This window comes from Arthrobacter sp. TMP15 (assembly GCF_039529835.1).
GTDB lineage: Bacteria > Actinomycetota > Actinomycetes > Actinomycetales > Micrococcaceae > Specibacter.
In genome coordinates this window covers 1-57,671 of record NZ_CP154263.1, presented here as the reverse complement: position 1 = coordinate 57,671, position 57,671 = coordinate 1, and the positions used below count along the sequence as shown (strand labels likewise).

Annotated in this window: 44 protein-coding genes and 1 pseudogene (1 of these 45 running past the window's edge); 24 read left to right on the top strand and 21 right to left on the bottom strand. The window is 54.1% G+C overall.

Features of this window, described 5'->3' with window-relative positions; all coding sequences use genetic code 11:
* Positions 1-274, bottom strand: partial view of a Ku protein gene (locus AAFM46_RS16615; RefSeq protein ID WP_343320627.1) — the 5' end (the start) only. It extends 686 nt beyond the left edge of the window; the window shows 274 of its 960 coding nt (coding positions 1-274); the start codon lies at positions 272-274; its stop codon lies beyond the left edge, outside the window.
* A 142-nt stretch (positions 275-416) separates the two neighbouring features.
* On the opposite strand from AAFM46_RS16615, the gene AAFM46_RS16610 reads away from it, so the two are divergent.
* Entirely contained in the window at positions 417-2,948 is a 2,532-nt protein-coding gene (locus AAFM46_RS16610; RefSeq protein WP_343320626.1) for an ATP-dependent DNA ligase, read from the top strand.
* A 269-nt stretch (positions 2,949-3,217) separates the two neighbouring features.
* Here AAFM46_RS16610 and AAFM46_RS16605 read toward each other — a convergent pair whose 3' ends face one another.
* Together AAFM46_RS16605 and AAFM46_RS16600 are read right to left on the bottom strand one after the other, a co-directional pair.
* Positions 3,218-4,516 carry an ISL3 family transposase gene (locus AAFM46_RS16605; protein ID WP_343317988.1) on the bottom strand — a complete coding sequence of 433 codons (1,299 nt, stop codon included), beginning with the start codon at positions 4,514-4,516 and terminating at the stop codon, positions 3,218-3,220.
* A 303-nt stretch (positions 4,517-4,819) separates the two neighbouring features.
* The gene (locus tag AAFM46_RS16600) at positions 4,820-5,800 is read right to left on the bottom strand and encodes a DNA topoisomerase IB (RefSeq protein WP_343320625.1); all 981 of its coding nucleotides are present in this window, start codon (positions 5,798-5,800) and stop codon (positions 4,820-4,822) included.
* A 167-nt stretch (positions 5,801-5,967) separates the two neighbouring features.
* On the opposite strand from AAFM46_RS16600, the gene AAFM46_RS16595 reads away from it, so the two are divergent.
* Entirely contained in the window at positions 5,968-6,588 is a 621-nt protein-coding gene (locus AAFM46_RS16595) for an NAD(P)H-dependent oxidoreductase (RefSeq protein WP_343320623.1), read from the top strand.
* 706 nt (positions 6,589-7,294) lie between these two features.
* Here the strand turns inward: AAFM46_RS16595 and AAFM46_RS16590 are convergent.
* From AAFM46_RS16590 to AAFM46_RS16580, 3 genes are all read right to left on the bottom strand, one after another.
* Positions 7,295-7,591: an MGMT family protein gene (locus AAFM46_RS16590; protein ID WP_343320622.1), complete on the bottom strand. Its 297-nt coding sequence runs from the start codon at positions 7,589-7,591 to the stop codon at positions 7,295-7,297.
* A complete protein-coding gene (locus AAFM46_RS16585; protein ID WP_343320621.1) occupies positions 7,588-8,124 on the bottom strand; it encodes a DUF488 domain-containing protein in 537 nt (178 codons plus the stop codon). Before AAFM46_RS16585 ends, AAFM46_RS16590 begins: the two co-directional genes overlap by 4 nt.
* A gap of 243 nt (positions 8,125-8,367) precedes the next feature.
* Positions 8,368-9,681, bottom strand: a complete 1,314-nt coding sequence (locus AAFM46_RS16580) for a UDP-glucose/GDP-mannose dehydrogenase family protein (protein WP_343320619.1) — start codon at positions 9,679-9,681, stop codon at positions 8,368-8,370.
* Positions 9,682-10,113: 432 nt separating this feature from the next.
* On the opposite strand from AAFM46_RS16580, the gene AAFM46_RS16575 reads away from it, so the two are divergent.
* The 3 genes from AAFM46_RS16575 (at position 10,114) to AAFM46_RS16565 (ending at position 13,614) form a co-directional block, all read left to right on the top strand.
* Positions 10,114-11,067 carry a pyridoxal-phosphate dependent enzyme gene (locus tag AAFM46_RS16575; protein ID WP_343320618.1) on the top strand — a complete coding sequence of 318 codons (954 nt, stop codon included), beginning with the start codon at positions 10,114-10,116 and terminating at the stop codon, positions 11,065-11,067.
* Between the two features lie 358 nt (positions 11,068-11,425).
* On the top strand, positions 11,426-12,538 hold the full coding sequence (locus AAFM46_RS16570; RefSeq protein WP_343320616.1) for a glycosyltransferase: 1,113 nt from the start codon (positions 11,426-11,428) through the stop codon (positions 12,536-12,538).
* The gene (locus tag AAFM46_RS16565) at positions 12,535-13,614 is read left to right on the top strand and encodes a hypothetical protein (protein WP_343320615.1); all 1,080 of its coding nucleotides are present in this window, start codon (positions 12,535-12,537) and stop codon (positions 13,612-13,614) included. The genes AAFM46_RS16570 and AAFM46_RS16565 overlap by 4 nt, the downstream gene beginning before the upstream one ends.
* Here the strand turns inward: AAFM46_RS16565 and AAFM46_RS16560 are convergent.
* A complete protein-coding gene (locus tag AAFM46_RS16560; RefSeq protein WP_343320614.1) occupies positions 13,611-14,495 on the bottom strand; it encodes a galactosyltransferase-related protein in 885 nt (294 codons plus the stop codon). The genes AAFM46_RS16565 and AAFM46_RS16560 overlap by 4 nt on opposite strands.
* A 55-nt stretch (positions 14,496-14,550) precedes the next feature.
* The gene (locus AAFM46_RS16555) at positions 14,551-15,012 is read right to left on the bottom strand and encodes a hypothetical protein (protein WP_343320613.1); all 462 of its coding nucleotides are present in this window, start codon (positions 15,010-15,012) and stop codon (positions 14,551-14,553) included.
* Between the two features lie 227 nt (positions 15,013-15,239).
* Here AAFM46_RS16555 and AAFM46_RS16550 point away from each other — a divergent pair, with 227 nt between their 5' ends.
* Both AAFM46_RS16550 and AAFM46_RS16545 read left to right on the top strand, forming a co-directional pair.
* Positions 15,240-15,731 (top strand): transporter substrate-binding domain-containing protein, encoded by a 492-nt coding sequence (locus tag AAFM46_RS16550; RefSeq protein ID WP_343320612.1) that lies wholly within the window; start codon positions 15,240-15,242, stop codon positions 15,729-15,731.
* Positions 15,728-16,726 carry a cation transporter gene (locus tag AAFM46_RS16545; RefSeq protein WP_343320611.1) on the top strand — a complete coding sequence of 333 codons (999 nt, stop codon included), beginning with the start codon at positions 15,728-15,730 and terminating at the stop codon, positions 16,724-16,726. Before AAFM46_RS16550 ends, AAFM46_RS16545 begins: the two co-directional genes overlap by 4 nt.
* Positions 16,727-16,800: 74 nt before the next feature.
* Here the strand turns inward: AAFM46_RS16545 and AAFM46_RS16540 are convergent, their stop codons facing one another.
* Positions 16,801-17,910 (bottom strand): aromatic acid exporter family protein, encoded by a 1,110-nt coding sequence (locus AAFM46_RS16540; RefSeq protein ID WP_343320610.1) that lies wholly within the window; start codon positions 17,908-17,910, stop codon positions 16,801-16,803.
* A gap of 736 nt (positions 17,911-18,646) precedes the next feature.
* Between AAFM46_RS16540 and AAFM46_RS16535 the strand changes: the two genes are divergently transcribed.
* Complete coding sequence (locus AAFM46_RS16535; RefSeq protein WP_343320609.1) at positions 18,647-19,264, top strand: recombinase family protein; 618 nt, start codon at positions 18,647-18,649, stop codon at positions 19,262-19,264.
* 185 nt (positions 19,265-19,449) lie between these two features.
* Positions 19,450-19,656, top strand: coding sequence for a hypothetical protein (locus tag AAFM46_RS16530; RefSeq protein WP_343320608.1), 207 nt, complete (start codon positions 19,450-19,452; stop codon positions 19,654-19,656).
* A gap of 272 nt (positions 19,657-19,928) precedes the next feature.
* Here the strand turns inward: AAFM46_RS16530 and AAFM46_RS16525 are convergent, their stop codons facing one another.
* Both AAFM46_RS16525 and AAFM46_RS16520 read right to left on the bottom strand, forming a co-directional pair.
* Positions 19,929-20,441, bottom strand: coding sequence for a hypothetical protein (locus AAFM46_RS16525; RefSeq protein WP_343320607.1), 513 nt, complete (start codon positions 20,439-20,441; stop codon positions 19,929-19,931).
* A gap of 504 nt (positions 20,442-20,945) precedes the next feature.
* The gene (locus AAFM46_RS16520) at positions 20,946-21,287 is read right to left on the bottom strand and encodes a hypothetical protein (RefSeq protein WP_343320605.1); all 342 of its coding nucleotides are present in this window, start codon (positions 21,285-21,287) and stop codon (positions 20,946-20,948) included.
* An 802-nt stretch (positions 21,288-22,089) separates the two neighbouring features.
* On the opposite strand from AAFM46_RS16520, the gene AAFM46_RS16515 reads away from it, so the two are divergent.
* The 5 genes from AAFM46_RS16515 to AAFM46_RS16495 all read left to right on the top strand — a co-directional run bounded on the left by AAFM46_RS16515 (position 22,090) and on the right by AAFM46_RS16495 (position 28,417).
* Positions 22,090-22,716, top strand: a complete 627-nt coding sequence (locus AAFM46_RS16515) for a hypothetical protein (RefSeq protein WP_343320603.1) — start codon at positions 22,090-22,092, stop codon at positions 22,714-22,716.
* An 18-nt stretch (positions 22,717-22,734) separates the two neighbouring features.
* The gene (locus AAFM46_RS16510) at positions 22,735-25,293 is read left to right on the top strand and encodes an Ig-like domain-containing protein (RefSeq protein ID WP_343320602.1); all 2,559 of its coding nucleotides are present in this window, start codon (positions 22,735-22,737) and stop codon (positions 25,291-25,293) included.
* 295 nt (positions 25,294-25,588) lie between these two features.
* On the top strand, positions 25,589-25,966 hold the full coding sequence (locus AAFM46_RS16505; protein WP_343320600.1) for an Hpt domain-containing protein: 378 nt from the start codon (positions 25,589-25,591) through the stop codon (positions 25,964-25,966).
* A gap of 561 nt (positions 25,967-26,527) precedes the next feature.
* Positions 26,528-27,670, top strand: a complete 1,143-nt coding sequence (locus tag AAFM46_RS16500) for an ice-binding family protein (RefSeq protein WP_343320599.1) — start codon at positions 26,528-26,530, stop codon at positions 27,668-27,670.
* Between the two features lie 120 nt (positions 27,671-27,790).
* Positions 27,791-28,417, top strand: a complete 627-nt coding sequence (locus AAFM46_RS16495) for a class F sortase (protein ID WP_343320598.1) — start codon at positions 27,791-27,793, stop codon at positions 28,415-28,417.
* 386 nt (positions 28,418-28,803) lie between these two features.
* On the opposite strand, the gene AAFM46_RS16490 is transcribed toward AAFM46_RS16495, so the two are convergent.
* Complete coding sequence (locus AAFM46_RS16490; RefSeq protein ID WP_343320596.1) at positions 28,804-30,141, bottom strand: MFS transporter; 1,338 nt, start codon at positions 30,139-30,141, stop codon at positions 28,804-28,806.
* Positions 30,142-30,550: 409 nt separating this feature from the next.
* Positions 30,551-31,192 carry a TetR family transcriptional regulator gene (locus tag AAFM46_RS16485; protein ID WP_343320595.1) on the bottom strand — a complete coding sequence of 214 codons (642 nt, stop codon included), beginning with the start codon at positions 31,190-31,192 and terminating at the stop codon, positions 30,551-30,553.
* A 122-nt stretch (positions 31,193-31,314) separates the two neighbouring features.
* Here AAFM46_RS16485 and AAFM46_RS16480 point away from each other — a divergent pair, with 122 nt between their 5' ends.
* Positions 31,315-32,784, top strand: a complete 1,470-nt coding sequence (locus tag AAFM46_RS16480) for an MFS transporter (RefSeq protein WP_343320593.1) — start codon at positions 31,315-31,317, stop codon at positions 32,782-32,784.
* 450 nt (positions 32,785-33,234) lie between these two features.
* Here the strand turns inward: AAFM46_RS16480 and AAFM46_RS16475 are convergent, their stop codons facing one another.
* Complete coding sequence (locus AAFM46_RS16475; protein ID WP_343320591.1) at positions 33,235-33,492, bottom strand: hypothetical protein; 258 nt, start codon at positions 33,490-33,492, stop codon at positions 33,235-33,237.
* 285 nt (positions 33,493-33,777) lie between these two features.
* Here AAFM46_RS16475 and AAFM46_RS16470 point away from each other — a divergent pair, with 285 nt between their 5' ends.
* Positions 33,778-35,076 (top strand): MFS transporter, encoded by a 1,299-nt coding sequence (locus tag AAFM46_RS16470; protein WP_343320590.1) that lies wholly within the window; start codon positions 33,778-33,780, stop codon positions 35,074-35,076.
* 453 nt (positions 35,077-35,529) lie between these two features.
* Positions 35,530-36,783: an MFS transporter gene (locus tag AAFM46_RS16465; RefSeq protein WP_343320589.1), complete on the top strand. Its 1,254-nt coding sequence runs from the start codon at positions 35,530-35,532 to the stop codon at positions 36,781-36,783.
* Between the two features lie 932 nt (positions 36,784-37,715).
* Here the strand turns inward: AAFM46_RS16465 and AAFM46_RS16460 are convergent.
* The 3 genes and pseudogenes from AAFM46_RS16460 to AAFM46_RS16450 all read right to left on the bottom strand — a co-directional run bounded on the left by AAFM46_RS16460 (position 37,716) and on the right by AAFM46_RS16450 (position 41,665).
* Positions 37,716-39,051 (bottom strand): annotated as a pseudogene (locus AAFM46_RS16460) (ISL3 family transposase).
* A gap of 362 nt (positions 39,052-39,413) precedes the next feature.
* Positions 39,414-40,475, bottom strand: coding sequence for an aromatic acid exporter family protein (locus AAFM46_RS16455; protein WP_343320587.1), 1,062 nt, complete (start codon positions 40,473-40,475; stop codon positions 39,414-39,416).
* Positions 40,476-41,020: 545 nt separating this feature from the next.
* On the bottom strand, positions 41,021-41,665 hold the full coding sequence (locus tag AAFM46_RS16450) for a response regulator transcription factor (RefSeq protein WP_343320586.1): 645 nt from the start codon (positions 41,663-41,665) through the stop codon (positions 41,021-41,023).
* Positions 41,666-41,740: 75 nt separating this feature from the next.
* Here AAFM46_RS16450 and AAFM46_RS16445 point away from each other — a divergent pair, with 75 nt between their 5' ends.
* Both AAFM46_RS16445 and AAFM46_RS16440 read left to right on the top strand, forming a co-directional pair.
* Positions 41,741-42,016 carry a hypothetical protein gene (locus AAFM46_RS16445; protein WP_343320585.1) on the top strand — a complete coding sequence of 92 codons (276 nt, stop codon included), beginning with the start codon at positions 41,741-41,743 and terminating at the stop codon, positions 42,014-42,016.
* A 90-nt stretch (positions 42,017-42,106) separates the two neighbouring features.
* Positions 42,107-42,331 (top strand): hypothetical protein, encoded by a 225-nt coding sequence (locus tag AAFM46_RS16440; RefSeq protein ID WP_343320583.1) that lies wholly within the window; start codon positions 42,107-42,109, stop codon positions 42,329-42,331.
* Between the two features lie 103 nt (positions 42,332-42,434).
* Here the strand turns inward: AAFM46_RS16440 and AAFM46_RS16435 are convergent, their stop codons facing one another.
* Entirely contained in the window at positions 42,435-43,022 is a 588-nt protein-coding gene (locus AAFM46_RS16435; RefSeq protein ID WP_343320582.1) for a recombinase family protein, read from the bottom strand.
* 411 nt (positions 43,023-43,433) lie between these two features.
* Between AAFM46_RS16435 and AAFM46_RS16430 the strand changes: the two genes are divergently transcribed.
* The 5 genes from AAFM46_RS16430 (at position 43,434) to AAFM46_RS16410 (ending at position 52,774) form a co-directional block, all read left to right on the top strand.
* On the top strand, positions 43,434-45,002 hold the full coding sequence (locus tag AAFM46_RS16430) for a type I restriction-modification system subunit M (protein WP_343320580.1): 1,569 nt from the start codon (positions 43,434-43,436) through the stop codon (positions 45,000-45,002).
* On the top strand, positions 44,999-46,186 hold the full coding sequence (locus AAFM46_RS16425) for a restriction endonuclease subunit S (protein WP_343320579.1): 1,188 nt from the start codon (positions 44,999-45,001) through the stop codon (positions 46,184-46,186). The genes AAFM46_RS16430 and AAFM46_RS16425 overlap by 4 nt, the downstream gene beginning before the upstream one ends.
* Positions 46,183-49,227: a type I restriction endonuclease subunit R gene (locus AAFM46_RS16420; RefSeq protein WP_343320578.1), complete on the top strand. Its 3,045-nt coding sequence runs from the start codon at positions 46,183-46,185 to the stop codon at positions 49,225-49,227. Before AAFM46_RS16425 ends, AAFM46_RS16420 begins: the two co-directional genes overlap by 4 nt.
* Positions 49,228-49,501: 274 nt before the next feature.
* Entirely contained in the window at positions 49,502-49,993 is a 492-nt protein-coding gene (locus tag AAFM46_RS16415) for a MauE/DoxX family redox-associated membrane protein (RefSeq protein ID WP_343320576.1), read from the top strand.
* A gap of 891 nt (positions 49,994-50,884) precedes the next feature.
* Positions 50,885-52,774 (top strand): hypothetical protein, encoded by a 1,890-nt coding sequence (locus tag AAFM46_RS16410; protein ID WP_343320575.1) that lies wholly within the window; start codon positions 50,885-50,887, stop codon positions 52,772-52,774.
* A gap of 199 nt (positions 52,775-52,973) precedes the next feature.
* Here AAFM46_RS16410 and AAFM46_RS16405 read toward each other — a convergent pair whose 3' ends face one another.
* The 3 genes from AAFM46_RS16405 to AAFM46_RS16395 all read right to left on the bottom strand — a co-directional run bounded on the left by AAFM46_RS16405 (position 52,974) and on the right by AAFM46_RS16395 (position 57,156).
* Positions 52,974-55,457, bottom strand: coding sequence for an AAA family ATPase (locus AAFM46_RS16405; protein ID WP_343320574.1), 2,484 nt, complete (start codon positions 55,455-55,457; stop codon positions 52,974-52,976).
* Between the two features lie 12 nt (positions 55,458-55,469).
* Positions 55,470-55,685 (bottom strand): hypothetical protein, encoded by a 216-nt coding sequence (locus AAFM46_RS16400; RefSeq protein WP_343320572.1) that lies wholly within the window; start codon positions 55,683-55,685, stop codon positions 55,470-55,472.
* Between the two features lie 694 nt (positions 55,686-56,379).
* A complete protein-coding gene (locus AAFM46_RS16395) occupies positions 56,380-57,156 on the bottom strand; it encodes a ParA family protein (protein WP_343320571.1) in 777 nt (258 codons plus the stop codon).
* Between the last annotated feature and the right edge of the window lie 515 nt (positions 57,157-57,671).

Below are 57,671 nucleotides of genomic sequence, written 5' to 3'. Positions count from 1 at the left end.
CCACTTCGATCTCACGGTTTTTTCCTGCCGGCAACGACTCCATATCCTCGTCCGTCAGTACAACTGTTCGGTCGCCGTCCTCGTAGGCCTTATCTATGTCCTCGTACTCGACTTTCTTGCCACATACTTCACAACGCCGCTGGTACCTGATCCGGCCCCCGTCCGCGTCATGAACCTGATGCAGGTTAACATCGTGGTCGTCGGTTGCACCGTAGGCCTTAACAGGAACGTTAACTAGACCGAAGGCAATCGAACCAGTCCAAATTGATCTCATACTCCAGTCAAACATCAACGCCTCTGCATGACCAGAGAATAAAAAGCCTGAACGGTCTCACCAAAATTCATCCAGCTCTCCCCCGTGCTGGTGATCTTTGGGAACAGCGGTAAGAATGTATCTCAAGCGAAGGAGACTTACGATGTCCCGTTCCGATGAACAACTCGTGAAAATTGCCGGCCGTCGCCTCAAGGTCAGCAATCTTGAAAAGGTGATGTATCCGGAGACGAACACCACGAAGGCTGATGTTATGAGCTACTACGCGGCAGTCGCGCACGTGCTTCTTCCTCAAGCATCGAGGCGGCCCGCAACCCGTAAACGTTGGGTCAATGGAGTTGGCACAACCACGGATCCCGGCCACGCGTTTTTACGCAAAGATTTAGAAGACTCCGCACCTGATTGGGTACCTAGAGGACGAATACAACATAGGAACCACAACAACACCTACCCCATGGCCAATGAACCAGCAGTTCTTGCGTGGTTTGCTCAATTAGCCGCACTAGAAATTCACGTCCCACAATGGCGCTTTACTCTAGACGGGACAGCTTCGAATCCGGACAGGATGGTGTTGGACTTGGACCCCGGCGAAGGGGCAGGTCTTCGCGAGTGCGCTCAAACGGCCCAGCTGTGTCGTGAACTACTAACGGACATGCAGCTGGAATCTTTCCCCGTCACCAGCGGATCAAAAGGCATCCACCTTTATATCCCGCTGGACGGCAGCTATGATTCAGCACAGGTCTCTGATGTGGCCCACGAACTAGCTAGATCTTTGGAAGCCGACCACCCGCATCTCATTGTTTCCGACATGAAAAAGTCGCTGCGTCCTGGAAAAGTTCTGGTGGACTGGAGCCAAAACAGTGAAGCAAAAACGACGGTTTGTCCCTATTCGCTACGGGGCCAACTCCGTCCAACCGTCGCTGCGCCACGAACTTGGCAGGAAATTGCTGATCCAGAACTCCGCCAGCTCGAGTACCAGGATGTTATAGAGCGCGTTAACGCTGACATTGATCCTATCGGTGCCATTGGTTGGCGCGAATTTTCTGGTATTGACAGACTCAAGATATACCGGGCAATGCGCGACGGAGATAAGACACCCGAGCCAGTTCCAGTCGAAACGACCTCTGTGAAGGCATCTGATGAACCACGTTTTGTTATTCAGGAACATCATGCCTCACGGCTACATTGGGACTTCCGTTTGGAGCACTCAGGAGTACTCGTTTCTTGGGCTGTCCCCAAGGGACCGCCTCTAGATTTCGACGATAACCGGCTAGCCGTCATGACAGAAGACCACCCGTTGGCCTACGTTTCTTTCGAAGGCATCATCCCAAAAAACCAATACGGGGCTGGCATAGTCAAAATCTGGGACTCAGGGAGCTGTGTGCTAGAAAAATGGCGCGAAGGAAAAGAAGTCATTGCGGTTCTGTACGGTAAAATTGACGGCGGATTGGGAGGGATCCCGCGCAGATATGCATTGATCAAAACCGGTGGAATGGGAGCAAAAAAGAACTGGATTATCCATCTTATGAAGGAGCAGCCAACCCCCGGCAGTGAGAGAGCCACGAATCACATTGTTCCCGGTGCCGGAGTCCGCCCACCAAAGCGAACGACGATTCTGGATGTAGGCCCATCATCGGCGGTGATCAGGACACAGAACAGTGCAGATCTACCCAGACCAATGCTGGCCTCTGCTGGAACACCGCTGGACCTGAAAACCGGGCATAGATGGGCTTACGAAATGAAATGGGATGGGATGCGGGCGATCGTTGGTATCACCGATGCGGTGAGACTCGTCAGCAGAAATGGCAATAACGTGACAGCCCAATATCCCGAGCTGCAGGAACTCGCCTCATTGGCATCGAGTGGCATCGTGCTTGATGGAGAAATTGTCGTTCTCAACGCTTCAGGCAAACCCGACTTCGGTCTGCTACAAAAACGAATGAAACTCACCAAGAAACATGAGATCGACAAAGCCGCCCGTGACACTCCTGTACATCTGATGTTGTTTGATGTTTTGCAACTTGCTCCTTGTACATCAGACGGCACCCCAAGGTCCCTCATCCGTGAATCCTATGACACAAGACGCACGGCCCTCTTTGACGCTGTTACGGAAGGAAGCCACGTACACCTGCCGCCTGCGCACTCCGGATCCGTCGAAGAAGCATTCGCAACGAGCCGCTATCTGAAACTGGAAGGAGTGATAGCGAAACGAACAGACGGACGCTACCTCCCCGGAAAACGCAGTAAAGTTTGGATCAAATTCAAGCACGAACTCCACCAAGAAGTCATCGTCATCGGATGGCACAAAGGCTCTGGATCCCGCCAAAACACACTGGGTTCATTGCTACTGGCCGTTAACGACGGCGGGCAGCTCAGCTACGTGGGCAGGGTCGGTACCGGATTTTCCTCACGAGACCTCGCAGAGGCTGTCATCATGGTCGGAAAGCTTGAACGAAAGACCTCTCCCGTCGCGGAAGTCCCCGCAGCGGACCGAAGTGATGTCGTTTGGACGAGCCCTCAGTTAGTAGGAGAGGTCAAATATGTGGAGCGCACGCCCGGTAACAGGCTCCGGCATCCGACGTGGCGTGGCTGGCGTCCCGATAAATCCGCAGATGAAGTCCGGTGGGAGGAACCAACCGACGCTGCTCCTCCGAGCTCGGGAAAGAATAAGAACTAATACGAGCAACTGCAAATAACGAGCAGCCTCGCACCGATCGCCAGCAACCGGCGCATCGCTTCACAACCTTGGCTATGGTTCAGAGTTTCCGATTCTATGCTCCTAACTCCCCGCGTCGGATACCTTCTCTGTCGGGAACTATTCGCTAGTCGGAATAGGCCGCATCTTCGGTCTAGGCATGGATATACCCGATGGTATGGACTATTTGAATGGCGTGAGTATACGGCGTCATACTGGCTCTCCGCGGTTCGTGGTGAAATCCACTATTGTCATGGATGATTCACCGCTGTTCTGGCGGCGCTCCTGAGCATAATACGAGTCGTGTAGTTGGCGCTATTGACGAAGCCGCGGCCGGTCCGCTTGATGTGTTTGATGCTGGTGTTGTTGGCTTCTACTTTTCCCGTGGTGGCGCCGGTGACGATGAGGACTTCGATCTCTTTCCACCACCTGCAAATGGTCCGCCAAAGCCTAGTCGTCTCAGGTTGGTTGGATTCCTTGACGAGGCGTTCAAGGTGGTCTTTAGCGATCTCGGCGTCCTCCAACGACCCCGTGCGCAGCAGTGTTCGCACTTGTTCTTTTACGTCCCACGCGGTCTTGAGTTTCCCTGTCGGATCGTCGGTGGCGAAGACCTTCTCCAACCGCACCCGGGCTGGCTCGGAAAGTGAATCACCGGCTCGTAGGAGCAGCATTCGGTGTGCCCAGGCTGGGTCCACGGCTCGGCCACGACGCCCACGCACCTGATGGGAAAGCTGCTGCCTGACTTCTGTCAACGCCTGGTTGGCGAGCTGGATGAGGTGGAAATGATCCACGGAAACGGCGGTGCGGGGCAGCCACATCCGCAGCGCTTTTCTAAAAGCTGCTGAGGGATCGATCGCGACAACTTGAACGCCGAGGCGCCACTCCAGGGGCCGCTGGATGAGCCATGCACCGACCCCGGTGTGGTCTCGGCCGTCAACAACACCAAGGATCTGCCCGGTATCCAGGTCAACAATCGTCGTCATCCACGGTTCAATCCGCTGCCACGCGTTGGTCTCTGTGTTCTTGAAGAAGCGGACGGATCGGAAGCGGTGTTCATCAATGCCGAGCATCCTTGGCCGCAGCAGATCGACGTTGGGAAGTTTGGTTGCTGCCACACTCAACGCCTTCTGAACCAACCACCACGACACCCCGTGGGCAGTGGCGGTTTCCGTTGCGGCGCGGCCAGAGTCAATGACTGCTCGCACGAGAGCACTACGGAGTCGGCTCGTGGTGCGTGCCCTGGCCGGGACCTCGATCGTGGCTTCAAAGAACGTTTTGCGAGGGCACAATGTTTCGTCGCAGAACAGTCGCCGCTTGGCCCAAACAACCTCCACCGGACCGGCGATGGGGATGTCCTTGACTCGTTGCTGCCGGCCAGAATGGCGACGGGTGCCAATGACCCCGCAGCCAGGACACCCGGATTCGGCGGTGCTTGCTATCTGAATTCTTCGTTGGCCAAAACTCAGGATCTGGGTTTCAAGTACACGGTAATCGTCCAGATTGAAGATCGTGGTGGCAGCATCAAGGTGCACCAAAGTAAGCTCGTTCAAGGCTCGTAGTCCTGTCAAAGATGAATGCGTCAGAACATCCATCACAACAGGGCTACGCGCCACCTCTGTTCAAGGACACGAAACCAGAATTCACCACGAACCACGGAGAGCCGTCATACTCTTGCAAGGCGTGCGGATAAGCTTCTTAAATTGACTGACAGCTTTCATCCAACGTGCTGAAGGAGGGTACGAAAACTATGAGAAAATAGTGCCGAAACAACAGCCGAGTATCCAGCCCGCCGATGGCTGACTTACTTTTGGGTACAAATGTGAACCATGCTCATCAACCATGTTCTGGTCTTTTTACCTGCCTGCTTCACCAGTCAGTAGCGCTAATACGGCACCATCTTTTTGGCGTTTGAGGTTTGCAACACGTCCTTGCTCAAAAAGGGCAATCACTCGAGGGTTTATATAAGACCCTTTAGCGACCGACGGAGTGTTATGGAGCCATTCTGCAGCGTCATGGATCGCCGCTTTAGCTGCTTCCGGAGAAGTAGAACCTGAACGAAAGGATCGGGACAAGGAGATCGCCGCCACAACTGTGCCCTGCCATGTACGAAAGTCCTTGGCGGTGAAGCCATGCCCAGCCACTTCACCCAGATACCTGTTAACGTCCCTATCATAAATCGAGTGCCACACCTTGCGCCGCCCGCTCCTGAGCGCATAACTGAATGCAGGGCCGGAGCGCGGCGTGCTCGGCATAGACACAAAGTAATCCCTAAGCAACGAATCCTTAATTTGCACGTCCCAGTCCCCAGCTGATTTGCCGCGAAAGACCAGATGTATTGCTTTCCCTTCAAGGCTGACGTGGCGCCGCTGCAAGGTGGTGGCACCAAACGACCCATTTTCTTCAGCATATGACACACCGCCCACGCGCAGTCCGGCTCGGTCCATGAGCCGCACAGCCGCAGCCAAGCATTGACGTCGGCCATCCTCGCTTTGTTTCAAGTCTCTGGTCACCATTCGCCGGATGGTCGGTAAACGGTGGCCGAAAGCCAAAGAACGAATGAACTTTTCCCCGTCCCTGATTTCACGCCACCGCTGATGGTAAATGTATTGAGTTCGACCTGCGTCATCCACTCCCGTTGCCTGGATATGAGCATTCGGTGCGGACGCGATCCATACATGCGACCATGCCGGCGGGACCGCTAACGCCCGGATATGTTCAAGCTGCGGAGCTGAGGAAACGCGCCTGCCATTGGCCCAAACATAAGTGAAACCACGTCCGGCAACCCGCCGAGTGATGCCACCCTTTCCAGGCTCAACTTCTAAAACAGGTTCCATAACTGGCTCCTCTTCGCGTTCCCATGCCATGTGTGCGTTATTTGCATACTAACGGGTGAAAGTAATAAGTTCCTGCAGAACTGCACCGCAGAATTTTCGTTGACCGTTCAGCGGGTGCAGACTAAGTTGGCCGTACCAAGTGTTGCCTTCAAACCTTAGGAGTCCTCATGTCCGACGACCAACTTCGAGCTATCGCGCTGGTTTGCACCCTGTCTCCTTCGCCGGCGCCATCAAGTAGTCAACTGCTTGCAGAACAGGTGATGGAAGCCCTGTCGGAGCATGGTGTCATTGGATCGGTCATCCGCGTCGTCGACCACGACGTGCACCCAGGTGTCGAGTTAGATATGGGTGACGGCGATGCTTGGCCGAACATTCGAGAGCAAGTGATGTCAGCGGACATTTTAGTGCTGGCCACACCTACTTGGATGGGGCAGCACTCCAGCGTTGCGCAGCGCGTACTAGAGAGGTTGGACGCCGAACTCTCGGAAAAGGACGAGCAGGGCCGCATGCTAACGCTGGGTAAGGTGGCCATCGCGGTGATCGTGGGCAATGAAGACGGCGCTCACCACATCAGTGGCATACTCTTCCAAGCACTCAACGACGTTGGGTTCACGTTGGCTGGCCAAACCACAACGTACTGGAACGATGCTGTGGGCAGCGATTACCGGGACTATCAGGACCTTGAAGAAACTCCGGAGGCGGTCGCCAGCACCAATCGTACGGCCGCCGCCCATGCGGCGCATCTTGCGCGCTTGCTGCGGCAGAATCCTTACCCTGCGGTTTCTTAGGCGATCAATTACTTATCGTTACTAGCGCCGCCGTTGCGTAGTCTGCAACAAGTCGACGTGTGCCCAGAGCCAGGGGTATAGCGTAGACGGCATCCAGCAAGGTGACGGCATGGGTGCGGCTGGATCGATCGTTGGTGTAGAAAGAATCGGTTTAGGATTCTGGTGGGCAGATGCTGCTGCGGCACTCTTCATCGCCGCAAGTATTCTGTGGGAGGAATCAAGAACATGCGCGCGGCAATCACGGACCTCATCGACACTACAACGACCACTTTTGATGATGACAAAACCCACCCAGTCATCAGGATTTTTTCCAAGCGACTAGGACCGGTGCGGCACCATGGACCATCGCCGATATGGTTCCCAAAGCCGGCTTTTCGTCAGACCGCTGTCTACCAACACATTTATTTCTCACGGTAACGTCTCCGATACGCAGGAGATCTTTGAAATCGACAGCCGCAACGCCAAGGGGCCGACAGTGGATGAATGGCAGGACCGGTCCTCACTTGCCAGGTTTAGCGAAACCGTGCTCATCCCCCTACACCCGTTAGAACCCTTTCCGTTACCTGCTCAAGAAGAGCCAGGCAGGGTCACACGGTCCATAAAAAATCATAAGTAGATACTTGACCCCTATCCCAGAACACGGCAACTCCCGTGACCGGTGAGACATCCAATGAGCGTGCTCGACTCACTCCCTCACTCACTCAAGTTAATCGGGGTACGAGAGCCGCATCTTAGTCATGTCCACACGGTCGTTATAGAATGGAACATCTTCAGCTTCTAGTAATGCTCGGGCTTGACCTGCATGGCATGTCACGAGTGTTCCGTCGGCGTAAACAACCCGCCACCACGACACATTATCTTCTAGCAGTGACACTGCCCGACCTGCCTGCCGCGGCCCAATTCCAACAGCTTGACCGATTTCACCGTAAGTCACCACACAGCCAACGCAGATCGCGGCCACCACTGCCCGGACTTCTTCAACCACCGCCGTATTTATTCTCATTGTTCTACCGATGCCGGGTATGTTATTTTTCCGTCTCGCACTTGCGCGAACGCAGTCATTTCCGACTCTCGCGTTGAAGTCAATGACATGATGTCAAATACTTCCACTCCGGCAACGATGAGCGCATCGGTAATCAACCGCCGATGACACCGCCACGGCACGGCTTCGCTGCACATGATAACCGGGACAGATTCATTGGCGACTTTCACAAGTTCGGCGAGCCCAGAACTAAAGGGATCAGTGGCCATATAATCGGCGTAGTCCCGAAAAGCCTTGACTCTCCACCCACCGTTGAGACTGTCCACTCCCACAGGGGTATGCCGTCGCCCGCCCAGGTCTTTGATCCATCGATATCCGATATCCGCAGGCAACGCTTCTTTGATCGCTGCTTGATTCCACTGCGGAAATTTCCGGGAGGAAGGGTAGGACCGCACATCAACTAATTCAGTCACGTCATTGGCACGTACCATCGCCAGTACTTCCTCAAAGTCCCGTGTCGAATGCCCGATCGTAAATACCTGCGGCACAGCCATTTTTGGTGATGCTTCCTTCCTCACTACTCCCATGCCATCCAGCTCTCATCAACTCACCAGTTGTGTCTTTTGCTCCCTGTAGGCACCCTCCTGCCTCACGCTATCCCCTAGGTCCCTACGATTAGAGCTGCTGACTGTCCCTGGAAGATGTGTTCATGGGGGCGCTGAAGACTACTTCATCTGTTCAGGTTACTCGGTAGTGAAGCATCGTCGTCCGTTTGCGAAAGTCACTCTTAGGGGGATCTAGGGTCGTCCGATTCCTTTGTATTTCCAGCCAGCAGCCCGCCAAGTCACAGGATTTAAGACATTGCGTCCGTCGAGGATGTTCTTAGAAGTGACTGCTTCCGCGGCATGTTCTGGGGTGAGGTCTTTGTATTGCTGCCATTCGGTGAGCAGTAGTAATGCATCTGCTTTATTCATTGCCGACTCCAGATTTTCCTCGTACATGAGTTCAGGAAAACGTTGTCGCGCACCATCGATGGCTTGAGGGTCAGTCACCGTAACTGTGGCGCCTTGAAGCTGCAATTGTGCAGCAATACTGAGCGCAGGTGAATCGCGAACATCATCGCTGTTAGGTTTGAACGCCGCGCCCAGGACAGTGATGCGCTTGCCCATCAAGGTTCCACCCACCAAGGTGCGCGTCAGTTCAACCACGCGGATGCGGCGGCGAATGTTGATGTCGTCGACTTCACGCAACAGGGAAAGGACTTGGTCCGCTCCGAGCTCACCTGCCCGGGCCATAAAAGCGCGGATATCTTTGGGCAGGCAGCCACCTCCGAAACCAGCGCCGGCGTTCAAGAATTTTCGGCCGATTCGTTCATCCATCCCTAGCGCATCCGCCAGCACAGTGACATCTGCCCCGGTTACTTCACACACCTCGGCCATGGCATTAATAAAGGAAATCTTCGTCGCAAGAAAGGAATTCGCGGCTACCTTCACTAACTCGGCTGTTGCGTAATCTGCAACGATACGGCGCGTGCCCAGGGCCAGAGGTGTAGCATAAACGGCGTCGAGCACGGTGACGGCGTGGGTTCCTTCTTCACCAAGGGGTATACCGTAGACGAATCGGTCCGGGGAGAGTGTGTCCTTTACGGCCAAGCCTTCACGGAGAAATTCGGGATTCCAGACAAGAACAGCGTCGGAAGGTCGTCCCTTGAGGGTCTGCGCTAGCCGGGTTGCTGTACCAACGGGCACCGTGGATTTACCCACGACCACGTTTCCGGGCTCTAAGAAGTCAAGAAGTGAGTGGAATGCTGCATCCACATGGCGCATGTCTGCGGCGTACTCGCCCTTAAGCTGGGGTGTTCCTACACAAAGAAAGTGCACCTGGGCGCCTTTGACATCGGCTATTTTCGTGCTGAACCTCAAACGACCGTTATCGAGGACTTCTTGCAAAAGTTCAGGCAAGCCTGGTTCAAAGAAAGTCGCTTGGCCAGCCTGTAACTGCCCGATTTTCCTCGCATCGATATCGATGCCAATGACGTTATGGCCCAGCTCGGCTAAACATGCTGCGTGCACAACTCCTAAGTAACCGCAACCGATCACGGATATATCCATATCATTTCTTCCTCGTGCTGGGGTGTGGTCCATCGCTCATTGCAGCGAGATGGAGAACGAACTTCGTTGCCTCTGAGCTGTGAGCCGTGTTCACGCTGCTGATTCAACCTGATCCGAGGGTAATCGGTCAATAGGTACGCCGTTATTGTCCTATCCAGAAAAGAACGGCAAGCCGCCGCGGCAGGGATATCTCATCACCCCCCCCATAGCGGAGTAATATTTTGTTCCTTATCCTCGCGATATTCCATCGCAGCGGTGTGGTATTTGCCGCTGGTCAAATTTTCGTTGAGGATGGGTGGCCCTATACTTACCGAACACCCACAGGGTGAGAATCAGTTCGGTGTTGTAGTCGTGGTAAATAGCTAGCCGGATAGGCTGGTATGGAGACCCTCGATCAGAAATGAGGGTTTTGAGTGGTGCTAAGGAGAAGTTTTGAACAGTTTGGGAACGCTGCAGCCCTTTGTGACTCCGACGGTGAAGCTGTCCCGCCTGTTCGATTTCCCTGATCTGGAGATATTCGCCAAGCTTGATCTGCTCCAGCTAGCTGGCAGTACCAAGGAGCGCACAGCCAATGGGCTGATTGAGGATCTCCTTGGATCAGGACAGCTCCGTATTGGTGGCATGATCGTTGAATCAACCTCTGGGAATTTGGGGATCGCGCTGGCAAGGCAGTGCGTGGTGCGAGGAATCAACTTCACCGCAGTTGTCGATGAAAATGCCAATCCTTTAGCCTTGGAGCTGATGGAAGCCTACGGTGCCAAAGTGGACCTCGTGCAAACTCCTGCGGACGGTAATAAACTCGCCGCACGTCGCCGCCGGGTTAGTGAACTGTTAGCGGAGCATCCCGGATCTGTAACCACTAACCAGTATGGATCACCGGCTAATCCCCGTGCCCATTTTGACACCACCATGCCAGAGATCATCGCAGGTACAGGGGGAAATCTGGATTATCTCTTCGTGGCGACCAGCACCACCGGGACTCTGTTGGGCTGTCAGCAATATGTCCAAAAGCATGGTCTGAGCACCAAAATTGTGGCTGTTGACTCCGTTGGTTCGGTGCTCTTCGGCGGGACGGCCGGCACCAGGCGCCTACCCGGACTCGGTGCAGGGATCCTCCCAGAGTTGGCATCCTGGACAAAGCCAGATCTTATCTTTCAAGTTGAAGAAATTGACATGGTGCGTGGCTGTAGACGGCTGGCACATTATGAGGGCATCCTGGCTGGTGCATCCACAGGCGCTATTGTGGCCGCCATGGGCGCACTGCTTCCCAGTCTCGATAAGGGATCAAGAGTGGCTTTCATGGTTCACGACAGTGGTGTGCCCTACCTCCAGACTGTCTACAACGACGATTGGGTCCGGACCGCACTAAACGTCGAACCTGAATAGGCAACGCCCGCCCGTGTCGGTGTAGAGGATCCTCCAAGCCGGTAACGCACCCTGCTTCTGCCTGAGGGCTATAACAGCCGCGCTTTTCGCAGTAGTACGCCATAGTCGTGGTCACCGTGAGTGATGACGTCCAAAAGGGTAGTTCTCTCCTCATGGAGGCCAACCAAAGGTCCCTTTGCTCTACCTGGGAATGGTCGCTGGCTGGGTACAACACGCACCTATTGAGCCTGCTAGAAAGAGTGAATTGGTATCTGTGACGCCCTTGTGTTATTAAATGGTAACGAAATCTGACTTGATCCGCGTCCTCTTCTTGAGGCAATAAGAATTAAGGGAGCCTGCTGGTTATGTCGATGCTGCTATGAAATCTCAGGTACCTACGTGGACCAATCCTTTGCGCATTGCCGTCCTGGCCCATCTTCACCATCCGATCACCTCACCATTCGCAGGGGGTATGGAGTCCCATACCGCGCACCTGGTTTCTGGATTGGTTGCTCGTGGCCATGAGGTAACCCTCTTCGCTAAAGACGGCAGCGTTGTTGACTGCCATCTGATCCCCGTTCTTGATGCTGGGTTCCTGGTGCGTGGCTACCCGGAGGACGAGAGGACTAACGAACAGCATAAGGTCCTCGACGGAGCCATGGAGCGAGCGGTGAAACTCATTCAGGCAGGTTCTTTTGACGCGGTGGTGAATAACTCATTAAGCCCTGTACCGCACCGTCTTGTCATGCAGTTGCCTACCCTTCATGTACTGCACACTCCGCCGCTACCCCGATTGATTGAAATCTTGAGGGATCCAGCCAGAACGTTGCAACAGTTGCACCGTTACGTCACTGTTTCCGAAGCCAATGCATGTCCTTGGCGAGAGTGGTTACCGACCATTGAAATCGTTCACAATGGCATCGATTTGTCGCACTGGGACGAGCGGGCCGAGCCGAAACACTCGGTAGCGGCTTGGACCGGACGCATCGCAGCGGAAAAAGGGACCCACGTGGCAATAGCCGCAGCACGGGCAGCATCCCTGAAATTACGGATTGCCGGTCCCATCCACGACCAAGAGTACTTCCGTAGCCAGATTGAGCCGCAGCTCGATAGTGACATCAGTTACCTTGGACACCTCGATCAAGAAAAATTACAACGCATGATCGCTTCCTCGCAAGTGTTCCTCTCCTCCCCGCTCTGGGAGGAACCATTCGGACTCACCACTCTTGAAGCTATGGCCTGTGGAACCCCGGTGGCCGCGCTACCTGCCGGAGCTATGGCCGAACTCATTGGAACGACCGGAGGAGTAGTCGCCGACAGCCGAGACAGTAAGGCACTAGCGGTGGCAGCGACCCGAGCCAAAGATATGGATCGTGAGCAGGTTCAGGCGCGAGCCAGCAGATTCGCGCTGGCTGGAATGATCGAAGGGTATGAGCGGATACTTCACTCCATGGTTCATCGTTCCTTCTCCCAAGTCTCAGAGGGGTCATGAGCCGATACAAGGTTTCTTACTACGCCCATCATTTTGGTACTGGCCACCTGCGTCATGCCCAGAAAATCGCGGCCAGCAATTTGTTCGATCTTCAAGTTACCAGCACTGGCCCTCGTAACAACGCTTTGTTGAAGGGCAACTTGGAATATGTGGATCTAACTCCAGATGTGATTGCTGCTAGTCCTGAGCCAGCATTGCGCGCCGGATCTTTCTTGCATTACGCCCCCACAGGCGAGCTCATTCAACAACGTTTTGCGGAACTCAACCGGGCGTGGAAAACATTCGGTCCGGACATGGTGATGGTCGATGTTTCGGTAGAAGTCGCGCTGTTCGCTCGATTGAGTGGCTATCGGGTTGCTTTCCGTCGGATGCCAGGCAATCGGAACGACCCAGCACACCAGATGGCGTATTCGTTGGCGGACACCATTTTCGGCTATTTTCCTGCAAGTTTGGAAGATCCCGCGCATCTGGAGAAATTTGGTTATAAAACTCACTACCTTTCGGTGGCCGAGCCAACGAATTATTCGTTTCACCCCGGTCATGACACTTCCCACATGCCGGGCCAACCTAAAGTGGTGGTGCAAACATCTTTGGCATCCGCGATTCCCTTAGATCATCTGGCACAAGCCGCCGCGGCTTCGCCTCGATGGGACTGGGAAGTTGTGGGTTCCGTGGAAGCAGATGGCACACCTCTTCCCACAAATTTGCGACTCCACGGTGTTCTTCCGGATCCAATACCGATCATGCGCTCAGCTACGGTGATTATCAGTTCTGCCGGACACAACGCTGTAGTCGCTGCTGCGAGCTGCCACAGACCCGTCTTGTTAGTGCCCGAAGAACGCCCGTATGCGGAGCAACTGGCCTTTGCAGTGGCTCTGCATGAACGTGCTGGTCTCGAGATGGTCAGAAACTGGTCGACATCGGGAAATTGGCCACGGATCCTCGAAAATGCCGCGAACAGTGACCCACACGCGCTAGCAAGAACACTTTTTATTCCCACAACAGATTTCAATCAAGGACTGCTCGATCTCCTGCATGCAACGGCAACAGAGACACAGGCCTCCATCATTTTCTAATAAGCGGCTGAATTATGAGCTGCTCGTACTTCTTCGGCCGTTGGAATACGCCGAACGGTGAGGGAAGACTGGGACGGTATCCAAGAAATCAAGTCCAACTGAACAAAAGCCCTCAACCAGCCTTCCATGGGCCACACACCCCATCGGGAGTGAAATAAACGGGCATTCTGAACAATCTCCAAGAAATGGTTCAACGGCGGGTTATAGACCCCATGGTGCTGATGGAACACCGGTGCTTCTATGAACCTCACTGGGATCTTTGCTTCTCGGATTCTAAAAGCGAAGTCAGTATCCTCTCCGCCGTATCCGGTATAACTCTCATCGAACCCACCCACTTCGGCAAAGACAGTAGCGTGGATTGCGAACCCAAGAGACCAGAACATTGCATGTCCGGACATGGTTGATTCCGTGGGGAGTCCCTCACGGGTGTGATGCCTAATGGAGGCGGCGAGTAAAGACTTATCCTCCACTAACAGTGTGGATTCCAACGGCTTCGTCAAATATCGTGGCTCTGCCATGGCCAGGACAGTCTCCTCGTTCAACACCTGAATGAAAGTGCCGAACAAGGCCGCTGACGGAATAGAATCCACATCCAGGAAAATAAGGTTTGGTGTTCGGGCGGCAGCCGCAGCTGTATTCCGTGCTTGGGACAACGGCAAACCCGAACGAGACTGGGAGGAAGAAATGTGGATGATGCGCAAAGGAACATCACAGCGTATCGGAGCCGGGCAGGGATCGTTCATGTAGACGATCACCACCTCAGCAGGACGCAGCTTGGAGGCATTCACACCAGCCAACAAACGTCGTAGATGGTCCGCCCGACCATGCACTAAAACGAGCACCGAAAAATCACCCACTGTCCAGGGTTCCTCTTTTGTCATACTCACCTTCTAGTTCGTGTTGCAAACACGATTAAACACGTCATTGTTGGTGTTTTTATTGAGTGTCTTTTTCCATGGGGTGGGCTTCGTGGTGGGGTAGGCCGTGTGTACGCCGGTCCTCTTTCATCTCTGCCTCAAAGAGGTGGCGTTTCCCTTCGGCTAGTTCATGCCTGGCCATCGACTCTGCTGCTTTAAACGCGGAGTAATACCCGTCGTCGTAATCCTCTACTATCTGGAACGTCCACCGCCCATTGATGACGTTCCTACCAACTAGCTTTTGCTCAAGATGCTCGGCCATTGCCTCAGCACCGGATTCTCGCAGAAGCTCAACAGCTTCACCGAGCGCTAAATCTGCTTTACCTGTTAAGCGGTGAAATCCATAGAGGTAACCGCGGGCGTGCTCCACAACCTCCAAAGCTTCCGAGAGTTTCCCCAGCGCCTTGACAGTTGCATCACTAACCCCCGCGCCTCGTTGGTGGTCAGCATCAGGTCCCTCATCACTTTTCAAAGTCGTCATAAGTAGCAGCATAGGTCCTCTTCATCGCAATAGTCGAAGAGATCTCTGAGCTAAAGAAGTGCCCGAATAGCTCGAGCCTTCCGTGGCTTCTTAGCAGTCTCAAATGGGTTCGGGTGAACCTTGAGTGACTTCACGACAGCCGCTAAATCCCAGACTCGTCCGCTGCCTAGTTTCAGGGTCATCGCCCTACTTGTCTGAAGAGCCTGTAAATCGTTATTGTCATTCTTATGATGCGAACTCGTGTTTCGAGAAATCGAATAAGGATAGGTTTCATCGGGCTGCTAATTTTCTTCTTGACGGCTTGTGGCCTGCAGGTGCCCGTTGATCCACACGGCACTTTAGACCGTGTGCGTGGTGGTGTGATGCGCGTGGGTGTGACCGAGAATCGTCCCTGGGTAAAAGTAGATGCGGCCGAGGAGCCGTCAGGGATTGAACCCGCATTGATCTCAGGATTCGCTGACCAACTCGACTCGGACATCGAGTGGACGACAGGCAGCGAAGCCGTTCTATTGGAAGAGCTTGATCAGGGTGAGCTCGATATCGTCGTCGGTGGCTTTTTAGACGACACTCCTTGGATCGAGAAGGGTGCTATCACTGTTCCCTATAGAGAACAGAGGACATCTAGCAGTCGAGAAAAGCACGTCATGATCGTGCGTATGGGCGAGAACGGGTTCCTTCTCGCTCTGGAGAAGTTTCTATTAGAGAAGGTGGGGACATGACGCGACGTTTTGGCCGCACAGAACTTTCTGAATCGCAGGTTCTTACATTACGCGCGGCAATCAGGATTGAATGGTTCTCCCTTGCTTTCTTAGCAGTGGCCATCACCACGGTTTACCTTGTAATGGGCAACTCCCAGGCCATGAAAGCTGCGTGGATTGAAGACCTACTGTCGTTGGCTCCGCCAATTGCGTTCTTGATGGCGATCCGCATCATCAATCGTCCTCCGACAAAGAAGTACCCATACGGGTTGCACCGAGCTGTAGGAGTCGCTCATTTAGTTTCCGGAGTAGCACTGTTCTCGATGGGTGTGTTCCTGATCGTAGATTCCGCCACAGCACTGATTAACGTCGAACACCCCCCGATCGGATCGATCGTGCTCTTCGGAGAGCCGATATGGTTAGGGTGGTTGATGATGTTCGTGATGGCGTTGACCATTCCTCTGCCGATCTACTTCGGGCGCGTAAAGATGCGCCTGGCACGAGAACTTCATGACAAGGTACTGTACGCAGATGCTGACATGAATAAGGCCGACTGGATGACTGCGGCTGGATCGATCGTTGGTGTAGCAGGAATCGGTTTAGGATTCTGGTGGGCAGATGCTGCTGCGGCGCTCTTCATCGCCACAAGTATTCTGTGGGATGGAATCAAGAACATGCGTGCGGCAATCACAGACCTCATCGACACTACAGCGACCACTTTTGATGATGACAAAACCCACCCAGTCATCGATCACATTAACGCATATCTACAAGAGCTACTTTGGGTTGACGAGGTTGGGTCGCGAATACGGGACCAAGGACACGTGTTCCATATCGAGTCATTTATCGTTCCGCGTAATGGCCACGCTCCTACTCTTGCTCAACTCGCTGAAGCCCGTAAAAATTGCCTCCAGATTGACTGGAAAGTGCACGACATAGTCCTCGTCCCCATCGAGACACTGCCCGAAGAAGTACACACCTCGCTTCGAAACAGCCAGGCGCAACTCGGACGCTGACCGTGCGGTAACCACCGTGGGACGAAAGATAAAAAGAAAACTTCAGGGACGGTGAGTGCTATGAATCTTTCCTTCTAAACCGACTCTTCTGTCGTATCTTTCATAATGCGTTGGTGCAGGGAGTTTAAGATCCGCTCGCAATCGAAAGCTACCGCTGCCCCTGGGGTCAGCGATAGTTCCTCTTGACGCGCGGAGCGTTTCAGTTCAGAATCGAGCAGATTAAGTGCCTCCCGAGCTTGATCAAAGCTTTCCTGCTCGGCCGTGCCCTCATCCCAAGAAACCATTAGAGATGCCACCGATTGCAGACACTCGCTCAGGGGCTTGCAAGTCTTTGGATCAAGCCGATTGTTAGAGCCGTTGCCCCAAATCACAGTAGTGAGCACCTCTGTAATATCCCGAATATTAAAGGCGATGGCTTCCAAAGTACTCAGGTCTTCAAAGCTCTCAGTGACAAGTTGGTGACGGGAATGCAGGTACGCACGGGGGTTACCCTTACGGCTTTCATCCGCATGATACGCCGCACCCCGAATCTCGCTCACAGTGGTGTTGATAAGCCCTGCGCGTTGGGACCAATCTTCATGTTCCGGCGGCCAATTCTCTACCAAAGCACGCGCGATGTCCTCTAGTTGACCGGCCAGCAGGTTCCTACCGCGAGAAACCCGCAATCGGGCGGCATCTATAGCCAAAGGCGGGAAGATCAGCAGATTCACGATCAATCCGACGGTGACGCCCAGCCCCATCTGCAGCGCGTACCCAATCGAGTATGAATCGGCATCCTGCCCACCAACGATCAAAACGAAGAGAACAGCCACGGGCACATACTCTTTGCCCGCGCCCAAACGAGGGTGACCTGCTACCAAAACACCCAGCCCTACCGCTAAGGAAATACTGAGAATATTCGGAGTACCTGCTAGAAGAACCCCCGCAGCTAGCACAATGCCTAAAACAAGCCCCGCCAACGTTTGCACTCCTGCACGCACCGACCCCATCAACGTCGGATACATGCTAACCAAAGCACCCAGCGGAGCGTAATACGGATATTTATCAGCCACTCCGGGCATGTAACGGGCCAAAAACCATGCCACACCCACAGCCAGTGATGTTTTCGCGGCCAACAGCAACCTCTGTCCTGCCACGCTCGATTTCGTCCACACCAAGAACCGTTTCCAAGTCTGCTTCAACACGAAAACCCTCCACCTGATCTGAGTATCATCCGTTCACTCTCCGTGTTTCGGCACAAAGACCACACCTTGCCGAACGGTTGCCCTGGATATGCCTTGCCCACCACTGTTTGAGCCATGAATCAGTTTCCCACGGCAAAGGCTAGAGCGAGTCTCTGGCTGCAGGACCACAACTACCTAAGCACCATCATTAGGTGGCGTCCCATCCAAAGATATATGTCGGGCAGGACCTGCAAGTGCTTTAGGACGTAACGAGCGCGTAAGTCCAGCTACTTCTGGCTGTGTTCCACTAATTGCTGGCGCCTTTCAAAAGATGTCACGCACTCGGGTAAACACTGGCCAGATCAGAAGAAAATGGCTCGTTTGGTTCTTAACCAACACGCTAAATGGCACCGCCGTTGAGATCTTCTCAACAGCTGTCTCCCCGCTCGAATTCACCATGATCGAAAACAACAGGTGAGCCTCGTGAAGAGCAGAACGATGACCATCATGGTCAGTAGGAAACAGCCTCAGTCTCGATACGGTGAAACAACGACCGATCCTCAACCAGAGGTGTCTTATCAATGGAACCTTTGACAAGACACATACCGCGCACTCCCCCACAGCGATGGTTCACGACCTAAATTGTCGGATCAGCGCATCTTAGGTTAGCTTCGAAAAGTCTCAACTATGTGTCTCATTCTGATATTCTCAATACGAGTAGAAAGCAACCTTTGATGGGAAAAGTGGGAGGCACTTCATGACGCGTCTTGGATATGCACGGGTGAGTACCGCAGACCAGGATACCGAACTGCAAAACCGCGATCTTGAAGCTGCTGGGTGTGAACGGGTCTACCGCGATCACGGAATCAGTGGAAGCAAAACCAGCCGTCCCGAACTGGATAAAATGTTGGACCGCCTTAGCCAAGGCGATGAAGTCATTGTCTGGAAGTTAGACAGACTCGGTCGCAACACACGCCACCTGCTTGAACTTCTTGATGGCTTCAAAGCACGGGGCATCAAATTCCGTTCCCTTCGCGATGGCATCGCTACCGACCCCAGTAGCGACATTGGCGGCGCCATGGCACAAGCCATGGTCACTATCATTTCCGCATTCGCTCAACTCGAACGCGATCAACTTTCCGAACGTACTAAAGCTGGCATGGCCATCGCCGCATCTCACGGACGCAAAGCAGGACGACAAGAAGTCACCACCACCCACCCCAACGTTAAACAAGCCCACGTACTCAAAAAACAGGGCCTGAAACCAGCCGACATTGGCAAAATCATCGGAACAAGCCGCGCCACCGTCTACCGCTACCTCGCCATGGAACCCGGAACGCAACAGCACCACACAGGATTCCGTGGGAATGATTGAGATGTCTCAAGTACCGAACAACGTTCACGGCGCCTATCAACAGCAGCCATGACTGGCACAAAAAAATCCATCACATCCATCAGTCAAAATCCCCGAATAAGCTCAACTCTGCCTAACCAATACTTGCAGGTGATTGCTCAAGGGGTCAGAGTTGTTAACATCGCGCCAATCGTCAGGAGCCTTTCATGACAGATAACAAGCCTGCCCCGAAAAGAAAAATAACGAGAGTTGGACAGCAATACGTAGCAGTGGGGATCGTATTTTTGATCGCCGCTGTGATCTTCATCTTCACGATGGATAGCCCGGGGCTATGGATCAGCTTCATGATGCTGGGAATTGTATTTACGACGAGCGGGGCTACCGGGGCCTTCGAGCAAAAGAAAAAGCAGTAGAAGCCACTAAACATCCACTATCCAGTTTGTCTCGTTGTCTCGTGGGCCGCCTGGACTTTATTGCGGATGCTTCTTGTTGTGCTGCGCCGAGCCACGCTTGCTATGTGGGATCTGGGTGGCTACTTGTCCCTCGCGGAGTTAAGTTTGGGCATCGTGAGCCTGGCATATCTCTTGTAAGTTCATCATCGCGACGGTCGTTTCTGGGATGAGGATGCTGGCGGTAAAGATGATTGGGAACGACGCGGACGGTATCTGCCTGATGGGGTGTCCTGCTACACCGTGGCTTCTGCATCCGGAAAGACCTGAGTTTCTTTACTTCTGGGACGGTTGCGCATTGCGGAGACGGCGCTGTACGTCCGTCCCAGCATCAGCGCTAAGTCTTTCAACGCTATATTCTCACTCCTAGCAAGTTCGATATCTTCTACCGTCCATGGTGCGCCTATTTTGTTGGCAACTTTTTTGGTTTCAACTTGTACATCTTTAGGGGACCAAGGTGCGTTTCTGGGAACGATCATTGCCTTGCGCTGCTCCCATATCTGTTCATGACGTTGTTGATGATAAGCACGGGTTGTAGTGACATGGCTGTCGTGAGTCCGCATAGAAGGCACCGCTACCTCGAGCTGAAACTGCGGATTTTTCTCGACTTTAGTTTCTCGTATCTGGAAACTTACCGTCTCACATTGCTGACACCAGTGATCCAGTTCATCGGGGCTTAAACCGACCTCACTAAAGTCTTTTTCAGACTCCTTTTGCCCACACCCTGAACATCTTTTTCCAGTGATCATCTACACACGTTCCTGGGTTACGAGTATCGCCATCAGGCAATAACTATCTAACAATTTCTCTATCTAACTAACTTGCTACGTCGCGGCACGAATCCGTTGTGTAGCCATTGCCCGAAGAAGATCATACTTCTGCTGCGTGTCAGCCAGCATCCCCGAGTTGGGTTCGAGGAGGTAAGTGCCGGGCCTTTTATCCAAACTTTGAACGCTCAGCGAGAAGAAGTGGCCACCCAGCTGGGGGACGGTTGACCACTTCATAACAGACAGTACCGGAGTACCTCAGCTACGGACCAGACGCTGCGCTGCACCGCAATACGGCAATCCAGCTGCCTCATCGTTTTATAATAGTTTCGCTCTACTCCAGCACACGATCACTTATAAGCGGCTTCTGCCATCAGCAAAGAGATGGCGATGAACAACACAACGCTCAGACCGGCTACTGTCGCAGGTAATTATCATCCCAAACACATCTACACCTATTTACACCGGGCATAGGAGAAGAAGATTCTATGGTTTTTCTTGCGGAGGTATCGAGATCCCTTGGACAGTAGCAGCGATGTCTTCTAGGGAGGTTTGCATCCAAGCTAGGGCTGCATCGCTGGCCATGTTTTCTTTTGATGATGGATACCGTGCCATATGAATGATCGCGTGGTGGGCTATTTTAATGCCCAAGATATCCAGGAGAGAAAGAATGTCCTGCAGCGAGCGTTCCTGCGCCGCACGGCACTGCACTTGATTCGCTGTACTTTGTGCAACGGTCTGCGTGAGCACTTTGTCGATGAACTGGGCTGGGTCCAGCGCTGGGTTGTTGCTTGATCCTTGGTACATGTAGTCCCCCAGACTGATCATGTATACCGTTCCTCTTCGGTTCTCGTTTCGATGAAAACGATGCAGCGGAAGAGGTCATCGACAATATCAGAAATTTATCGTGAAAAGGATCTTCAGGATGATAAATTTCTGTTGCATAGGCCGGTCAGCAATTATTTCAAACAAGAACTAGTGCGGTCTCGCTCCAAAATTCTGAAACCGCGTGGTGTGGATCCTTGTGTGAGGGGACTTGGTGAGCTGATCAGCTTCAGGGTCTCTGTGATGAGGAAGTCTCACAATTCTGTCCTCGTTGTTCTATGCTGAAGTCAAAGGGTCCGCAGATGGGTGGCCATCGGTCAGGTAAGAGTTCCAAGGGGTGGAATCCACCTACATTGACGCCGATAGAGCAGGAACCGCCACACCACTCTTCCCTGGAACTCTCGTCGGCTGTGCAACCATATCGATAGCACCCAGAGCGTCACTCCAGCACGGAAACGGCCTCTTCATCTCTAAGCGTGGTTAGGGCGGACAAAGTTCCGGATTTTGGGTGTGTCCGGCGTGGCGGAGACTCTCATTGGGAAAGAACCTCTCCCTTAATCCCCCCGCCCCGACCATCAGTGTTGCTCTTCCCACCGGACTGCAGGTGTTTGTGTACCGACATACTTTCACCCGAACTCGACTGGATGAGAAGTGTGGTCTTTAATACAGACTCTGGATTAAAACGGTCATGATCCTTTATGATGAGCTTGTCAGTGCTTGGGGGCGTCAACATCTTAGGATGTTAGACGGGTAGACCGGGCAGGAAACACATCTCCTATCCAGTCCAACTGCAAGGTCTCAGAAAATGCGCACTCCCTCTTCACGTACACGCAGAATCAGTATGTTTGCTGCCGCCCCGATCGCGATTTTGATCGCTGGAGGTATGGTCTGGCAAGGCTCACAGGCCGCGTTCACGGCCTCCACCCGCAACGCGGGAAACTCTTGGGCCGCCGGCAACGTAACCCTCACCGATGATGACCTAGGTGCTGCAGCGTTCACGGTGAACCAGATCGTTCCCGGCCAGACCGGCCAGAAGTGTATCGTGGTTACTTCTAACTCCAACGTTCCAGGTGTGGTCAAGGCCTACACACAGAACCTAGTCTCTTCCAAGGGCTTAGAAGCGAAGATCTTCTTCGACCTGGAACAGGGCACCGGCGGTTCATTCAATGACTGCACCGGATTCACCCCGACTGCCAACGATGTTCCTGAGCTTCCGCTGTCTCAGTTGGCCACCGTTAACCGTGACTTCGCCACCGGCGGTGCGGAGTGGGACACCGCAGGAACCCCGGGTGAAACCCAGAGCTACCGCGGGACATGGCGCTTCGACACCACCGGAATGACCCAAGATCAGGTCAACGCCATGCAGGGAGCAGTCGTGAGCATCGACCTCGTCTGGGAACTCCAGTCAAACAATTCTCCCGTGATCCCGTAACCCGAGAGCTCATACATAGTGACCCGGGACAGGACCGGCTCTACGCCCGGTCCGTCCTGGGTTACAGAGCTTTTCGCTGCTGATGGTTGGGTGCGTTTCCTCGCAGCACTAGCCTCGCGGTTATATCTAGGCGTCATGCTCTGCCTTGCCCTTTTTGCTGTCCTGCCCGTCCTCTTCGGTTGGCACGGCACCGTAGTACAGAGCGGTTCTATGGAACCACACATCTCTCGCGGCGACGTAGTATTAGCCGCCCCTCTGGGCGCTGGCAGTCCTGTTCCCATGGGTGGGGTCGTGGAATACCGCAGCCCTGCGGAAGCCGAACCAAGCGGGGTCGAAAAAATACGCTTGCACCGCATCGTGGGAGAAAACACGGACGGCACCTTCGTGACAGCCGGCGATGCCAACGTTGACGTTGACAGCACCCCGATCACCAGAGAACAAATTAATGGACAGGCTCGCTTGCTCATCCCCTGGGTTGGACTACCGGGGCTGTGGCTAGCCAGCGGAGACTTCCCTCCCCTTGCACTATGGTCCCTATTGACGTTGGCAGCCGTAGCAGCAGCGGTTCTCGGAGTTACCAGCCGCCGACCCTTAGCGGACGATGGTGACAATGCTCCTCGTGACAACGGAGACGACGGAGACGACAACAACGGTGACCGCGATGAAGGTGACCTAAACGACGGCGACGATGATGACGCCTCGGGGTTGGAAAGAACCGAACAGATCCAGCAAGCTACAAGTTGGCCCGATGAGGCTGTTCCCTCACCCGTTCAAAGGGTCAGTACCGCCTTTGGAATTGTTGTAGCTCTAGTTGCTATGACAGTGCTGGGAGCCAGTGCTTTCTCCTCGGCCGCCTTCACAGCCACCACCGCTAACGCTGCCAATACGTTCAGCGCAGCCACCGACTGGGTCCCTCCCACGGTTGCTTTAGCAAGCCCCGGGACAACGGTCAGGGACACTGTGCTATTGAGCGCAACAGCTTCGGATGCTGTCAGTGGTATCCGTAAAGTGGTCATTCAGTATGCTCTTGCATCTACCGGCACATGGGTCACCCTGTGCACATCTGAATCCACACCCTACGCGTGCGCTTGGAACACGACGACTCTGCCAGATGGCGCCTACCTCCTGCGTGCCACAGCGACAGATAAAGCCGGGCTCAGCACCACGACCGAACCGATCCGCACCACGGTAGCCAACTCCTTTGCCGTGGTGCTAGCCGATCCAGGTGAAACTGCCCGCGGTACTATCAACCTCAGCACGACTCTCAGTAGCCCTGGAACGATCCCCTACACAGTACGAGTTGAATACACCCTCGCCGATACCAATAACTGGAAACCGATCTGTCAAAAACTCACAGCGCCTTATGACTGCGCTTGGAATACGACATCAATCGCTGATAAGGACTATGACCTTCGTGCCGTGGCCGTCTCCGGAACTAGCACTACCTATTCCAACATCGTTACAGATGTGACGGTGGACAACACTGCACCATTAGTTTCTCTGAAAGATCCAGGAGTCACGATCCGCGGCACCACAACCTTCGAAGCAACCGCCTCAGATGCGACCTCGGGAGTGGCTCAAGTACAAGTACAGTATCTGCGCTCTGGCACCTCTACATGGGTCACGATGTGCAACCTCGAAGAAGAGCCATACTCCTGTCGCTTCGATACCACCACCATGGCTTACGGCACCTACAGCTTCCGTGCTGTTGCCACCGACGAAGCAGGAAACACCTCGCTCTCTTCCGCCACATCTTTCCGCACGGTTGATAACACTGTCGCCACAGTCTCAGTAGAAGACCCAGGCGCGTACCTCACCGGCACCGTCACCCTTCGCGCTTTTGCTAATTCCACAGCCGGCATCACCAACGTTCGTATCCAAACTGCCCCAGCAGGGACCACCACATGGACCACACGATGCAGCGTAAACACTGCACCCTTCGCGTGCCCTTGGAACACTGCCATAGTGAGCGATGGACTGTACGACGTCCGCGCCATCCTGCTAGATGCCACCGGTAAAGAAACCACCTCCAGCACCATCACCAATCGTCGTGTGGATAACAGCCCACTGCGCGCAGCAGACATTCAAACCACCAACGGCCCCGGGACCGCAGGACGGATCGACAATGGCGACACCCTGAACTTCAGCTACAGCCAACTGGTAAACCTCACCACCGTGACACCAGGATGGAACGGGACCCCCATCCCCGTGACGATTCATCTACGAGACGGGAACCTGCTAGGACTGGGGAACAGTGGGGACACCATAGACATCCAACGATCTAATAGCTCCGTGAACTTGGGCTCGGTCAATACCAAGGGAAACTTCGCCAGGAGCTTCAGGACTGTTTATCTGAACGGCACCATGACTGCTTCGACGGTCACGATCAATGGGATTCCCCGCACCGTTGTTACCGTTACGGTAGGCAATGTCTCCAGTGGTTCCAGCAGCCTGCGCACGAACACCACCTCGGCGAACATGGTGTGGAGTCCACTCTCAGCAGTCAGAAACACCAACGGTGCTGCTTCATCCACGACACCAGTGACAGAGACGCCTCCCTTAGACCGGGATTTCTAATATCAAAACCTGTGGCTGAAAGCCATCACGGATCCTAGGTGCTCTGAGAACGTAGCAATCGGTAAGGCCACCACATAGGAACCGGTGGTGTGCCAACTAAAAAGATTGGCACCCAACCCTGGAAGTACGTACCTTTATGCAACTTCCAATCTATAGAGGATGGAGTCGGGACAAATTTATTGATACAGAACGAGTAAGAATGCTTTTTTCGATATACCGTTGGGGCCTGTCCCAGATACCAATAATATTTACCATACGGGTCAGAGTGACGTATTCAAGGAGGAGCAGCCAGATCATGGATCCTGAACGTGTGTCGCTGTTTTGTCCCGAAGTTCTACAGTCACTTCAAGAGTTCCTTGGCGGTGAAAAGTCTCTCTGTTCTCACTTTGTGTTGCTATACATTGATATGTGGCCAGGCCGTTTTAAACGCATCTACGATGCTGTGAAGGCCGGCCACCGTGAGGACGCCATGGATGCGGCACTGAGTCTGCGCACCGCCAGTGCCATGGTCGGAGCACAGCGCCTGAGCGAACTGACGACAGAGATCATCCACCTTCTTGACAGCGGAAAGCCCACCGCGGCAATCAAGACACTCGAAACGTTGCAGTTGTGTGGCACACAAACCATGACCAAACTGAAAATCGCCTACCTCACCCTTGACCACTCAAAATGACTACCCCAATACAATAAGGTGCGGGTCAAACCAAGTATTCGATGCCGCCATGGTGACCGGTTCATATCAAACGAGGTTCCTGATGCAGGGGTGTTCCAAACAGTCACCGTAGCAAGCAACCTTCTTCCTCGCAGGTGCCGCCTTCTGGCTCATCGGGGCGTCGGTCTCCAACCATGATTAGGGACGAAGAGCCGTTAAATGATGCTAGCCAAACCAACGGGCTACGGGCTACGGATGCGATGTTCTCCCACAATGTCATTGACATGGCTCTCAAGGATCAGACGTCACCAGGGCAGAATACTAAGGATTTCAGCTTCCGTTCACGTCAAGAAGCTAAGTAATGTCGGTCTACAAATTCTTCTAAATACCCGGTGGAAATAATACTTAATAAACTACTTTTGTATTAGGGAATGTATCGGATTTTGAGGAGGTCTCTAATAAACCTTGACTGTCCCGAAAACGATAGGTAATATTCCCTCAAAAGAATGGGAGCCGACTTAGCGCTGATTTACAATCTGAGGGCGCTGTGGCTAGTGACCTGCACCCGAGCAGAGGGATCTCATGAATCACAGCTCAGCGCGAAAATCTTCCAAGCATCTACAGCCACAGGCAACTCATGCTCGGCGCCGAACTCTCGTAACCTTTATAGGTGCAATTGCTGCTGTCATTCTTGCCTCTCCGTTGGTCTTTCTCGGGCCAGTCCTTGCCGCGACTCCAGTAGATCTTGGTACCGCGGCGGAGTACTCAGTCCTTGGCGGGACAACTGTGACCAATACCGGCCCATCAGTGCTACAGGGCAGCCTAGGTGTAAGCCCCGGAACCGCTATTACAGGTTTCCCACCGGGAATAGTGGGCGGGGCATCCCATGCCGGCGACGCGCAAGCGCTTCAGGCACAGTCAGATGTGATTATTGCTTATAACGCTACTGCTAGTCAGGCATTGACCGAGAGCGTAGCCGGTGACTTAGTAGGACGTACCTTGCCGGAAGGAGTTTACAATTCGACGGGTCCTCTGGCCCTGAGTGGAACTCTTACACTGGACGGACAAGGTGATCCCAGCTCAGTCTTCATTTTTCAGATCGCATCAACGCTAATCACAGCTTCAGCAAGCAACATCATTCTCACCAACAGTGCCCAAGCATGCAACGTCTATTGGCAAGTCGGAAGCTCTGCAACGTTAGGCACTGATTCCACGTTCAAGGGCACCATTATGGCTTTAACGTCCATCTCTGTAACCACTGGTGCCGTGCTGGAAGGACGTGCACTTGCCCGCAATGGTCAGGTCTCTCTGGACAACAACGTTTTCACTACCCCCGGTTGTGACCTCGTAATGCCAACTGTCACTCCAACCGCGACGGACACCCCAACACCGACAACCACTGCGATCGCGACGGACACCCCAACAGCAACAGTCGCACCTACAACTACTCCGACTGCTACAAGCACGCAGACGGTGACTGTGACAGCAACCACTACGCCCACATCAACAATCACATCCGTGACACCTGAAGCTACAGTGACTGATTCATCTACGACTAATGGAGCAGGCAACGGGGCAGGCCGAAACAACGGTGTAAATGTTGACACTGCCGCAGCCGTGAGTCATTTAAACGCGAGCGGCCCGATAGCCGGCACGATAATAGCCGGATTAGTCGGGCTCGCTGGCGTCTTCTGGTTGCGGCTACAGGGACGGCGAAAGCACTAGCGGATGAATGGGCACAGAGCGATGGTGAGTGGTCATCATCGCTCTGACGGTGGTCGCAAGTGGAGTGCTGCAGGCTTTGCCATCTTGGGTACGTGCGTTCTGGTCATAAGTATGGCATCCATGGCATCGACCGAGAGCAGTCCAATCAGCGTTTCTGCTACCTCAATACGGTCCGCGATAAGGAGCTCTGCGGCCCCCCAAAAAAATCCTGCCACCCCCAAGACCATTGCGCTTTCACCAACGTCCACAGCTCAGGAGAAACTACCTGGAATCGCGGGTCCGTCCGATGCGCAAAAGCCCAATACCGAAGTAGCGATACCTCTCCACATCAGCTACCCCACTATCGGAATGGATCAGAGCGTACTAGCGCTCTATCCAACGGACGCCGAAACACTCAGCGGATCCATCGTGCCGCCTCCAACACTTGAGGCTTACTGGCTGACAAATTACGGGTCGCCGGGTCCAGTATCAACAAATACCACATACATCGTAGGTCACAGCTGGGAAGGCCGCGGTTCGCCCTTTAACAACATCAGCAGTCAGGCCAAGCTAGGCGATCGGTTCATCGTGACTACAACGGCGGGAAATTTGACCTTTGTGGTCGAGAAAATAACCACAGAAACTAAGGACACTCTGCGACAAAGCTACATTTGGGACATTGTCCCCGGTCGACTAATTATCATTACCTGCTTCACTGAAGATCTGTGGGGGAAAAACATCGTCCTTCAAGCGAGCACCATTGGTTGACCACAGTAATACGTCCCAGAAGTAACTCAACTATGCAACTAACATCGTGTTTCCAAGATATTGTGCACCCAGCGGCAGGACTGCACAGCGGACCGAACCACAACTGAACCGCTGGGCAACCCTAATACCGTTACAAAGAAAATCTCTGTACCCGGCACACCGGGGTTCTTGGTGTCCTGGAGGATATTCGATTCAGTCTTGCGGGCCGTTACGATTACGTCTGGACCGAAGGCTTTAAGGAAAATTTTGGTACATATCAAACGTATCTTCCACCTGTAAGCCCAAACAAACACAAGTAAGATGTTTACCAGATCTTGCGTAGATGTCACAAGGACGTGGGAACTGCGCTGGTAGTAGTGGGTATCCTCTAAACGCCTATATTCAAACTAAATCGCATCGTCAAGAGTCTGTTGGACTGAGGGTAGAGCCGGGGTGTCGTCAAGGAGTGCAATAGCCAATTTTGATGGCCGCCGTTGCCAGATACCCATGGCTATCAGGCCTACTATCGCTAAGGCGCCGCAGATCAGGCCCACGATCGCAAAGCCTGCCCACGGTGCGATCTTGTCAATCATGACCCCGGCAAAAGGTGCACCCATGGCACTCCCAATAGTCATGGAGGAGCCGTACCACCCCATAGCCTCTCCTCGGCGCCTTTCGGATACTAGATCAGCAATATGCTCGGCACTTGATGTCAGGACAGGTGCGCAGAGCAATCCTGGCAGAATGGAGAGCAGACCCAGTGTCCACGCGTTGGTGGCAAAACCCATCGGAATAATCAAGATAGCCATGGCCATCAGCAGCCACAGCGGATTGATTGAACGCTTCAATGCTCCGTAGATAATGGCGCCAACGATGGATGCACCACACCAGAAGAAGAAGACAATTCCAAGCTCACCCACCCGATCGTTATAGCGCATCGTGGCAACCATGCCCACGTTCGTGCCGGCTAGGACGAGTCCAGCGCCCAGTGACGTGCCAAGAATCGCAAGTACTGCAACGTTAAGCCAGCGCAGGTTATATCTAGATCTGAGCCATAAGCGCGTTAAGACATTCTTTCCATCCAGTTCCAACTCGTGCTGATCTTCCACTGGTTCAAGAGGCTGATTTGGAGCATCAGCTACGGCCACGTAAGCCCCTCTTTGCCCTGTTCGAGTAGGCGGGTTTAGCCACATGAGAAACAGCCCAGCCAAGGACGCACTCACCCCAATGATGACCAGCCCTACAACAGTGTGCGTGGTCGTTGCGAGCAAAACACCAGCGGCTGGACCAATCATGAAAGTAATCTCTCCACCCATTGAATCCAGTGCATAAGCGGTTCGGCGGTGTTTCGGAGGAACCATAACACCCAAGGCTTGGCGCACCACTGAGAAGATGGGCACAGCGAAAAGCCCACCTATCACTGCCGCAACGATTAGCAGTTGGAAATTCAAAAATGGTGCAACGCTCCACACAGTAATTTCAGCAATAACTGAGGGCACAAGGGCTCGACGCAGTCCGTGGATGTCCACAAGCCGGCCTCGCCACGGTGCCCCAACCGCGATACCGATGGTGATTGCCGCGGCGACCAGACCTGCTGAGGCATAACTGAGCTTCATGGTTTCAACGACATGCAGGGACAGCAACACGCCTGCTGCGGCATGGGGAATACGTGCGATCATGGCCACTAAAAGCAGCCTACGCACATCCCGGATCACCAGAACATCTCGATACGCGGCAAAATTCACGTCGAAACTACTCTCTCTTATGCACCATCACAAAGAAGCAGCTGCACTTCATAGCGATGTTCCAATTTTATGGGTTCGCACTGCCCCGCGGAATCTCTACGGAGTCAACTGCTCAAGCAAAACCTCCACTGACAGCCCGAAACTCTTGCAAACGAACCACCACATCGTTTACTGCGGATCGGCTCGAGCCACGTTGCAGAGTCACGGCAAGCTTCTTACTGGGATCTTATGCCGCGATCAACAATCGCAAAAATCTTGATCAAATCGAGTAGTTCAAATGCAATATCACAGGAGCTTGAATGGATGGAATGGCTTTATTTCTAACATTCGATCACGACGTTAGGCTTCTTCTTAGGTATGACATTGAGCCCAGTGCCCAAGTAACGACGACTCAATAGACAAGCGGGAATTATCCGTTGATGCTAGGGGGCGATAATAGCAAGTTAAAAACGTCACCGAGGGCGGCGGTGAGTTCTTTTGCGGTTGCCGAGGCGATAGGTTCCAATGCTGCAGAGGACCGAAGCAAAGCCACACCCAATGCAGTGGACAGTGCTATCTGCGCGCGCAGCAGTAGCTGGTCACCACCGGTACCATCAGGCTGCCATCCTGCGATGGAGGCCATTTGTTCTGAGAAGTAGCGCAGCGTCTTCTGCTGGATATGTTCAGCCTTTTCATCCCCTGAGGAGCGCAACAACAAAAGGAGCTGATATGGATCTTCTCCGCTGGGCGTGTTCGCCACTTGGCTAACTATGCTCTGCACCACGTCCTCGATCGACGACTCTCCGGGGTCAGGTCGTTCAAGTTCCTCGGCGGCCCGGATCAAGCAGGCCTCAAAAAGACCCTCCTTAGAGGTGAAGTATCGGTTGATTAACGCTACGTTCACTCCTGCATCCGAAGCAATATCACGAACCGTCGTGCCTGCGTATCCATCACGGGCGAAGCGCCGTCGGGCAGCATGAAGCAGTAACGCTCTGGTGTTAACAGCGTCGCGGGGTCGCACCGGGACGGATTCATTCGAGGTGGTAGGGCTCGTAGCCGGGTACGGTGACATGGCAGCCTTTCGTTTCTTCCACAATACAGAGTCACCAATAGGATGTAAACGCGCTTTGACTTACTGTGCGTAGCGGCTACTATTCTTTAGTCATCAACTGTTTACAACTATCCCGGAGCGCAATGTCCACCACGATTAAAATGCCGGAAGCGGTCTCCGAACCCACAACGCGGCACAAACGCCGCACCACGCTCATCGTTATCTATCTAGCATTGGGCGGACTAGCCTTTGCGGCACTACAATCCCTGGTCGCTCCAGCGTTGTCAACCATCGGTCGAGAGCTGAACGCAACAACTGGCGACGTCAGCTGGATTCTCACCGCGTACCTGCTCTCCGCTTCCGTGTTGACTCCAATTCTGGGACGCCTCGGCGACATGGTCGGAAAACGTCGCATCCTCATTGCCGTTCTCGCACTTCTTCTGGCGGGCACCGTTATGGCCGCACTGGCCCCGAATCTGGGTGTACTGATCATCGCACGGGCACTCCAGGGCGCGGCCGGTGCCGTCATGCCACTGTCGATCGGTATTGTTCGCGATGAGCTTCCAAAGGAAAAAGTCGGCGTAACCATCGGCTTGCTTTCGGCAATTTTCGGAGTCGGCGCAGGCGTCGGCATTCTCGCTGCAGGTCCCATCGTTGAGCACCTCTCCTGGCCGTGGCTGTTCTGGCTCCCCGGGGCACTAGTGGTCATCGCCCTGATTGGCGTCATCTTCGGCATGCCGGAATCCCCGGTACGCAAACCCGGACGCCTCGATGTGCTCGGCGCCTTCTTCCTGTCTGCCGCACTGGTGTTCTTGCTTCTGGCTGTCAGTAAAGGCCAAACCTGGGGCTGGGGCTCCGGCAGTACCGTGGCACTATTCCTCCTTGGTGCGATTGCTCTTGGGGTGTTCGTCGTCGTTGAATTACGAGTCTCGGAACCACTAATGGACATCCGCCTGTTCAAGCTTCGTGGTGTTTGGACGGCAAATGCCATTGGCGTCGTCGTCGGCTTCGCGATGTTCGCCGCCTTTGTCCTAGTACCGACCCTCCTCCAGCTGCCTTCCGCGACCGGTTACGGATTCGGCAAATCCGTAACCGAAGCAGGCTTATTCCTGATGCCCACCGTCTTGATGATGGTTGTCTGCGGACCCCTTGCCGGAATACTCGTGAATAAGGTTGGCGCGAGGAGTCCGCTGTTCATCAGCGCACTCCTTGTTACAGCCGCATTCACCCTCCCTGCCATTTCACACGGACAAATCTGGCAAATTGTCGTCTCCGGTCTACTCACCGGCGCCGGGATCGGTCTCGCCTTCGCAACCATGTCAAACGCCATCGTTGAAAGCGTCCCAGCAGCCCAGACCGGCGAAGCCATAAGCGTCAACACCATCGCACGCACCATCGGTAGCAGTATAGGTACTGCCGTGGTCGCAGCCTTAATCTCCTCGCACAGCACCCCGCAAGGCCTCCCCTTGGATTCTGCCTTCACGATCGGCTTCTGGGCTTGCGCAGGCGTTGCCGCCCTAGCGATCATTGCAGCCTTGGCAGCACCAAAGAAATCAAAGCGCCGTCAACAATCACCTCCCCTCCTAACAAAAAATTTCAACAAAGCGCAGTAGACCAAGCTACGGTTCAGAACCCTAAGCTGGGGTATAGGAAAATAATCTAATGCGCCTATAGTTCTCAAAGGACCATTGTGAGCACTTGACTCTGGTGGTATTCAGGTGATTGCTTCTGGTCTTTGGTGATGTCTCTTTCTAGCCAAGATAAACGGGCGAAGTCGCAGTCTAAGAGTTCTGTTGCAGCAATGAGCGTGAGCTCTATTTTGAGTCGGAATGCTCTTGTTCTTTGCCGCTGATGACAGGTTGGTGAGCAAAGGAGGAAGACTTCCTTGGCAATGGCACGTCTAAGACATCGCAGAGGCTATTTCCTGGTATTTCCCTCGCTGGTGCGCTTGGCTACGTAGGCTTTGATAAATCGATCGCTGGCCATGTGTACCAAAGTGATTTGATATAAGAGTGAGTTCGCGGCCCTGTTACCGCTACGGTTGAGGCAACCCTGTTCGTCTGTTAAGAAGAGGCTGGAAACGGCGATACCCCGCAGAGAGTTGCACAAGCAGCCTGGCTATGTAGCCGCTGGGAATTATCGCCGGCTGTGATGAGGAGCTGGCTGGCGATGACCGTAAAAACTCCCTCTACTGCGTGCAAGGCTGTCTTTGCCTGCGCTACGAGAACCTCAAGTTCTCCATCGCAGACATTGATCTCCTCATCTAGGTAGACATATGTTCTCGCCAATCGCTTGAGCGTCGGACCGGTTGCGATTTCCACTTAGTTAGCGCTTGCATGAGTATAGGAAGGCGCGAGTTGGCTGCGGAGCTTCTCGATTGAGAAGATATAGGAATAGTCCTTTCCAAGGCTGTCTCACATCAGCAGCGCACCCCACTGTTGCTTTGCATAACTCAACCCTGGTCTGGGGGGGCCCTATGCCGAATACTTCGCATGCCTTCATTTTGCGTCGCTCCGTATGAAAGTGAAGTGCCCAATAGGCCAGTGCAGCCTAGGGAGTAAGTAAGAATATCTCTGCATTTTTATCAAGGAGAACGAAAGAGCAATATGTCGACGTCGGAAGCAAAGAAATCGAGTCTCCCCGGCAGGCGTCGCCTGTTCAATATCGCGAGCCAAACATTTTCGTCGCTTCAGATATATCCGAACTTCCGGCGATTATGGATCTCTAACCTGTTTTTCTTCGGAGGCGTATGGACCCATACGTTGATTCTGGGTTGGCTGGTATTCGACTTGACCAACTCCGCGTTCCTTACCGGGGTTTTCACCGCGGCACGGCTGGCCCCGATGATGCTGGGACCACTTAGTGGTGTGATTTCGGATCGTTTCAATCGTGTCAAGCTGTTGCTTGTAGCCTCCGTCTGGGCATGGGCCGCGATCGTCGTGATTGCCATCCTTGTCTCAATCGGCCGGGCTTCGTTTGGGGCAGTGTTAGTAGGTGGCCTCTGTATCGGCCTGGCACAGTCGCCGTCCCAACCGGCTCGATTTGCCTTGGTATTCAACTTCGTAGGACGCAAAAATCTGAATAATGCGAATGCGTTGAATTCAATCGTATTGAACATGACCCAAGTCCTCGGCCCTGCTCTCGGGGGTGCAATGATCGCTGTGTTCGGGATCGCAGCCTCCCTATGGATTTCTTCTCTGTGGTACGTAGTCTCGTTCATTGCATTATGGAAACTCAAGGATGAAGGCATACCTGCCCCGCATGTTGAACATGAACCGATCATGCAGATGCTCTCAGACGGCCTTAAAGCCGTCTTCTCAAGTCAGCTGACCAAGGCAGTTTTACTGGTCACCTTCGCCGCGAATGTCCTGCTCTGGCCCATCTATCAAGGTTTCATGCCAGTATTTGCTGAAGTATCCTTGGGCCTGGACGCGAGTGGGCTCGGCTGGCTTATGGCTTGCAGTGGCATAGGCGGATTAGTGGGATCACTGACTATCGCCACACTAGGTGATATCAGGTTCAAAGGCGCGCTCTTTGTGATCGGTACAGCAATATGGGCTATCTCGTGGATTGTGTTCGCTTCCGTCGCCTCGACCGGGGCCATCCCATGGTCGTTCGCTCTCATGGGACTCGTTGGACTAACCAGCGCACCGTTTGGGGTCCTGCAGAGCACTTTGCTACTAATGATGACCGAGCAGGGCGTTCAAGGCCGAGTAATGGGGATACAAGAGCTCACAATTGGCATCATGCCACTGTCCACGCTTGGCCTCGGAGCAATAGCCGAATTGACTGGGATCGCTGGAGTAGCGCAGATTAATGGCATCCTGCTCATACTCTTCCTCGCGGTTCTTGTTGTACGGGTTCCTACTTTACTGCGCTACAGCGGAATCCAGCCCCAGAAGTGATCCCAACGCCCTACACGGCTTCTGAGTCAGGCGGGGACAAATACGGATACACACGAATCTGAGACTAACAACTCCTGATTTACTCTTTGGCATCCAGATCCGTGCCCCTAAGATATAGCGCCGTCCGGAACAAGCCCATATAAACGGCAAAATCGTCGCCTGTAAGGTAGCGGACAAGGAGAGGGGTGTCCATTTGTCTGTGTGTGGAAAGAGATTTCGATACTGCGTCAGGGCCAAGTAGTACTTACCAAAGTGAAATCGAATTTGGCACATCAATCACTCTGAACCGTCCCGGGAATCATGGCGCCGTTTTGTGGGCAGCATGATTCTCGTGACGGTTCGTCCTGCGAAGTACAACGCCGATGATAATGGTCAAGAGCCATATTGACTCACCAGATGCAGCCTCTCGTTCGACACCAGTTTCGCCGTGCGGGTTTGCTAGGGTTGGGACTCGTGAACAGTCCCAATCCGTCCCCCTCGAATTCGGTGTGGCGTGTCCCCGGAATGCTGGCACTGCTATCGCTGACGGCGGCTGGCTTCGCCGGATTTGCCGCCCTCCTGTCCATGGCCCCACTGTGGGCGATACGTGGGGGTGCGGATGAGGCTGGATCCGGTCTCGTCAATGGCGCCCTGCTTCTGGCCACCGTCCTCACCCAAGGTTTCGTCCCTCGGCTGCAGCAACGCCTAGGGACCGGCTGGGTGCTCACCGCCGGCCTCTTTCTACTCGGCGCACCGTCCCTGCTCATGCTCATCTCCGATGAACTCGGCTGGATCCTGGCCATGTCGCTGATCCGCGGCGTGGGCTTCGGGATCTTGGCCGTGACCGGCTCCTCCGCGGTGGCCCACCTCGTCAATCCAGCTAGGCACGGTGCGGCCATCGGCGCCTACGGAGCCGCGATCTCTGTGCCGCAGCTATTACTGTTGCCCACCGGCCCCTGGTTGGCCGATACCCTCGGATTCTGGGCCGTATTCACTCTGGGCACACTCCCGTTACTGGGCATCATGGCAGTCCCGAGCCTGGCGAGGACCCTACGTGAGCGCCAAACACAGCAAGCCCGACCACGCACCGCCCTCACGGTCGATGACTCACACAAGGCCGCCGTTTCCGCAACGAATCGGCCCCGGGTCCCCCAGCTGCCGGGTGGACTGCTGCGACCGACGGCCCTGCTGTTTGCGGTCACCCTCGCCGGCGGCGCACTGATCACGTTCGTTCCGCAGATGAGCTCATCGCCGGCCGCGACCTCCGTTGGCCTAGCGCTATTGACCGGCACCTCAGCCATAAGCAGGTGGGGAGTAGGTGCATTGGCTGACCGACGCGGGACGAAATCATTCCTCTGGCCCCTAGTCCTACTCACCGTCGCCGGTCTCGTGTTCGCGGCCCTAGCCGTGAAGGATCACGACGCAACCAGGGTGCCACTATTCCTACTGGCCATGGCCCTGGTCGGCATCACCTACGGCGGATTACAGAACCTCACACTCCTTCTTTCCCTCTCCGCCGTGCGCCCTGCCCAGTATGGAACGGCCAGCGCCGTGTGGAACATGGGATTCGACGCGGGAACTGGTGTGGGCTCGGTGCTAGTCGGGGCGTTGGCTGCCGGGCTCTCATTCCCCACAGCGCTGCTGGTCACCGCAGGGATCTCGCTAGCGACCTTGCCACTGGCGTTCGTGCGTCAGCATATGGCCCCCCAGCATAATCAGTACCGATGAAGAACGCCGGCCCGGGCCCGACGTGCTGATCTGGATCTGCTTCGAGGGTATGACACCGCCTGTTGTTCAAGCTTAGAAGAAAGTGGGCACTCTCCTCCCCACCTGATTACGAGGATTGACAGGGGGTACTGGACAGAGTTCCCCCTTTGGCCTGAGCTGGCGCCGCCCTGTTGGTGCTTTCGGACTAGACGGCGGGCTTTAGATGTGTGTCTGCGATACTCTCATGGATCGTTTGACACTGTAAGCCCGATGTGATGATCGAGCAACGACCTCGATGAACTGCAATACTACGGCCTCGTTTTTGCTTTGGAGCATGGCGTATTTGCTTCTCGGTCAGTCGCCCAAGTGAACGTCCAGTAAAACTGCTACTTGACAAGACATACTTTAGGGGCTCTTCAGAATCCAGAGTGTAGTTTCGGTCTGAAGCCTCCGGATTCCAGCAGTGATCTGGCGACGTAGTTGGTGAGATTCCTGAAGCCGAGGGCAGAGCCTCGAAGGTGTTCCAGTCTTCCATTAACCGCTTATGCCGATGTTTGGGTTATGCCGATTCAACGGATGCGAGCCCTCACTGGCTTGCATAGTAAGGATAATTGTCGGCATAATCGCGGTGCGAGCGACTGACCTCTGCTGACGAAAAAGCCAGGGCTACGACACGTCCAGCCACAGCTCATCCTCACCCGGTGCTATTGGACGTCGGTTCCCAATTGCTGACCCCATTTCGGCCGTAATCTTTCAGCCATCGAGCGCCAAGAACCTTCTAATAAACAACTTCCTCAAGCCCCACCATGAGTTTCCTGCACAGCGGCGTTGATATCACCGTTGCAACATCTAGGGCTAGACCGCAACAGAAGGTACCTTAGCAACCAGCAGTTATCTCCACACCGACCTAGCGACATCGAAAGTGGCACTCAACACGACCAGAGCCACTGACATCACCTCAGCCACCCACCACCGCCACGGGGACGATCAAATGGCTGGCGTCTTTGGAGTATGCCGACAAGACCCCCAAATAATCTGTTCATTGATCGACTAATGTTGGGAACATCGGCATAAGCGATTAAATGCCGACATCGGCATTTAATTGTTTCAGTTGGGCCATTGGAGGTTCCAGGACGTTCGAAATAGGCCAGTACGTCTTCTGCTCCTCTGTTGAGGGTCCGTCCCAGTATTTTTGAGTTCGGTGAGTGTTGCAGGGACGCCAGCTTTGAGGGAATCAATAACCGCCTGCATGAGCTTCTTGCCTTGGGCTCGGTCTGGTTCCCGGTACGCGGTGATCATGCGTTGATAGGTGCCCCAGCTCGCTTCAAATTCGACGTGTGTATCAAGATCGAACAAGTCCTGGAGTCGTTTGCGCTGCTTCTCAGTGAGGAGGCCCGCGCCGGTGTGCAATGTCCGCCGCGCTTTGTAGAGCGGATCGCTAGCCCGGCCTCGGTATCCGCAGGTGACCTGCTGAATCCGCCGCCAGCAGACATCACATGCGTCGCCGGCCAAACGAATAACGTGGAACGGATCCATCACCGGGACCGCGTCGGGCAGTTCCTCAGCGGAGGCGCTCTTGAACCCAGAGAATCCATCCATGGCCACGACTTCCACCCCGTCTCGCCACGCTTGAGGGCGTCGTTTCAGCCAGGTAGCGAAGACCTGCTTGGAGCGGCCCTCGACCATATCCAGCAACCTAGACGGGCCGGTCTTATCCCTCACCGGGGTCAGGTCGATGATCACGGTGACGTATTTGTCACCATGTCTGGTATGGCGCCAGACGTGCTCGTCAACACCGATGATCTTTACCCCGTCGAAGCGTGTGGGGTCATTGATCAGCACCCGCCGCCCTTCGGCCAATACAGCCTTGTTGGCGGTATTCCAGGACACGCCCAGCCCCTCCGCGACACGGGCGACGGTGAGATGTTGACACACAATGCCCTCCAACGCCCACACCAAGCCGCGACGGGAAAACTTTGACCGTGGTTCGGCAGCCTGGGTAGTGTCTTGCCGCCAAACATGACCACACCCAGTACACCTGTAGCGGCGGATCCGGACCAACAAGGTGGTTGGTCGCCAGCCGAAGGGTTCATGGCCGAGTTCCCGGGTCACTGTGTCCCGTGAGATACCTTGGCAGCCGCACTTGCGGCACCATTCATCCGTAGCCACCACACGGCAAGCAATCACGGCACGGTCAGGAGCAAGGAACTGACCTGTCGCTTCCAGGCCAAGCCCGTCAAGGCGGCAGAAAGTAGTCAGGTCAGGGCATTGGAAGGTAGCGTTGAGCATGAGGGCCTTGCTGTGGAGAACGAGATCTTAGACAATCTGATTCTCTACCAAGGCTCTCACCTATACCGAAACGACTTCCCCGACCCGGAAACCACACACGGCAACCTGAACTACACCCTGCATTCGGAAGAGCCAGATAACGTATCAATCTGAGTGTTCCTCCAACCAGCCCGGTCCCAGCCGCCTAGTCAGCATTCCATTGAGACAGATGACGCGCGCAAAGCGGGGCTGACTACTAAGGCCACCGTGAGCTCAGAACGGTCGTCTTTCAATATTTCTCACCAAACACCATGCGGTAACCATCGTGGGACGAAAGATAAAAAGAACGTTTCAAAGATCATGGGTGCTATGAATTTTTCCTTCTAAACAGAGCGTTCTGCTGTATCTTTCATAATGCGTTGGTGCAGGGAGTTTAAGATCCGTTCGCAATCGAAAGCTACCGCTGCCCCTGGGGTCAGTGATTGTTCCTCTTGGCGCGCTGAACGTTTCAGTTCAGAATCGAGCAAATCGAGTCCCTCCCGAGCTTGATCGAAGCTTTCCTGCTCGGCCGTGCCCTCATCCCAAGAACTCATCAGAGATGCTACCGATTGCAGACAATCGCTCAGGGGCTTGCAGGTCTTTGGATCCAGCCGATTATTAGAGCCGTTGCCCCAGATCACAGTGGAGAGCACCTCTGTAATATCCCGAATATGAAAGGCGATGGCTTCCAAAGTGCTCAGGTCTTCAAAGCTGTCAGTGACATGTTGGTGACGGGAATGCAGGTATGCACGGGGGTTACCTTTACGGCTTTCATCGGCGTGGTACGCCGCTCCCCTAATCTCACCCACAGTAGTGTTAATAAGCCCTGAGCGCTGGGACCAATCCTCATGTTCCGGTGGCCAATTCTCTACCAACGCACGCGCGATGTCCTCTAGCTGACCGACAAGCAGGTTCCTCCCGCGAGAAACCTGCAAACGAGCGGCATCTATGGCCAAAGGGGGAAAGATCAGCAGATTCACGACCAATCCCACTGTGACTCCCAACCCCATCTGCAGGGCGTACCCGATTGAGTACGAATCCGCATCCTGCCCACCAACGATCAAAACAAAGAGAGCGGCCACGGGCACATAGTCTTTGCCCGCGCCCAAACGAGGGTGACCTGCTATCAAAACGCCCAACCCTACCGCTAAGGAAATACTGAAAATGTTCGGAGTTCCTGCTAAAAGAACGCCCGCGGCAAGCGCAATGCCTAAAAGCAGTCCCGCCAACGTTTGGACTCCTGCACGCATCGATCCCATCAACGTCGGGTACATGCTGATCAAAGCGCCCAGTGGAGCATAGTACGGATATTTATCAGCCACTCCGGGCATGTAACGGGCTAAAATCCATGCCACTCCCACAGCCAGCGACGTTTTAGCGGCCAACAGCAGCCTCTGTCCTGCCACGCTCGATTTCGCCCAAACTAAGAACCGTTTCCAAGTCTGCTGCAACACGAAAACCACCCACCTGATCCGAATATCATCCGTTCACTCTCAGTGTTTCGGCACAAAGACCACACGTTACTGAACGCTTGCCAAGGATATGCCATGCCATGCCGACCACTGTCTGAGCCATAAATGTTCGTCAGCCGTGCAGTCGAGACAATGATTGCAAACGAATCAACGTTTAGCGTTCTCGGGGGCAGGCGCCGGCGACTCTCCCCCGAGAACTGCGATGCTGGAATCGTTCTCGTCGAGCATACAAATCGGGCTATACAACCGGAAGAAATGCCGCACCAGTGCAGACCTCGCAAATGCGATGTTCTAATACATTGAGGTCTTCGGCATCCGGCAGCGGCGCCACCCCAAAACTAGTATAAGTTACACCCTTCGAACACGAATTACGCTGTAGCAAATCGTCCATCCTGGCCTGCTCTTCTTGGCGAGACCGATAGCCGACAAGCCCAATCCGTACTCTTTTACGGGCTACAAAAGAAAGTAACGGATGGTTTTTATTCTTGCGGTCGGACCCGTTTGTGGTCAGGAAAGAATCCGTGTTCGAGGCCCCAGAGGATGGCCTTGGGTCGGTTGGCAACACCGATGCGTCGGTAGCAACTGCGAATAAACGTCTTAATGGAGTTCATTGACAGCTGAGTTCTATCGGCTATCTCGGCATTACTCAATCCTTGGGAGATGAGTGCGAGCACTTCAGCTTCCCGTTGGGTCAGGCCCTCTTCACGGCCGGGCCAGTTACCTAGACCCATTTTCGTTTGGCCTCCAGCGCCCGGGAACACCTGGCCCTCGCCTGTGTGGATGTCGTGGAGCGCGCGGACCAGCTGGGAGGCGGGCAGACCTTTGGAGAGATAGCCACTGGCCCCGTTAGCCAGTGCAGCCTTAACACGGGATTCATCCAGGTCCCATGAGTAGACAACGACCTTGCCGGCGCGTGGATTGGTTGCCAGTTCGTGCACGTCTTCCCGATCTCCTGGGGTTGCTGCGAACGTATCGTAGAGAGTGACGTCGACGCGTTGATCCACAGTGCAATTGAGGTCTAGTTCAACGACTTCCAGGGCAGACCCGTAGGACCGCAGCATCGTCTCCAGCCCCCGCAGCACGATTTCGTAGTCATCTACCAATGCGATACGTAGGCTTTTCATTCCCCCACTATAGGGCAAGCATCTTCACCCCTAGGGGTGAAGACACTCATCCTAAGTGAGGAATATGCTGAAGAGATGACCCTAATAGATACCGAAAGCGACAACAAGCCAGAAGATGAAGACTTACTTCAGGCAAGCTTGCGGGAATTAATCGCCCAACTGGCCTTAGTTGAGGACGAGCACAGAAGCACCACCGACCCACACCAGCTCGCGGCCCTAGCCCATCGTGAACAAGCCATTGTGAGAGCCTTGCGCCATAACGGGCGAACATACACATACCCAAGCACGCCCAACATGTTGAGACCAGAGATAATCCCCGGCCTGGAAGAGCACCGGATGGCCTCGAGATAATGGCCATGAAAGATCACCAGGCCAAATCCGACACCGACGATCCGGCTCCCTCTCCGTCATCAACAGCATCCAACAAACCGACTGGAATCCATGGCACAAAAAGTGGTGGTCAGTCATCGCGGTACCGAAATCCACGGTTACGTCCTTGCCCGCGAAGGGAACCGGGTGCACATCGCATGGACCGTAGCCTCTGGCCGTCGTCGCAGCAGGACCTTTCACGCCGAAACGGTTTTCCTTTCAGGGGACGATCGCCGCTGGAAGGAAAAACACATCCCTATCGAGCGACTCGATACCATCGGCCAGGGTGCCCTTTGAGGCTTCCAGATAGGCACAACCAGAAGCCGCTAACCCCTCTCGGTATATCCGGTTTAACAGTATGAACCGACTCACACAAAAGGATCAAGCACATCCCTCTCGTCTATGAGCTAACCTCAGCGTACTTGCCGCTGCCATTCAGGGCTGCATACAGCGTCTGCCGCGAGACGCCCAGATCTCGGGCCACCTTCGCCTTGGGCACACCCTGAACAATCCGCTCCCGGCCCAGCTGAACCTGTTCCCGAGTAAGCTTCGGAACCCGGTCGTAAACGCCGTTCCTTTTAGCAATGGCAATGCCCTCGGCCTGTCGCTCACGGATAGTCTTGCGCTCTAACTGTGCAATGGCAGCCAGGACCGTGAGCATGAACTCCCCCTGTGGCGTATCAGTGTTCAGAGCCGGGTTATCAATAAACTCCAAAGCAACGCCCTTAGCCTTGAGTTGCTCAACAAGAGCAAGAAGATCCGTCGTGGACCGCGCCAAACGGTCCGGTGACTTCACCCGAACCGTATCCCCGTCCCGGACATAAATGAGCATCTCTTGAAGCCGAGCTCTGTCGACTGTGTTCTTGCCACTGACCTTCTCAGCGAATAATCTATCGACAGTGCCCAGTGCTTCAAGCTGACGTGCCTCGTTCTGGTCGGCAGCGCTGACCCGCACGTAGCCAACAACCTGTCCCTTACGTCCATCCACGCTTTAGATCCTTCATCAGTTATGTCTAAGTATCCAGAAACTATACCCTGATTGACATACTCTGTGAAGGATCCAGACCTGCTCGCTCGGGTACACCCTGATGGACAACGGGTGTCTCTCTTGGAACGTTCGTTCTCTGCCCTGAGCGTCTTCAAACGATGAGTCCAACTGGACCAGTGCAGCGACAAAAGGCCTGAAAAGATGCCTCGTGACTGATGTGCCTCATAATCAACGCCCTGCAACACAGCCCCTGCCGCCGGCAACTGCGACCTCGAGCGATCACAGAACGCCGCCCATCGCCTCAAGGTTCTATGCCCGGCGCGGTAATGCACCTCAGCAAGAGTTCGCCGGTATCCTGTGAGCTAGATTCAAGCACCACCAGATCGCGCGCCACAGCGCAGAAGAAGAGATATGACTCCCACCACCAAAGAAGGACAGCGCGCAGAGCTACACAAAACCATCTGGCGCATCGCAAACGACCTCAGAGGGTCAGTCGACGGGTGGGACTTCAAAAGCTACGTGCTCGGCATGCTCTTCTACCGGTTCATCTCCGAGAACCTCACCGCCTACATCAACACTGGCGAGCACAAGGCTGGCGCCCCCGACTTCAACTACACCACCCTGCCCGACACACAGGCAGAGTTCGGACGCACAGAGACCGTAGCGGAGAAGGGCTTTTACATTCTCCCCTCCGAACTTTTCCCCAACGTCCGCGAACGCGCGTCGCAGGATACGAACCTAAACGAAACCCTCGCCCGGATATTCAAGAACATCGAAGGCTCAGCCGTTGGTAGCGGCAGTGAAGACGACATCAAGGGCCTCTTCGATGACCTCGACGTCAACAGCTCCAAACTTGGCCAAACGGTCGCCAAGCGCAACGAGAAACTAGTGAAACTCCTCGACGCCATCGGGGACCTGCCCCTGGGTAATTTCGGAGACAACTCGATCGACCTGTTCGGTGATGCTTACGAGTACCTCATGCAGATGTACGCTTCCAGCGCAGGCAAGTCTGGCGGCGAGTACTACACACCTCAGGAAGTCTCAGAACTCCTCGCTCGCATCACCGTCGTCGGCAAGACCCAGGTGAACAAGGTCTACGACCCCGCCGTCGGCTCCGGGTCGCTGCTGCTCAAATTCGACAAGATACTCGGCAAGGGTAATGTGCGCCAAGGCTTCTATGGCCAGGAGATCAACCTCACCACATACAACCTTGCCCGCATCAACATGTTCCTCCACGACGTGAACTACGAGCAGTTCAACCTCGCCCACGGCGACACCCTCACCGATCCCGCCCACTGGGACGACGAACCATTCGAAGCAATCGTGTCCAACCCGCCCTACTCGATCAAGTGGGACGGCGACGCAAACCCCTTACTCATCAACGACCCACGCTTCGCGCCCGCCGGTGTGCTCGCCCCGAAGTCCAAAGCAGACCTCGCCTTCACGATGCACATCCTGTCCTGGCTAGCCGTCAACGGTACCGCTGCCATCGTCGAGTTCCCGGGCGTGCTCTACCGCGGAGGCGCGGAGGCGAAGATCCGCAAATACCTCATCGACAACAACTACGTCGACGCCGTCATCCAGCTCCCACCGGACCTTTTCTTTGGCACGACAATCGCGACCTGCATCATCGTGCTCAAAAAATCCAAGACCGACAACTCCGTACTCTTCATCGACGCCACTGCAGAGTTCACACGCAGCGGGAACAAGAACAAACTCACCCCAAACCACCAACAGGCTATCCTCAACGCATTCACTACCCGTGAAGACGCCGAACACTTTGCCAAACTTGTGACGAATGAAGACATCGGCGCCAACGATTACAACATCGCCGTGACCTCCTACGTCGAAGCAGAAGACACCCGCGAAATCATCGACATCACTGAACTCAACGCCAAAATCTCCCGCATCGTTACAAAGCAGCACGAACTCCGCATTTCCATCGATGAGATTGTCGCTAACCTCGAGGGCACGAGATGAGCCGCATCGACGAACTGATCGCGGATCACTGTCCAGACGGTGTTAAGTTCTTCTCCATTGGAGATATCGCGGTGACTATAGCGGGGTTGTCTGGCAAAACGAAAGCAGATTTTACTGGCGGCAGTGCACGCTTTGTTTCGTATATGAATGCCTTTGCAAACCTCGCTGTTGACCAGCAAGCTCCCGACTTCGTTGAGGTCAGACCAGGAGAAAGGCAGAATTGCTTATTTGAGGGCGATGTCGTAATCACGGGTTCCTCTGAATCTCTGGCCGAAGTTGGGATGTCCTCAGTAGTGACATCAGGACCGATCGAGTCGCTGTATCTGAATAGCTTCTGTTTCGCTATACGTCTCAATAATCCTGAAATTCTTCTGCCTGATTTCAGCAAGTATCTCTTTCGAGGTGAGGCAATTCGAAAACAGATCAAAGGGACGGCGAACGGGGTGACGCGGATCAATATCTCGAAGGGTCGATTCTTAAAAGTACGAATTCCCGTGCCGCCCATCGAGGTGCAGCGGGAGATCGTGCAGATCTTGGACCAGTTCACCCAACTGGAAGCGGAGCTGGAAGCGGAGCTGGAAGCCCGCCGGAGACAATACGAACACTATCGGGAAAGTCTCTTGGCCACGGATAGCGCAAAATCGCGTCGGATGCGGCTGGATGAGCTGTTCAATTTGCGAGCCGGCAATTTCATCGCGGCTTCCAAAATCTTCGCAACCTCGAGCGATGTCCACTCCATCCCGTGTTTTGGGGGAGGGGGGCTGCGGGGGTATGTCACGGAACCGAACCAACGGGGTGATCTTGTGCTGATTGGTCGACAGGGTGCACTTTGTGGGAATGTCAAACGAGCGAGCGGTGAGTTCTACGCCACCGAGCATTCTGTCGTTGTCACACCGCTAGCTGGCGTCGATATCAGATGGGCCTTTCACCTGCTCACTAGTATGAATCTGAATCAATACGCTTCGAAGTCCGCGCAGCCGGGGTTGGCTGTGGGCACTCTCAATCGGCTGGTAGTTCAAGTCCCTTCGCTGGATGAGCAATTGCGTATTGGCTCAATCCTGGACAAGTTTGATGCGCTCGTAAACGACCTCAGTGTTGGTCTTCCTGCTGAGCTAGAGGCGCGTCGGAAGCAGTATGAGTATTACCGTGATCGGTTGTTGACGTTCGAGGAGGCGGTGGCATGAGTGAGGCGTCTGCGCGGAAGTATGATCCGATTGCAGTATCGAATGAGAGCACTGTCGTTGCCGAGTATGTGCCTGATTCGAAGGCTGAGGCGGCGTATCAGTCGGAGGCTGACCTTGAGCGTGAGTTGATCCGGTTGTTGCAGTCGCAGGCCTATGAGTACTTGCCGGTTACTTCTGAGGCGCAGCTGGTAAGGAACCTGCGCGCCCAGTTGGCGGTGTTGAATGGTATTGCGTTTTCTGATGCTGAGTGGGAGCAGTTCTTTTCCGAGTGTGTCTCTGGGGCGAATGACGGCATTGTCGAGAAGACTCTGCGGATTCAGGATGATCATGTCCAGCTGTTGAAGAGGGACGATGGTTCGGTCAAGAACATCACGCTGATTGATAAGCAGAATATCCACAACAACCGCTTACAGGTCATCAACCAATACGAAACACCACAAGGTGATGGTGGGGGGACGTACGCGAACCGGTATGACGTGACGGTGTTGGTCAACGGACTGCCGATGGTACATATCGAGCTCAAGCGCCGTGGCGTGGATATCCGTGAGGCGTTCAACCAGATCGACCGCTACCAGCGGGATAGTTTCTGGGCAGGCTCTGGCCTGTTCGAGTACGTGCAGTTGTTCGTGATCTCGAACGGGACGTTGACGAAGTATTACTCCAACACCACCCGCCGCCAGCATCTGATCGAGTCCGCGGGGTCTAAGCGTGTGCGCAAAACCTCCAATAGTTTTGAGTTCACCTCGTGGTGGGCGGACGCGCAGAACAAGCCGATCACCGATCTCGCGGCGTTCGCGAAGACGTTCTTCGCCAAGCACGCACTACTGAATATCCTCACCAGGTACTGCGTGCTGACCGCCGACAAGATGCTGCTGGTCATGCGCCCCTATCAGATCGTTGGAACTGAGCGGATCCTGCAGAAGATCGAAATCTCCACCAACTACAAACAACTCGGCACGATCGGTGCCGGTGGTTACGTGTGGCACACGACGGGGTCGGGCAAGACGTTGACGTCGTTCAAGGCCGCCCAGCTCGCGTCGAAGCTGACCTCGGTCGACAAGGTTTTGTTCGTTGTGGACCGCAAAGATCTGGATTACCAGACGATGCGCGAATATGACCGGTTTGAAAAGGGTGCCGCGAACTCCAACACGTCCACTGCTGTGTTGAAGAAGCAGCTCGAGAACTCTGCTGCGCGGATTATCATCACCACGATCCAGAAGCTCTCTACTTTCATTGATGCGAACAAGGGCCATGGGATCTACGGCGGCCATGTCGTGCTCATTTTTGACGAGTGCCACCGTTCCCAGTTCGGTGACATGCACACCTCGATCACGAAAGCGTTCAAACGGTACAACCTTTTTGGCTTCACCGGCACCCCAATCTTTGCCGCCAATTCTGGCAGCGGCGGGAACCCCCACTTGAAGACCACCGAGCAGGCGTTCGGGGAGAAACTGCACACATACACGATCGTGGATGCGATCACAGATAAAAATGTGTTGCCCTTCCGTATCGACTATGTGAACACCGTCAAGGTCGGCACCGTGGTCGATAAGCAGGTTTCCGCGATCGATACCGAAACGGCGCTCCTTGCCCCGGAACGCATCAGCAAGATCGTGGCGTACACGCGGGAGCACTTCGATCAGAAGACCAAGCGTACCGAGGGCTATACCCTCGGTGAGAAAAGGGTGCGCGGGTTCAACGCCCTGTTCGCGACAGCTTCGATCAACGCCGCCCGCACCTATTACCAGCACTTTCAGGCCCAACAGAAGGACCTGTCCTCGGACCGCCGGCTGAAGATCGGTCTGATCTACTCCTACGGCGCCAACGATGCCGTGGAAGACAGCGTATTGGAGGAGGAAGGCTTCGATACCAGTGCACTGAGCACGGACGCCCGCTCGTTCCTCGAGGCTGCGATTCAGGACTACAACACGACGTTTGGCACCAGCTTTGACACTAGCTCCGACCGGTTCCAGAACTACTACAAGGACCTGTCCCTAAAGCTTAAGCAGCGCGAGATCGACTTAGTGATCGTGGTCAACATGTTCCTCACCGGTTTCGACGCGACAACGTTGAACACCCTGTTCGTGGATAAGAACCTGCGCGCACACGGCTTGATTCAGGCCTACTCGCGGACCAACCGCATACTGAACTCCGTGAAGACCTATGGCAACATCGTCTCCTTCCGTGATCTGGAGAAACAGACGAACGACGCGATAGCTCTATTCGGCAATAAGGACGCCCGCGGAGTCGTGCTGCTCAAACCATTCGGGGAGTACTACAACGATTACACGGAGAAAGTCACAGAGCTTTTGACTATGTTCCCGTTGGGGGATCCGATCATTGGGGAGTCCGCGCAGAAAGAGTTCATCGGCCTGTTCGGCGCAGTCCTGCGCCTGCAAAACATCCTCACCTCCTTCGATGACTTCACCGGCAACGAGATCCTCAGCGACCGGCAGGGACAGGACTACCGCAGCGTGTACCTGGACCTGTACGCGGATTTCCGCAAAGACAAGACAGCCGATAAGGAACAGATCAACGACAACATTGTCTTCGAGATCGAACTGATCAAACAGGTCGAAATCAACGTCGATTACATCCTCATGCTCGTCCAAAAATACCGTGCTGAACGCGGAGACGGTGACGATAAGGAAATCCGTGCAGAGATCACCCGCGCCGTGGACGCCAGTCCCACCCTGCGCAACAAAAAAGACCTCATCGAGGACTTCGTCGACTCCCTCACCGCCAACGAAGGGATAGATCAGGAATGGCGAGCGTTCATCGCAGCCAAACGTGAAGCCGAACTCGAGACCATCATCGAAGCCGAAAATCTCCGCCCCGAGGAAACCCGCGCCTTCGTGGAGACCGCATTCCGCGACGGCCAACTCCACGCCACCGGAACAGCAATCACAAAAGTACTACCACCTGTCTCACGCTTCGCCGCGGCAGGTGGCCACGGCGAGAAAAAACAAACCGTTATCACTAAACTCGGTGCCTTCTTCGAGCGATTCTTCGGCCTCAGCTCGACAGAGAACCAATCATGACCAGTAGTGCCACGAGGATTCGTCAAAATGGACCGTTTTTGACAGGCTGGCGCGTCCGCGCTGGACAAGGTTGGAGTTAAGTACTTCAGGGCGGTGTTCGGTGAGGCAAAATCAGGCTCGGAGCCGTCTTGCATGGCATAGGTTTAGAGGCACTTAGGTTATGGGACACCACGCCCCTGAAGAGTATGAGCAAAGCTACTATGCTCATGAAATCAGCTCGTTATCCTACGACGCGCACCACAAAACGACGGCATGATTCTTGGGAAGGTTCACAATGACTGATCACGGCAAGTCATTCCTGGCACGACTCGTCGCGCCGTCGGGACGCACATCCGCGGGACGCACGATCGTTCGTCTAGTACTGGGGGCAATGCTTGCGTTCGCCGGCGTCAGCCATCTGACAGTCGCCCGCGAGGAATTCCAGGCGCAGGTCCCGAAGTTCGTGCCCCTTGATGCCGACCTGGTCGTCGTAGCTTCCGGCATTGTCGAGATCACCCTTGGTGCGGCGCTGATGTTGCTCGCGCGGCGGCGCGTCCCTGTGGGTTGGGTGGTGGCACTGTTCTTTATCGCCGTCTTCCCCGGGAACATAGCCCAGTGGCTGCATGCGCGCGACGGCTTTGGGCTCGACACCGACTCCAAGCGTCTGGTGCGACTCTTCTTCCAGCCAGTGCTCATCGCGGTGACCTTATGGTCCACCGGCGCTTGGAAAGACCGGCCCCGGGTTTCCTCAACGCACTCCGTCACCCCTCAGGACGACCGAAAGTAGCCGCGGAGGCATTCTTTTCCTTCGAAAGACAGGCTAGCCATCCGCTTTCAAAAACTCCGGCAAAGCCGGATTATCAAGCACAGAAGTACCACCCTGTCATGACGAAAAGGCAACACAGACCATCTTGAGGGGTGTTGTAACGCATGGGATTCGAGACGCTTTGGTTATGAGACAGTCCAAGGCCATTTTTGCTCCATCCGAGCGGTAACAGGCTAAGGGATGAGAGTTTGCTGTTCAAATCCGCAGGAAAGGCTCTCAGTAGATTGATTCAGCGACGCTAGGTGCCCGCAAGCGAAACCTAGAAAGGAACAACATAGCTATAATGCTCTCCGGCCCTCGTATGGCGATCTCGTTGTGGGACAGCTCTTGTGTGATGGGTTTAGTGGTTTTGGGACGCTATTTTTGAACTGTTCAGACTCGTCTGACGCCGACGTACCAGTCGGCCAACTCCTGGTCCATGTACGCAAGAATGCGGAGTAGGTCACTGAATCGCGCTTGTACATTGGATTCCAGTAGTTGCTCTCCATGAGCCACCCGGTCTCGGAGGCTGTGTAGTCTTTTCAGGGGTTCACAGACTTGCCCGTATACCGGCGTCTCCAGAATCGGCTTTAGGGAACGCATGGGCAATGGATTCCTCCCAGACGAGGATCTTTGGGGCGCTTACCCGAGGCCGGTTCGGATTGGGAAGGATACTCGGCCACGTACCATAGTTCAGCTGGGCCAACAGGTCGCCGTGCGAAATGGGAGCATGATTCCGTGGACGATTCGGACGACGCTTGTCCCTGCTTGTCTGTGCGTCTATTAGCGTTCTTAGACTGCGCTGACACCAATGATATCGCAGAAGAGGGTCTGGCCACGTTGCGTCACCTCACATAGGCCACAATTGACGGTATGGATATGGAACTACACGGCGTACACGCAGTCAATGACAGGATACTAAGGTGCCATCGCCTCAGAGCCTACGTTTTGGCTCATGACCGCACTCCCCTGACCGACGGACATATTGACGTCTACTCAGACAATACAAATGCCAAGAACACGAACTTCCAGCATCGCGTTAATGTCCAAGTCAAGGGCCGAGGAATCAAGGCTGGTAAGAACCCGCCGAAGTCATTCTCCGTAGAGGCAGCGGACCTTCGAGGCCTCTTAGAACTCCGTGGTGTTCTCTATTTCGTTGTTTCCATCAATAAGAAATCTCTCAATGCCAGTGTGATGTATGCACAACTCACACCGTTCAAGATCCAGAGCCTACTGAAGAACGTTCCAGCTAGCGGCAATGTCAGCATCCGACTCGAACCTTTTCCTCAAGAGCCCGCCGGAATTGAGAAGGTCGTTCGGTTTGCGGCGAAGGCACAGTCGGAGGACCCTCAGGCACAAATTGATATCAGCTTACTCAAGGATCCTGTAAGTATCACTCTGCATTCTGACAAGGACCTTGACCTTTCGTCTCCCCTGACTCTAACGCGAGACACGACCAACTATTCTGTCTCCTACGAATTCGACGATGGCTCCAGAATATTCGTCGATCACGAACTGAGGATCATTCCAGGGGAATACCAAGCGATCCCCAGCGATATCCACGTTGAAGCCGGCGCCTTTGAATACACGAATCCAAGCCTGAAGAAGACGGACACTATGACCGTTGAGGTCACCCTTTCCAAAGGAGTCACGATGACCCTGTCGACGGATGACTCAGGACTGAAATCCCCTGGCAGCATTAATGTGTCCATGCGCCCTACCCTCAAGGAACGCCTCCATGATCTCAGTTTCTTCTTCACATGCCTTGACGATCAGTCCCTCAGAATCAACGGCACCCTTCACAAGATGCATCTGACCGCCAATGAAGACACCGGAGATCTTCGCAAACACCTCCACTTCCTAGAAACCATCGCCACACTGTGCGAACACTTGGGTGTAGACACGGGCCTAGTGGACCTCAAATCTCTTGAAAGCCGCAGGGGTGATCAGCTACTTGCTCTTGAAGGAGTGATGCTCCACAACGACGAGATTTCCATGGAACACCAACGCATTGGAAGAATCGCCCAACCAATTGGAGAGTGGAGTATTCAACTCATGGCGCTCGAGGATCAGAGCTCGAATAAATGGCGCTTGCACGGGGTCTTCGATCCAGACAGGCCCGGTCACCTCGTCTCTCGATCTACTGAGCCCAACGGTGTTGCCGTCGTAGTCACCGCATACGACGTCTTGGAATACAAGTACTTACCATTCACACTGAACCTGCGCCTAGAGAATCTGGTCGCTGCATATCAAAAGGTCTCAAGCCACGAAGGAACTGATGATCGAGCCACTGATACGGTTCTGAATCTCATTCGTGCTGCTGATGACGTCCCCCTTAGACGGGAGGAGTTCCTCACCGCCGCATCGGAACTCAACACCTGGCTCATATCAAAGTACGGACAGCAGCCCACCTGCCTGATCAACGGCTGGCAAATAACGGCCCGAACCGGGAACCTATCCAAACTCGACGAAGATTCCATTCGGAAACTCAAACACCAAGCCGCGCGAGACGAAAGCGAACGCAGCACAGTAATTCAAGTTGCCTGTGCCATCCTGCTTCAAGACAGTGGAGAAAGAGACTACTGCCTTAGTCTTCTCGACGCTCCTTCGGCCACACTGTTCCGAACCTGGCCCATTTGGCGCCTCTCAGAAGCCAGCACAAGTATCCACCAAAGAAGTCAACACCAAGATACTCCTACAGATGCCTCAAGGCCTGATAATGAAGCAGCATCTCTAACTACAGGACACGCTAAAGCATTATAGGCGGTATTTGATGAATCTGACCAAACTTCTCGAAAAACACCTAAAAACTCGCAATCAAGTAAACCTGAGGCAGATCTTCCCGTGGACAATTGTCTCTCTAACGGAGCTCGAATGGCCCTGATTTAGCCCTAATCTAAGTGTCACTTAACTCATGAGCCGGACAGGTTAAAAGACACTTACTCAGAATCATCAGGGTTTGTCATGTCCTTGCCTTCAGGGATTTGTAAAATTTCCACGGGCCTGCGCCCGTCCCGCTTTCGTCATATTGGAAACATCGTTGTAGAGCGTCTATGGAAGCCAAAATGCCTAGCAAAGACGCAGGAGTGAAGGCTGACGCCCCGGCAGTCCCATAGTGGCTCACCCAGTTCGCCGCGATTGCCTGTGCATGACGGCTCTTCAGGTCAGCGACCTGCTGGGGCGTGAGAATGATCTGATTAGCGGCCGCGTGTATGTCGACAGCGTAGGTAATCGCGTCCAAACATCCCTGAACCATTCTGGAATGGTCATTTATCGACAGATCGAGGGGGACGGGGATACGGACCTGGCGAATTATTTTCTGCAGGACGAATTCGAGATACTGCCTAATCAGGCCGGCGCCTTCCGTTGTTCGTCCGGAGCGAAGGTGGCTCTCTGCATCAATACGCAGGCGGTCGGGTTGCTGGCCGTGGCTGGATATTGGCGAGTAAGGGGCCCATCCCTGAAGCTTCTGGTGGTGCCAGTCAGTCTCGCCGTTCAAACGATCGAAGTACTTCTCGAGAGTCACGTCGTGGCTAAAGATGATGAATTGCAGTCCGTCCGGTCTTTGTGGTTGTTGGAATCGAGTTCGGATAGCTTCCATCAGGTGGAACTGATGCCCTGAGTCGAAGCTAGAAGTAGCGTCGTCTAGCACTACGAACCGGGGAGCCTTGTTGTGCTTCACTGCCGCAGACAGGTAAACGGAGATTGCTAAAGCATTGCGGTAGCTCTCTGAAAGCAGTGCTCGTGCGGATACGCCGCGACGGCCATGGAAAGACGACAATTCGACGGCGAGTTTCTCCTGGCTCCCGGCCCGACTTAGCGCGGGAACGATGTCCGGGGTGATCATGATATCGCTAAATGTCTCCTGATATTCGTGGCGCAGATCTTCGAGAGTCCGATTGGCCAGATCGGTTTCCGCAGTTGAAAATATGGCTAGGGCGCGCCCAATGAAGTCTTTCCAGCGCAGAAAGACCGCATGTCGAGTCCGCAATTCCGTCAGGTCCCGTTGAGCTCGTGCACGTTCAACGAGCGCGTATCGAGCAGCCTCCACTGCGGTGACTTGCGAAGCAATATGGACGAGCGAGGGTGGCACCGTCTTTTCAAGCTCAGAAATCGCGGCCGCAACACTCCACTTCCGCGCCACCAATAGTCCTTCGAGGTGAGCCACACGCTCAGTTGCTTTAGTCACGTCATCCTTGGTTATCCCAACTTCGACGGTGCTTCTTAATGCCCGGCTGAGACGCGCGGCATGCCCGGCCTCAAGGTTCTTGACATCCTCAAGAGCGACAAGTCGATCAATGAGATCGCCTTGCAAGAATGCCGTTTCAAGAGCCGCGAGCTGGCCTTCGAGTGTGTTGTAAGTGTCTAAATGGCCCGAAATTGTTGCATCAATCGGTGAATCCAAATCACCTCCGCAAAGAGGACACACATGAAGGTCCCAATGATCCGTGGACTTCAGGAATGCATCGGCAGCGACTTGCAGACGATGAAAATGAGCGCCCGCAGTTGACTCGTGAAGACCTGCAATTTCAGTGATGAGGGCGGAAAGAACTGTAGCGTTTCGCGCGGCAGGTAGGCTCTCTTCGGGAACGTTTGCGAGTGCTGTCTGCTCATCTGTGAGAGCGAGAAGCTGCTGGCGGACTTCTCCGCCTTCGGCTTTAAGAAGGACACTGCGGAGATCATCGAAATCCACTTCGCCTATGGTCTCAGGAAGATCGGTCGTGAGTGGAATCGATTTAAGGTGATCAAGCAGCTCATCGTTCCATTTTGACTCATCCGAGCTTGGATTCAATCCAGTTGCCAGTTCATACTGGGCTTTGAACTGACCAAGATATTTACCGTCTTCCCGCTCAAGAGCCACAAGATTTACTTCTAATTCGGCAATCTTAAAGTCGGCTTTGAAGGCTTGTGTGTTCTCTATGATCCGTAGCGCGCTTCGAACATTCGCGTACGATGAGAGCCCAAGCAGCCCGGAGAACGACCTCCCCCGCTCAAGAGCCGTGTCATCGATGAACTTCCTAAAAGTCGCATAGTCCATCAGAGCGAAATCCTCGTCCAGAGAGGAAAGAAGTCTCTCGGGTTCAACAAATCCTGTTGAACTGGATACAGTCCGTACGCCGTCACGTCGTAGCTGAACTTCGATACCAACATCACGTCCGCCGTCATCGGGACTGAGCGTGAGCTCGATGGTGGCAACGCCTCGAGTGTGGAACAGGTTGGAAAGATATGAGTCCGGCTTTTCCGCCGCCTGCATGTCAGCCAGACGCGGAACTGTCCCCTTGATGGCGTAGTGAAGTGCTTCGAAAACGGAGCTTTTCCCAGTGCCGTTTTGCGCAAATACCGAATTGACCGCGTTCGGGCGGAATTTGAGAACCAGTGGATCGCCCTCATTATTGATCCCGCGGAAGCCTTCGACGGAAATCCTTGAAAGGAAGTAGCGACTCACTCAGATTTTTCCTCACTCAGATTTTTCCTCACCAATTGGAGTCAGAATCGCGGCCGAAACGGCGGCGTTAAACGCGGAGCGAGATGTTTTATCGTCCGGGGCAGAAGACACGATCCCCAAGTGGTCCTTCAGGATCTTGCTCAGAGAATGGTCGATCTTATCCAAGGCTCCGAAGAAAGATTCCATATCCGACTCTAGATCCTCGCCCTGAAATAGTGACTCCACCACACGACCTCCTTGTCAGGATGCGCCAATTAGCGCCTCTTGAATGAATGTAGCCGATGTGAGGACTGTTCATGGATAGAGTCTCATAACCCTAGGGTTGCGTGACAACTGATCGAGACACTTTACGATTCCATATAATTCACGTGCGTCACTGTCTTGCAATCATGTCCCATAAACAAAAAAATGGAGTCGCGGTAGGCACCCACTGTTGCGCGACACTACCAAGCGCCTCGCGCCAGCCACAGCTCCGATAACCCCAATGACTAATTGAAAAAACCCGAACTGATAAGAATCCTCATTGCGACCATTCACTACTGACAGAGATTCACCTCCCGGAGAGTCTGGGCAAAGTAGCGAATATAAAAATAAATAATTATGTAAAGATATAATTATTTTTTTTGTAACCTGTCCCTAAATGCTTCGTCCAGAAAGTCGACAACTGTCATCCTATGCTGTGCAAGATAGTCGTCCAGATCGTCTCGTAGGCTAATTTCTATCTTGGACGAGAAGGGCTCCATACGTCGCTTGGATCGGGGCCGGCCAGGGCCGGGGCGAATTACCTCACTACGCTCTTCGAGCCTGGTACGTCCATCCATACCTTGCTCGGATGATATGGTCTCTGACGGCCTCGTCAGTGACTCGACAACATCCGCAATCGGCGCTTTACGAATTGATGATTTGCGTTCAATCGATGCCATTATTTCTCCCCATTTAATCGTCGTGCGTGCTTGACGAAAATCTCCGTCAGAACAGCGGCACCTGGACCGGACAATTTTGTTAGTGGCGTTCGTGAGCTAACGGAGTCCTGCATGGCTGTCCGTTGAGGTACGGCTGGCATCATCACGCTGTCCCCATACTCGGCCTGGAGTTCACCTATTTGGTAGGAATGCTCCCCCGTCAACGGTGCACTAGTTTTGTTGATGATGATGCCAGCGAATTTAAGCTCCGGGTTCAGATGGGGTAATGACTGGACTTTGGCTACAGTTTCCAGAAATTCAGTCACTCCCCTTACGGAGAACGCCGCGGCTTCAGTGACTGCAATGACTTGATCTGCCCAAATCAGGCCGTTAAGAGTGAGTCGGCCTAGGGCTGGAGGGAGATCGATCAGAATGTGGTCGTACTTTTCGAGCTCTACTGAGGTCCATGCAGCCGTTTTTAGCCTTAGTTCAGGTGTCATGAGCACTTCGGACTCGATGCGTGACAAGCTTTCGGAGCCAGGCACTGCATCAATGCCCAACCAAGAAGTAGCGACGATGGCCTGCCCAAGAGTGCCCGCCTCTCCCCCATAAAGGACATCAAAGATATTAAACTCACCCTCGGCTTCTAGTGCTGTCGTAGCGTTGGCCTGTGGATCAAGATCAACGACTAGAACTCGTTTCCCCAGCAGGCTCAACCCAATAGCGAGACCGAGGGTCACTGATGTCTTACCAACACCACCCTTACGGTTTCCCACCGCTGTTATCACTGTCGACATAAGCCCTCCTTGACGAATATTTACATAAAGAATGACAGATGTATGTCTATACGTCAATCTTTCATTATGTCTTGACGTAATTATTTAAACGTCGTTATTTCTTCACTAGAATCGAATTTCACCGGTCCCCAAGGCGGTGGTTCAGTTGCCTCAATATCTCATTGAAGCATGGGTTTAAATAATTCTGGCTATCTTTCATTACGTCATGACATAATTATTTATTGTGGCAACACTTGGCTTCACTCGTGTTGCGGTGCACGTGAGACTAGGCTCTGGGGCCTATGTGCGTGGGATCTGACCGATAGCCGGGCCCCTTGTATCTCAGCTAGGGCAAAGGCCATGGAAGTTCAACCGGTACTGCCTCTTCCATACGTGGGCGATCCAGTTCGATTTGGATGCCCAAAACGACGAGATACACGAGAACGATTACCGAGAACACAAGAGGAATACGTCTCTCAAAAGTCTTTTACGGGGTGGCTTGTGAAAAAGTGAAATATCCGACGATAGCGCGATTT

Excerpts from the sequence above, each read along its gene's own strand:
- AAFM46_RS16610 (WP_343320626.1), top strand. The coding sequence starts at position 417 with ATGTCCCGTTCCGATGAACAACTCGTGAAAATTGCCGGCCGTCGCCTC.
- AAFM46_RS16600 (WP_343320625.1), bottom strand. The coding sequence starts at position 5,800 with ATGGAACCTGTTTTAGAAGTTGAGCCTGGAAAGGGTGGCATCACTCGG.
- AAFM46_RS16595 (WP_343320623.1), top strand. The coding sequence starts at position 5,968 with ATGTCCGACGACCAACTTCGAGCTATCGCGCTGGTTTGCACCCTGTCT.
- AAFM46_RS16590 (WP_343320622.1), bottom strand. The coding sequence starts at position 7,591 with ATGAGAATAAATACGGCGGTGGTTGAAGAAGTCCGGGCAGTGGTGGCC.
- AAFM46_RS16585 (WP_343320621.1), bottom strand. The coding sequence starts at position 8,124 with ATGGCTGTGCCGCAGGTATTTACGATCGGGCATTCGACACGGGACTTT.
- AAFM46_RS16580 (WP_343320619.1), bottom strand. The coding sequence starts at position 9,681 with ATGGATATATCCGTGATCGGTTGCGGTTACTTAGGAGTTGTGCACGCA.
- AAFM46_RS16570 (WP_343320616.1), top strand. The coding sequence starts at position 11,426 with ATGAAATCTCAGGTACCTACGTGGACCAATCCTTTGCGCATTGCCGTC.
- AAFM46_RS16565 (WP_343320615.1), top strand. The coding sequence starts at position 12,535 with ATGAGCCGATACAAGGTTTCTTACTACGCCCATCATTTTGGTACTGGC.
- AAFM46_RS16560 (WP_343320614.1), bottom strand. The coding sequence starts at position 14,495 with ATGACAAAAGAGGAACCCTGGACAGTGGGTGATTTTTCGGTGCTCGTT.
- AAFM46_RS16555 (WP_343320613.1), bottom strand. The coding sequence starts at position 15,012 with ATGACGACTTTGAAAAGTGATGAGGGACCTGATGCTGACCACCAACGA.
- AAFM46_RS16550 (WP_343320612.1), top strand. The coding sequence starts at position 15,240 with ATGATGCGAACTCGTGTTTCGAGAAATCGAATAAGGATAGGTTTCATC.
- AAFM46_RS16545 (WP_343320611.1), top strand. The coding sequence starts at position 15,728 with ATGACGCGACGTTTTGGCCGCACAGAACTTTCTGAATCGCAGGTTCTT.
- AAFM46_RS16535 (WP_343320609.1), top strand. The coding sequence starts at position 18,647 with ATGACGCGTCTTGGATATGCACGGGTGAGTACCGCAGACCAGGATACC.
- AAFM46_RS16530 (WP_343320608.1), top strand. The coding sequence starts at position 19,450 with ATGACAGATAACAAGCCTGCCCCGAAAAGAAAAATAACGAGAGTTGGA.
- AAFM46_RS16525 (WP_343320607.1), bottom strand. The coding sequence starts at position 20,441 with ATGATCACTGGAAAAAGATGTTCAGGGTGTGGGCAAAAGGAGTCTGAA.
- AAFM46_RS16520 (WP_343320605.1), bottom strand. The coding sequence starts at position 21,287 with ATGATCAGTCTGGGGGACTACATGTACCAAGGATCAAGCAACAACCCA.
- AAFM46_RS16515 (WP_343320603.1), top strand. The coding sequence starts at position 22,090 with ATGCGCACTCCCTCTTCACGTACACGCAGAATCAGTATGTTTGCTGCC.
- AAFM46_RS16505 (WP_343320600.1), top strand. The coding sequence starts at position 25,589 with ATGGATCCTGAACGTGTGTCGCTGTTTTGTCCCGAAGTTCTACAGTCA.
- AAFM46_RS16500 (WP_343320599.1), top strand. The coding sequence starts at position 26,528 with ATGAATCACAGCTCAGCGCGAAAATCTTCCAAGCATCTACAGCCACAG.
- AAFM46_RS16495 (WP_343320598.1), top strand. The coding sequence starts at position 27,791 with ATGGCATCGACCGAGAGCAGTCCAATCAGCGTTTCTGCTACCTCAATA.
- AAFM46_RS16485 (WP_343320595.1), bottom strand. The coding sequence starts at position 31,192 with ATGTCACCGTACCCGGCTACGAGCCCTACCACCTCGAATGAATCCGTC.
- AAFM46_RS16480 (WP_343320593.1), top strand. The coding sequence starts at position 31,315 with ATGTCCACCACGATTAAAATGCCGGAAGCGGTCTCCGAACCCACAACG.
- AAFM46_RS16470 (WP_343320590.1), top strand. The coding sequence starts at position 33,778 with ATGTCGACGTCGGAAGCAAAGAAATCGAGTCTCCCCGGCAGGCGTCGC.
- AAFM46_RS16450 (WP_343320586.1), bottom strand. The coding sequence starts at position 41,665 with ATGAAAAGCCTACGTATCGCATTGGTAGATGACTACGAAATCGTGCTG.
- AAFM46_RS16445 (WP_343320585.1), top strand. The coding sequence starts at position 41,741 with ATGACCCTAATAGATACCGAAAGCGACAACAAGCCAGAAGATGAAGAC.
- AAFM46_RS16440 (WP_343320583.1), top strand. The coding sequence starts at position 42,107 with ATGGCACAAAAAGTGGTGGTCAGTCATCGCGGTACCGAAATCCACGGT.
- AAFM46_RS16430 (WP_343320580.1), top strand. The coding sequence starts at position 43,434 with ATGACTCCCACCACCAAAGAAGGACAGCGCGCAGAGCTACACAAAACC.
- AAFM46_RS16425 (WP_343320579.1), top strand. The coding sequence starts at position 44,999 with ATGAGCCGCATCGACGAACTGATCGCGGATCACTGTCCAGACGGTGTT.
- AAFM46_RS16420 (WP_343320578.1), top strand. The coding sequence starts at position 46,183 with ATGAGTGAGGCGTCTGCGCGGAAGTATGATCCGATTGCAGTATCGAAT.
- AAFM46_RS16415 (WP_343320576.1), top strand. The coding sequence starts at position 49,502 with ATGACTGATCACGGCAAGTCATTCCTGGCACGACTCGTCGCGCCGTCG.
- AAFM46_RS16410 (WP_343320575.1), top strand. The coding sequence starts at position 50,885 with ATGGATATGGAACTACACGGCGTACACGCAGTCAATGACAGGATACTA.
- AAFM46_RS16395 (WP_343320571.1), bottom strand. The coding sequence starts at position 57,156 with ATGTCGACAGTGATAACAGCGGTGGGAAACCGTAAGGGTGGTGTTGGT.